Below are 57,671 nucleotides of genomic sequence, written 5' to 3' on the forward strand. Positions count from 1 at the left end.
CATACAGCAGGACCTGAAGACGATGGAATCGGTAGGGGTTTACTGCGCCACGGTGATAACGGCGATAACGAGCCAGAACACGATGGGTATCACTGGTGTGATGCCGGTCGGCGGCAGCGTGGTGGAGAGCCAGTTGAAGGCGGTGCTCTCGGATCTGAACGTTAAGGCGGTGAAGATAGGCATGGTGCCCGATGCCGGGGTGGCGCATGTCATAGCCGCGGCGTTGCGGGAATATAAGGCTTCTCACGACTGCCACGTCGTTTACGACCCCGTGATGATATCAACCAGCGGCAGGAGACTGATGGCTGCCGACTGTCTCGATGTGGTGGTGGAGGAGCTGATGCCGCTCTGTACGCTCGTCACCCCGAATATCCCCGAAGCGGAGTTCCTGGCAGCAAAGACAGGCATAGTCTGTGAGGGCGGCGCTCTGGCTGACGCCCTGCATGCCTCGATATTGATAAAAGGCGGACACTCCTACGGAGAGGTGCTCGCCGACAGCCTGTTCAATCCCGACGGCAGCAGCCAGAGCTTCAAGTCGGAAAGGATTGACACACGCAATCTGCACGGCACGGGATGCACCCTGTCGTCGGCAATAGCGGCATTCCTGCTGAAAGGACTCGACATCCCGTCGGCAATCCCTCAGGCGAAGGCTCTTCTTGCCCACGCCATCATGCGAGGCAAGGATGCCGGAATAGGCAAAGGAAACGGTCCGATATTGCCCGGAAAGCAATAGAAGGGCATCCAATCCGCTTATATTGATGTCATGGCAAACATAAACACAAATGTAGCTATTTTTGGATTAAATGGAGTCTGGGTGTGATTAAGCGGTCGTTATTGTGGAATATTGTGTTGACTGTAGGTTGGATGGCCGATATTGGTAATACTTTTTTCCGGCAAATCCTTAAAGATTGTAAAATTAATTTGTTATATTTGCACAATGGAAAAGTAGGGACCATACTACAAGTCAATATCCCCATCACACCGACTCGCCATGACGAATCACAGAAAAACCTACACCGCATTTTTTATGGCGCTGCTACTGATGTTTACAGTAGTGGCGGCAATCACTACCTCATGCTCACAAGGGAGAAAAGACAGGCAGACAACCGACACATTGTCGCTGAAGCGTCTGCGGGCACTTGACGACTCCGTTTCCTTCCGTTCGCCGATGGCAAGGACGATGGCGGAGCAGGGGATGAAAGAGGCGAAAGACAGTGCCGAATACTATGAATACTACATCCGTCTGGGAAAGATATACCTTACGGAATCGGAACCGGATTCCGCCACTGCCGTGACCGACAGGACTCTGCACTTTCTCGAAAAACAGGAGAAAGATGCCCATACGGAAGGAATAATAGGATTTGCCAGAAACTGCAAAGGTGTGGCACTGCATAGTTTCAGACGCCAGCCCAAGGAGGCTATACGCCAGTACCGGCTCTCATACGAGGCTCTGATGAGGAGCGACAGGATGGAGACCGCACCCGACGTGTGTGCCAATCTCGCCGATGCCTATTCCTTCGATTCCGACCTGCCGAATGCGGCGGTGTGGTATCGCAGGGCGCTTTTCCTCGTTGACTCCCTCCAGCTGGAACCCACAAGAAACATAACTCTGTATATGGGATTGGGCAGAGTATACATGATGCTCGAAGACTATAAGTCGGCAAAGAAATATCTGGATGCCACAGAGAAGATGTATAATCTCATGAGCCCCGACATGCAGATATATCTCATAACCAGCATAGGAAACTACCATTATTATAAAAAGGAATACAAAGAAGCGCTGAAGCAGTTTGTGAGACTGGAGAAACTGCACGAACGGCTCGATATGGGAAAATCTTACTCGATGTTCATCTGCAAGGTGAACATGGCGGACGTATTGCTCAATCTCAACAGACTGGATGAGGCTGAGAAGTATGTTACAGAGGCAGACACCTTCTTCACAGCATGCGACGATGCCGTGGCACTGTACTATACACACTCCGTGGAACTGGGACTCGCCATGAAACGGGGTAATATGGCAGAGGCACACCGCCTCGCCTCGCTCGATGATACGCCGGAGAGCGTGGAGCCAGGACTGAAGGCGATACGCAACAAATACAAGCGTGAATACTATGAAGCGACGGGAAACTACCGTATGGCTTTCAAGAACCTCTCAAGAGAGATGCATGAAACAGATTCGCTTGTGAACAACAGACAGCACATGATAGCGGCGGAACTGATGAACAGATTCACGCAAGACACGCTGCAGCTGCACCACCAGATACAGATGCAAAGCAAGGAGAACGACGTGAGGGAGGCGCATTACGTGATAGCCGGTGCCATAGGATCCGTCGCTGTGCTTATGCTCGTAATAGCCTACGGCATCACATATATCCGTAAGAAAAGACTTTCAGAACAGATGAAGGTGTTCACGCTAAGACTGCAGAACGCCAGAAACAGGATATCGCCGCATTTTGTGTTCAACGTGCTGAACAACAGGATAACCACCGCCGACGGAACGAAGGAGGCGGACGAACTGCTGCTGCTCTCGAAACTGATACGGCAGAACCTCGACCTGACGGGAAAGCAGATGGCTACACTCGAAGAGGAACTGGACTTCGTGGAGAACTACGTGAACGTGGAGCGCAAGACCATCGGCGACGACTTTGAATATTCACTCACGCTGGGCGACGGAATAGACAGGAAGGTGCTGGGAGAGTTCATGATACCGTCGATGACGGTGCAGATACTCGTGGAGAACTCCATCAAGCATGCCCTCAGAGGCAAGGCAGGCAAGAAGCTGCTGCATATCACCGTCAGGAGAGACGGGCGCGGAGGAATGACGGTGACGGTGGGCGACAACGGCAACGGATTCGATATCCGTCGCACTGCCTCTACAGGACAGGGACTCGACATCCTGCGCACCACGATAAGCGTGCTGAACCAGAGAAACAAGAGAAAGACCAGCCTTACGGTAAGGAACGTACATGACACAAACGGAAACACATGTGGATGCGAGGCAAGCATAAGCTTTCCGCAGGGACTGAGAGAAATATAACGAACAGATAGAAAGACGAACACTTATGGATATAATAATAGTAGACGACACACAGACGGCAATCGACGCATTGGCAAAGAAACTTAAAAACTATCCCAACGTCACCGTGGCAGGATTTGCCAACAACGGAAAGGACGGACTGGAACTGCTCAAGACGACACACGCCGAGGTGGTATTCCTGGATGTGGAGATGCCCGACATGACAGGCATCGACTTCCTCGGCAGGATGAAAGACGAGGGATGCAAAGACACGCTCGCCGTGGTATACACCGCTTATGGCACCTACACGCTGCCGGCTCTGAGAAACAAGGCTTTCGATTTCCTCATGAAACCAATAGACGGTAACGAACTGGAGACCGTGATGGCACGCTTGGAAGAAGAACTTGAAGACATCAGAGTGGAGCGTGAGCAGCTGAAAGGAAAGGACGACAAAAACATCGACATCGACGATGAGGAAACTGACGACGACTGCTGCAGGGAGAGGGCGGTCACCAGTGCGCTGAAGAAGAAAGACAACAAATTGCTGCTATATACCAACGCCGTGGACTTCAGACTCGTCGAGATACAGGATATCTGTGTGTTCCAATACAACCACGACCTGAGAGTATGGGAAGTGGTGGCAACGCGATGCGACACACCGATACGCCTCAAGAGATGTGCCAACAAAGACATACTGATGGCGCTCGACGAGAATTTCGTGCAGGTGAACCAGAAATACATAATCAACATAAAATATCTGATGGAGGTGAGAGACAACCAGTGTTATTTCTTCCCGCCATTCGACGGCATACAATATATAAAGATAGGTAGGATGTACCGACGCAAACTCATCAAGCGCTTCAGCACCATCTGATAGCATTATTGCCAATATGACACGCATTCTGCAATCTCCGTCTTGAAAAATGCCATTTTAGTGCTCCGAGGATTTAATTTATATCAAATTCATAAAAAAGGAACATTAAAAAGCACTACTTCGCTTTGTTTACCCAAAATAAAGTGCTAACTTTGCCGATGTAACAGATTTTATGAGGATAACAGCCCCATATCCAAAAACTTAAGACAATAACTAATTTATAATTAACGTATTATACTATGGTAAGTTACAAAGAATTAGGCCTGGTAAACACCAGAGACATGTTTAGCAGAGCTATTAATGGCGGATATGCCATTCCAGCATTCAACTTCAACAACATGGAGCAGTTGCAGGCAATCATCAAGGCTTCTTCAGATCTGAAGTCTCCAGTTATCCTGCAGGTTTCTAAAGGTGCCCGCAACTACGCTAACCCAACGCTGTTGCGCTATATGGCACAGGGTGCTGTTGCATACGCCAAGGAATTGGGCTGCAAGCATCCTGAAATCGTATTGCACCTTGACCACGGTGACAGCTTCGAGCTTTGCAAGAACTGCGTAGACCTCGGTTTCTCTTCAGTGATGATCGACGGTTCTTCTCTTCCATACGACGAGAACGTGGCTCTGACAAAGAAGGTTGTAGAGTATGCTCATCAGTTCGACGTAACTGTAGAGGGTGAGCTCGGTGTATTGGCAGGTGTTGAGGATGAGGTAGCTTCTGAGGTATCTCACTACACAAAGCCTGAGGAGGTTATCGACTTCACTACAAAGACTGGCGTTGACTCACTTGCCATCTCTATCGGTACAAGCCACGGAGCTTACAAGTTCAAGCCAGAGCAGTGCACACGCGACCCGAAGACAGGCCGTCTCGTTCCTCCTCCATTGGCATTCGACGTGCTCGACGAGATTATGAAGAAACTTCCTGGTTTCCCAATCGTTCTCCACGGTTCTTCTTCAGTTCCACAGGAGTATGTTGACATCATCAACGCCAACGGCGGCAAGTTGCCAGATGCAGTAGGTATTCCAGAGGAGCAGCTCCGCAAGGCTTCAAAGAGCGCTGTCTGCAAGATCAACATCGACTCAGACTCTCGTCTCGCATTCACAGCTGCTGTGCGCAAGACATTGGCTGAAAAGCCAGCTGAGTTCGACCCACGTAAGTACTGCGGTCCTGCTCGCGACTTGATGGAGGTTATGTACAAGCACAAGATTATTGACGTGCTCGGCAGCGACAACAAGCTCGCTCAGCTCGACTAATCATAGCACGACTCATCTCTCTCCTGCTGACAACGGAGATTGCAGCGGAAGGGATTGAAAGAATAAGAGGATATGCCGAAGACTTAAAGTCTGAGGCATATCCTCTGTTTTTTGTTTATCCCAAATCGGTCATTAGGGCTTGCCTGGATTTTGTTCTTTTAGAAGAGTGGATTTTGTTTGGCTTTTAATGAGTAATAGCGAGCTATTACGAATTAAAAACAAGCAAAAGACGCCTTATAAAAAACAAAAGACTGCAAGCAGTAAATATAAAATACAATAAACGGCCTAATGACCGTTTTGGGTTTATCTTCATTTGCCGGATAAGTCCAGTATTAAGCCCCTCTCCCTCAACTGGTCATTAGGGCAAGCTTGGCTTTTGGCATAGACCTTAACCCTCAACTGGTCATTAGGGCGAGCTCTGATTTTGGAATAGTTATGAAAACCAGCACCTTGTTGCCTGATGACTGTTTGGGGATAATCAGAACCGTTTTATTATCCACTCTCTGAAAAATCTGTCGCTCACTTGATACGAATCATTGTCGTATGAGATGAAATCGCGTTCTGTCAGAACTTTTATGGCTCCCTGTACCGTGCTTGATCCAAGCTTGTATTTCTGTAGGAAAGCTTGTGAAGTGACTCCGGTGGCATTTCTTTCGTTAGCGATGGCAAGCAAGACCTGCTTCTGTTTAGGCGAAAGTTGGAACAGCAGCGATTCATACACGAACCGATGGTGTGACAAGATGGCTGTCATAACGCTTTTCGCATCCTCTGTGGTGATGGTGGATTCTGATATGGCATACGTGTAAAGCATATTCAGAATATACTGTATATACCACGTTACTCCATCAAACGACTGGTAAATCCACTCAAAAGCTTTGCGGGATATGGATCTGTTGATTTTTGACAGATGATGGTTGGCGAAATCAAAATACGCTTCTTTATTTATAGGTTCCAGTCCCATAATGCTGGAACTGTTGTAGAATGGTCGTGATTCGGATGCGAACATCAATGCCATCATGTGTCGTTTAGATCCTGAAAATACGAATTTTGCGTTGTGGCAATTCTGTATGCGTTTGCGCAATGCTGCTTCAACGGTTTTTTCCGGATAGCTCGCAATGGTTTGAAACTCGTCGATTGCCACAATACATGGCTTGTCGGCATGGTTCAGATATTCGAATATCTCGTCGAGTGTTATATCGGGGCTGGCGATGTCGCCAAGTCCGACGTTCCATTCCGGGTTGCCGTTGATGTCAAAAGTGATGGTTGATTTCAGAGATTGCATTATGTTTAGAAATGATTCCCACACTTTGCGTCCTTGTGACTTCAGTTCGCGCAATATACCTTTGCCCATGACATATACGAATTCGTTCAGGTTCTTTGTCTCATATATGTCTATGTAGATACAATGGTAGTTGTTTCTGATTTCTTCTTCGTTGAAGCAGTTGTAGATTAGTCCGGACTTTCCCATGCGTCGTGGAGCGATGAGTGCCACGTTGCATCCGTTTGTAAGATGTCGTGTCAGTAGGGCTGTTTCTTCTACTCTGTCGCAAAAGTATTCTGGCGACAAATAGCCTTCTGTCAGGAATGGATTGTTCTGTAACATAGTGCTTTGCGAAATTATGGATTTTACGTAACGAAGAATCAATAATGCTCGGGATTCTATAGAAGAGCCGGCAGCTGGAAGAGTTTTATTCCGTTGCTTCCCTTTATGAGGATGTAGAACCCTTCTGGCTTGTTGGCGGCAATCTCAGCCTTCACCTCCTCCACATCGTGAAACTTGCGGAAGTTGCAGTCCGTCTTTCCGAACTCCTCACCCACCAGCCATACGTTGTCGATGCCGTTCTCCTTCAGGAAGTCCACCACCTTCTGATGCTCCTCGTGGCTCACCTCTCCCAGTTCTCTCATGTCGCCGAGGATAGCCATCTTGTGGTCCACCTGCATGAGTCTGAAATTCTCCAATGCCGCCTTCATGCTCGTAGGGTTGGCATTGTAGGTGTCAACTATCAGTCTGTTTGAATCCGTCACTTCCAGCTGCGATCTGTTGTTCGTCGGCACATAGTCGCGCAGCGCCGTGCTGATATCCTCTTCGTCCACTCCGAAGAAGTCAGCTATACATGCCGCGGCAAGCATGTTCAACACGTTGTATGCGCCAATGAGATGCGTCTGCACCTCATGCCACTCTCCGTCAGCCTTTTTCCAGCGGAATTTGAGCAGCGGTGCACAGCTCACCACCTCTCCGCATACCGCCAGCGACGGGGCGTCGGCAGTGGTGCCATATCTCACGAGCTGCAGTCCGTCGGCGATACCCCTGAGATGTTCGTTCTCGTTGTGTATGAACACCTGTCCGCCGTGCTCCCTCAAGAAGTCGTATAGCTCCCCCTTGGTCTTTATCACACCCTCAAACGATCCGAAGCCCTGCAGGTGGGCCTTTCCCACGTTGGTTATTATTCCGCAGTCAGGTTCCACGATGTCCACCAGCTCCTTTATGTCGCCGGGATGACTCGCTCCCATCTCCACTACGGCGATTTCGTGTTCCGGTTTCAGTCTCAGCAGCGTCTTCGGCACACCGATGTCGTTGTTGAAGTTTCCCTGGGTATACAATACATTGTATTTCTTCTGCAACACCGTCGCCACGAGTTCCTTTGTCGTCGTCTTTCCATTGGTTCCGGTGATGCCGATAATCTTTGTTCCGAGTTTCCTGCGGTGGTAGTTGGCGAGTTGCTGCAATGCCTTCAGACAGTTGTCCACGAGTATGAATCTCTTGTCGTCCTCCTTGGCGAATTTCTTTTCGTCTACCACGGCGAAGGCGCATCCTTCGTCAATAGCCTTCTGTGCGAAGGCGTTTCCGTTGAACGACGCTCCTTTGAGCGCGAAGAAGATGGAGTCTTTCGGGCAGTCGCGGCTGTCGGTAGTCACCACGGGGTGTTGCTCGAAGATTCTGTACAGTTCAGATATTTCCATGACTTTATATCGTTTGTTTAGACATCTGCAAAGGTAATTATTTAAATCGAGAGGAGAGAATCGCAAGGATAAGAATTGCAATTTCAACCTTATTTGTTTTTCTTCCGTGATGCAGTTTGCTTTGTATGCAGCAAGCAGTTGTAAGATATTACATTCAGTCATAGAATAATTACACAGGACGGTCTGATGACCGATTTGGGTTAAATAAACTCGTCAGCAGACAACAATTGCATGCTTTTGCAGAAGAAAACCATAAAAAACATGTCGGTTTTATGTGTACTAATTTTAATACCTTTTAAGACTTTCTCATGCATTAAAAATAGAAAATGGCCGTTATATCAATGAAATACAAGCAAGGGCTGTGAAGTTTTGGGTATCTTTACAGCGATAAAGTTTTTATCATGTTCTGTAGTGGACAAGTAGGCGAGCGGATAGATACATGGTTTTTCACGTTTCTACAAACGTCGACAACGCTTTCTGACATATTCAATCAGCCTGTCCCCTCGTCAACTTGTCACATCTACAGTAATGACAATGCGGACTTTATCTTGCTTACATGAATTTAGATAACGTTCCTTTTTATAAATATGTCTATTAATTAGTTGCTTGGCTGGCGCTGTGAAGCGTTGGCTAAGTTTTTTTATACATACCCGTCTAAGAATTTGTATGTAAAGGGAACAACCTGTCTTGATTTTTATTAACTTTGCATAAGTTAAGCTTCGGCTCGGGATAAGAAATGAATGATGGATTCATTTCGTTCTCCTCTCGCCTTGCATTAACTTTGCATAAGTTAAGCTTCGGCTCGGGATAAGAAATGAATGATGGATTCATTTCGTTCTCCTCTCGCCTTGCATTAACTTTGCCAAAGCTAAGCTTCGGCTTTACGATAAAACTGATCTCTTTAAAATTTAATTCAAACACTTAATTCTATGAACAAAAAACTTTTACTAATCTGGACGTTCCTGTTATGCTTCGTGATGGGAATGTCGGCAGACAAGGTGATTGTCTTCAATGAAGGCACTGGAACCAGTGATTCGTCGACGAAGATTACAACGATGGAAGAAATCGTGAAATCTGGTTCCGAAAATCTTAAAAGCATTACCGATGCTAATAATGTCTACCTCGCCCGCAAGGGCAGAGGACTCAAGCTCGGAGCAAGTTCCAAGCCGGGATCCATGACCCTCAACCTCGCTGCTCCAGCAAAGCCTACAGCAATCAAGTTCAAGGCAATGTGGTATAAGAATACCGAGAAGACACTGGAAGTGGCTGGTACTGAATTTGCGGAATTGACCGACGAGGTGAGTGAATACTCAGTGACGATGGATGGCAACACCACGGTGAATTCCATCACCATCGCTACTGCCGGAAAGCGCGCCTACATCACTGAGTTGACAATCGTTGAGGGAACAGCCGCTTCGGTAGCCACTCCTACCATCGAGGGAACGACACCGTTCATCGGCACTACCACAGTGACCCTGGCATGCTCTACAGCAGATGCCAAGATATACTACACCCTCGACGGAACCGATCCTACGGATGCAAGCACGGAGTATACCGCTCCGTTCTCTCTCGATGCCACAGCAACCGTCAAGGCTATAGCATATAAGGGAAAGGATGCAAGCGCAGTGGCAACAATGCAGTTCGTTGCCATCCCGACGGTGGCAAACATCGCCGAACTGACACAGCTTGCCGATGGCACCGAATTCGTGTTTGGCGGTGAGGCTGTCGTTACAGCCGCTCCTACAGCCAAGCATCTCTATCTGAAAGACGCTACCGGCGTTACCTTCGCATACGACGTTGCCGGAGGCTTCACCTTCGAGCCGGGACAGCATATCACTGCCGGATGGCAGGGCAAGGTCTCCTTCTACAAGGGTCTCTTCGAGGTGGTTCCTACTACTGCGCTCACTGCCGTTGAGGGAGTGAAAGACGAACTGACATACGATGAGGTGACACCAGCCGACGTTACACTGGAGAACGCTAACAAGGTGGCTGTGCTCAAGGGCGTTACCTATACCGCACCGGCTGCCGACAGCAGGAATTTTGAAATCAAGAAGGATGAGGCTGCCGTTGCCGGCTACAACCAGTTCGGTCTGACCATCGACGAACCTGTTGCCGATGCCACATACGACATCCTCGGCGTTATCAGCCGCTACAACGACAATGCCCAGTTCCAGCCTGTATCCATCACCCGCAATGCCAGATGGATTCAGATTAACAAGGATGTGGAAACAGGAAAAGACCTCGCCGCAGTGGTGGCAGAGGAGACAGAGGCTGTGACGGCTACCGGCGACAAGGTGGGCAGCGTGACTCTTAACCTCGCTGCCAACGGTGCATATACCGTGAGCAAGGCTATCTCTTCACCGGCTTCTGTCCAGATTCTCGGCGATGCCACGGCTCCTGCCACAATCGACGCCAGCGCTCTCACAGAACCTCTCGTGAAGATAGAAGGCGGCATCCAGCCGGCTTTCAATCAGGACGGAACGGTGAACGCCGGCTACAAGGGCGTTGACATCGTGGCTGTAAAGAACGTAAAGATCAGTTCGCTCTCTACATCTCTGCTCAACGACGCACAGAAGTCTTACGTCGGTGAGGTAGTGGTAGAGAATGCCAATGTGGAACTCGTGGGCTCTGCCAACGTGTTCGACTTTAAGGGCTATCCTGCTTCTCTCAGCATCAGCAACTCCACTCTCTGGTCTAAAGCGGGACACACAGGACAGCTTATCAAGACCGCCGGCCGAGTGAGAGACCTCGACGGTGACCAGGTGGAATACAAGCAGGCTACTTCTATCACAAACTCCACTCTCTATCAGGTGGCTGTAGGCAAGCAGTTCAACAACTTCCAGGGCAAGGGACAGAAGTCTCTCGTTCTGACTCTCAAGAACTCCATCATTGCCAACTGCACACAGGACGGCAATGAGGTGCGCGGATGGCTCGGAGGACAGAACTCCAACAATCCTACCGTGGTTTATGAGAACAACACATATATCAATGCCGGCGCTGAGCAGGTCGGCTGGACCGACGAGACAAAGCAGGGTTCTGACCAGACCGCCACATCACACAACACAGACCCTGGTTTCGCTGATGCGGCAAACGGTGACTTCACCGTGGCTGCCTCTTCGCAGCAGGCTAAATTCCAGATCGGCGACTCTCGCTGGCTAGTGGAATACGTGCCGGAGGACATCACTGCCGAGAAGGCTCTCCTGGCTGAGGAAATAGCTAAGGCTACCGCTCTGCTCGGTGATGCCGATGTGGAGAACAACGAGGATGCAAAGGCTCTCAAGGCTGCCATCGACGAGGCTCAGGGCGTTTACGATTCTGCCGAGACAAAGGCTGAGGTTAACGCTGCCATCGAGAAGCTGAAGGCTGCCGAGGAGGCATACGCCATGAGTGTGGCAAGAGCGGAACTGGCTGCCGAGATTCAGAAAGCCAATGCTCTGATAGAGGGCAAGGACACTGAGGCCGACGCTGATGCCAATGCTCTCAAGACTGCCATCGACAAGGCGCAGGGCGTTTGCGACAACGCTGACGCTACTCTCGAAGATGTGGAGAAGGCTCTCGAAGACCTTAAGGCTGCCGAGGAGACCTACAAGCTGACTCTCTCTATCAGTGGCGTTGATGCTGCCGCTGCCGACGATGCCGCATGGTATACTCTGCAGGGCGTTCGTGTGGTTGCTCCTCAGAAGGGCATCTTCATCCACAACGGCAAGAAGGTGGTTTTGAAATAAAGTGACTGATCGGCGTAGCCACGCCGACATGACGAAATAAGTGAAAGGCGGTTGCTCTGTGAATGATATTCATGGGGCAACCGCCTGTTTTCTTTGGCAACTAAGAAAAGAAGCAGAATCGTTGGGTTAAAAGCCAAACAAAATCCACTCTTCTAAAATACCAAAATCCAAGCAAGCCCTAACGGCCGATTTGGGTTAAAATTGGGCACGCTGCTTGCCCAAGTGGGGCAACGTGCTTGCCCATCATGGGTAACGTGCTTGCCCCTGTTGGGCAGAATTGCAGTCAGACGTGTGCCCAATAAGTTAATATTGTAACACCCATATTCCTGTTTTCAGGATTCTGCCAACGCATCCAATTCCCGTCGTCTGAATTCCTCACATCTGACAATTCCTTTCGTCAGCAAAACCATCCAGACAATTGGCTGACAATCGCCAGACAGTCAACTCTCTGTTTGCCAGAACATTACAGCGAAAAACCAGATGGTCTGACAGTTTTTTCGCAATTCTTGATTTTACTAAGAATCAGCGATATTGACGACTTTTACTCATATTACTTTCGAAAAATCATGGCTTAAGCCCTAATGACCTCTAAGTTTGCAGAAGATTGCGACGAAGTCGCATAAACTCCAAAATAATCAAGGTAAAACTATGATTGCTAAAGACAGTTTCGTACCTTTGTTGTAAAAAGGTAGAATCGGTCTGTCGAAGAGGTAAACCAGCTAATGACCCAGCCGTAAAGCTATAAATCGTTTAGGTCCTCATCGACATAGTTGCAAAGACCAGATAGAAAGTTATCGGCTCTGAGCCTTGTTAGAGTGTTAGTCCATACAACTATTGACCAATTCTACACAATATAACTCGTACAAAGTTATGAAGAATTTATTTATCGGAGTTGATTTTTCGAAAGAAAAAGTTGATGTGGCTATCCTTTTTGCAGACGGACTGGCAGAAACCGCTGCTAGAGTGTTCAACGAGTTCAAGACAACCGTGTCTGGCTATAGGCAGTTGGTCAAGTGGGTTGAGCAGAATTCCTGCGGTATCGACTCGTCCTTGTGGCTCTTCTGTGGCGAGAACACGGGCGACTACAGCAAGGGACTGTGCAACTTCCTCTACGGTAAAGGCTACGACATGTGGCTTGAGAACGCAAAGAGCATCAAAGACGCATCTGGTCTTAGACGATTGAAGTCTGACCGTGCTGACGCCTCGATGATTGCAGAATACGCCATGAGGAATTACGATAAAGCCGTTATGTACGAGCCTCTTAGCGAGTCGCTTACACAACTGCGTGAGCTGTTCCTATACCGTCAGATGATCGTAAGACACAGATGCAGTTTCCAGGTGCGTAGAGGCGAAAAGCGACTCACTATGGAGAAGTCGCCAGTCAAGACAATGATTTCGCAGAGCGGACGGCACATCGTCTCTGAACTCAATAAGGAGATAGAGAAGATAGATAAGCGCATTGCCGATCTCATCAAGTCGGACGAGGAACTCACCGAGGTGTTCACCATCGTGACCTCGGTGCCTGGCATAGGAACGCAGAACGCTGTGTGCCTGATGGTGTACACCGACAACTTCCGGCGTTTCAACTACGACTCACGCAAGATTGCCTGCTATTACGGCCTAGCTCCATTTGGCAAAGATTCGGGAACCAGTGTGCATTCCGATCCGCATGTACATTATATGGCTAACCGCCAGATAAAGGCCATGCTGACGCAAGCGGCACTAGCTGCCGTCAACTTCAATCCCATTATGGCGAGGTACTACATGCGCCTCGTAGAACGAGGAAAGAAGAAGCAGGTTGCACTGAACAATGTCAAGAACAAACTTGTACATTTGGTCACAGCCATGGTCAGAAATCGCCAAACATTCACCCCTGAATATAAAATCTCAGCATAAATTGAAAATAATGGTCAAAACATTTGGATATTAACATAGAAAGCGATTTGGGATAAAAAATAAAAGATTTTATTTTGGTATTGTCTTCGTTTTCACTATCTTTGCCAATATAAAGGTAAAAACAAGACAGATAATTATTAAATGACGGCAAACGAATTCTTCAGAAAGTTGATGAGCGGCAAGTTCTGGGCTAACATCGGAGCTATGCTTATCGTTGTGGTGCTGCTTTGCCTCGGCGTTAAGTTCGGACTCGACCTATACACTCATCACGGTGAGGAGATAGTGGTGCCGGATGTGAAACACAAGGTGTTCAGCGATGCCGAACAGCTGCTCTCCAACAGGGGCCTCGACATACAGGTGGTGGACACGGGATATGTGAAGACGCTGCCGCCCGACTGCGTGCTCGACCAGATGCTCGCACCCGGGTCGAAGGTGAAGAGAGGCAGAGTGGTGTATGTGGTGATAAACTCCACACACTCGCCGATGCTCACGCTCCCAGACATCATCGACAACAACTCCTACCGGGAGGCAAGGGCAAACCTGATAGCCATGGGATTCAAGGTGGGACCGCCACAGTATGTGTCGGGAGAGAAAGACTGGGTGTATGGAGTGGTGTGTCACGGACAGAACCTGAGAAACGGACAGAAAGTGTCTATCGAAGACGTGCTGACGATACAGGTGGGCGACGGAGTGATGAACATGGACGACGACATAATATACACCGATCCTGAATATATGCCTAACGACGGCGACTCTACGGCAACCCATACCGACGGCGGTGTGATAGAAGGAGAGGGAGGCCACGACGACTTCGAGGTGGTGAATGGTCCGGAATAAAAACCGGCAGACCGTAATCCCTACAGCGAGAAGACAAGCCGGGCGCCGACAGCGGCACTGGCACAATGACAACAAAACGACGGAATACAGACAATGATAGAAGACTCCATGATACCGGCAACCGAGGAAGAACTGACCGACGACGAGAACGGACAGCTCTACGAACACCAGCGGTTGGTAGTGGACAAAGGACAGGTGCCGCTGCGCATCGACAAGTTCATGTGCGAACACCTGCAGCATACAAGCCGCAACAGGATACAGAAGGCGGCAGACGCCGGTTTCGTGCATGTGAACGAAAAGCCGGTGAAGAGCAACTACAAGGTGCGCCCGGGTGATGTCATCACACTGATGCTCGACCGTCCGCAATACGACAGCAGCATAGAGCCGGAGGAGATACCGCTCAACGTGGTGTATGAAGACTCCGAGCTGATGGTTATAAACAAACCCGCCGGAATGGTGGTGCATCCCGGATGCGGCAACTATCACGGCACACTCGTCAACGCCGTGGCGTGGCACCTCAGGGATGTGCCCGGCTACGACCCCAACGACCCCGAAGTGGGACTCGTGCACAGGATAGACAAAGACACCAGCGGACTGCTCGTGGTGGCAAAGACGCCACTCGCCAAGACAAAGCTCGGAGTGCAGTTCTTCAACAAGACCACCCACCGCAGCTACAACGCCCTGGTGTGGGGCAACTTCGTGGAGGACGACGGACGCATAGAAGGAAACATCGGCCGCGACCCCAAAGACCGTCTGCGCATGACAGTGTTCCCTCCCGGCTCCGAAATCGGCAAACCGGCGGTGACCCACTACAGGGTGTTGCAGCGCTTCGGCTACGTCACCCTCGTGGAGTGTATCCTCGAAACGGGGCGCACGCATCAGATCAGGGCACACATGAAGCATATCGGCCATCCGCTCTTCAGCGACGAGAGATACGGCGGCAACGAGATATTGAGAGGCGAGCGCTGCGGCACATACCAGCAGTTCGTGCGCAACTGCTTCAAGATATGTCCACGCCAGGCCCTGCATGCCAAGACACTCGGCTTCGTGCATCCCAAGACGGGACAGCAGATGGACTTCACGTCAGAACTGCCCGACGACATGCAGATGCTGATAGAGAAATGGCAGAAGAGGGTGCCGGTGAGAGAATGAAAACAATAAAACGGAAAATAACAACATTAAAATATTCATCATTATGAAAAATCTTAAACGTACGATAGCCATCGTCTGTGGTGGCGACTCATCAGAGCATGACGTGTCAATGCGCTCGGCACAGGGACTCTATTCTTTCTTCGACAAGGAGCGCTACGATGTATATATCGTTGAGATGAAAGGCTACAACTGGCGCGTGGAACTCGCCGACGGCACATGGGCACCCATCGACCGCAACGACTTCTCGTTTATGGACAACGGAAAGTTCGTGCAGTTCGACTATGCCTACATCACCATCCACGGCACACCGGGCGAGAACGGTATCCTGCAAGGATATTTCGAACTCATCCATCTGCCTTATTCCACAAGCGGAGTGCTCGTAGAGGCAATGACCTTCGACAAGTTCGTGCTCAACCAGTATCTGCGCGGCTATGGAGTGAGCGTTGCCGACAGCCTGCTCATCCGCAAAGGCTACGAGACTCTCGTTTCCGACGATGAGATAGAGGAGAAGATCGGTATGCCATGCTTCGTGAAGCCGGCAGCCGACGGCAGCAGCTTCGGTGTGTCGAAGGTGAAGAACAAAGACCAGCTCGCCCCAGCCATCCGCAAGGCAATAATGGAGAGCGACGACGTGATGGTGGAGAAATTCATCGAAGGAACGGAAATCTCCATCGGCTGCTACAAGACACGCGAGAAGAGCGTGGTGTTCCCGGCTACCGAGGTGGTGACACAGAACGAGTTCTTCGACTACGACGCCAAATACAACGGCAAGGTGACGGAGATAACACCGGCACGCCTCAGTGAGGAGACCACGGCACGCGTGAAGGAGATAACGAGCCGGATCTACGATATCCTGCACTGCAACGGTATTATCCGCATCGACTATATCATCAGCCGTGGAGTGGGAAGCAACGGCGAAGAGGTGGACAAGGTGAACATGATAGAGATAAACACCACACCGGGAATGACCGCCACCAGCTTCATACCACAGCAGGTGAAGGCAGCCGGACTGAACATGACGGATGTGCTGACGGACATCGTGGAGAACCAGTTCAGATAACGATAATACATAATACTATTCATTATGAAGACTCCATCCATTTACGACGATATACGTCCTTTCGACCCCGAAGAGCTGCCTGCAGCCTTTGAACGCCTGCTCTCGGACGCACAGTTTCAACAGGTGCTCGGATATCTTTATCCGGGAGTGCCACTGGAGGCGGTAAAGACAAAGATGATGGCATGCAAGACGAACCTGGAGTTCCAGCTCGCTTTCTGCTATGGTTTTCTGAAAGACCTTATGGCAAAGGCAAGCAAGGGGTTCGACATGAATGTGGAGGCGGTGGACGTGACGAAGCGTTACACCTTTGTGAGCAACCATCGCGACATCGTGCTCGATTCGGCGCTCCTCGACGTGCTGCTCTATGACGCTGGCTTCAACACCACATGCGAGATTGCCATCGGCGACAATCTGCTGTCGCTGCCATGGGTGAAAGACCTCGTAAGACTCAACAAGTCGTTCATCGTGCAGCGCTCGCTCTCGCCGAGGGAGTTCCTCATGGCGAGCAAGAAGATGGCGGAGTATATGCACTACGTGGTGGGCGAGAAGAACGACAACATCTGGATTGCGCAGCGCGAAGGCAGAGCCAAAGACTCCAACGACCGCACACAGCCGTCCATCCTCAAGATGATGGCGATGGGAGGGGAGGGAAGCCCCGTTGACCGTCTGCGCCAGCTGCATATCGTGCCGCTCGCCATATCCTACGAATACGACCCGTGCGACTTCCTGAAGGCTGCCGAGTTCCAGCTCAGGCGCGACGTGCCGGGATGGAAGAAGACGGCGCTCGACGATGTGAACAGCATGCGCACCGGCATCATGGGATACAAGGGAGGTGTGCATTACCACTGCGCGCCGTGTATCGACGGGTTCCTCGACAACCTGTCGCCGGATATTCCGAAGACGAAGGTGTTTGACGTCATTGCCGAACATATCGACAAGGAGATATTCAGGAACTACCGCCTGTATCCTTCAAACTACATCGCCCTCGACATGCTCGAAGGCAATGAGGCGCATGCCGGCAGATATACGGCTGATGACAAGGCGGCGTTTGAGAAATATCTGCAGGGACAGATTGCCAGGATTGACATCCCGAACAAGGATGAGGCGTTCCTGAGAGAACGGATGCTCACCATGTATGCTAACCCGGCAAGAAACAGCCTTGCCGTAACCGATTGATGATGACGATTCTACGACACATAACGACTGCCGCCGCCGGTATGGTGATGCTCGCTCTCGCCGTTTCGGCTTGCAGCAGCGATGCTTACGACACCGGCGACGGCAGTCTGTCGTATATGCGTGCCGACTTCGTGAAGGCGTTCGCCGACCACGACGGCAAGTTCACGGCGGCAATCACCGACGACGACCTCTCGCTGACACTCCAGCCGGTGATAGCGGCAGGATGGTCAGCGCCAGACACCGTGTGCCGTGCGCTGCTCTATTATGATGCCGCCCGGCTGCCTGAATCTGCCGTTGAGGCTACTGTGCGCCCCGTGGCGATTGGCAGGGTGCTGATGCCTAAGGTGGTGAACCGCATGGCATTGGCAACCGATTTGCCCACCGACCCCGTGGTGATGGAAACGGCATGGAGAAGCAACAACCACAAGTATATAAACCTGGGACTGCAACTGAAAACCGGTACAACAGACGGTAATGTGGCAGCGCAGGCGATAGGTTGGGTCTATACCGGCAGCACTACGCTCGACGGCGGAGCGCAGCGCCATTCCTTCATGCTGGCACACTCGCAGAACGGAGTGCCGCAATACTATTCCACACCATTGTATGTCAGTCTGTCGCTCGACGAACTGCCGGTGAAGCTTGGCGACGGCGACGAGATAGAGGTGAGCGTGAACACATACAAGGGAGTGGTCAGCCGCACATTCCAGCCATAGGCGGTGCCAACCAGCCATGACAAGACAAATGAAAAGAAAGAAATGAAAGGATTACCAAATTATACAATCAATGCCAACGGCAGACTCATCGACCTCTCAAATCCGCAGGTGATGGGAATTCTGAACGCCACTCCAGACTCCTTCTATGAGGGAAGCCGCAAGCAGACGGAACGCGACATCGCCGACCGCGCCAACCAGATTGTGACGGAGGGCGGCAGCATGATAGACATCGGAGCCTTCTCCACAAGGCCCGGAGCGGCACAGGTGACGGCAGAAGAAGAGATGCAGAGAATGAGGCGTGCCCTGACGATAGTGAGAGGACAGCAGCCTGATGCAGTGCTCAGCATCGACACCTTCCGTCCGGAGATAGCCCGGATGGCAGTGGAGGAGTTCGGGGCGGCTATAATCAACGACGTTTCCGAGGGAAACATCAACGGAGCCTTCGGAGGCGCCGATGCCACGAATCCTAACGGAGAGACGGAGAGCGACGACAGCAGGTATCCCGCCATCTTCCGCATGGTGGCAAAGCTCGGTGTGCCATATATCCTCATGTCTACCCATGGAGAGATGGGCGACATAATGATAAACCTGGCGAGAGAGGTGCAGATGCTCCGCGACCTGGGAGTCAAGGATATCATCCTCGACCCGGGCTTCGGATTCGGAAAGACGCTCGACCAGAACTATATACTGCTGCAGCGGATGGACGAACTGAAGGCTTTCGGACTGCCCGTCCTCGTGGGGGCATCGAGAAAGTCGATGATATGCAGACTCCTGGATTCCACTCCTGCCGAAGCGCTGAACGGCACTACCGTCGTCAACACGCTGTCGCTGCTCAAGGGAGCCTCGATATTGAGGGTACACGACGTGAAGCCATGCGTGGAGACGGTGAAGATTGTGGAGAAGATGCTCGGATGCGGAGAATGAGCCTATATATATAATAAGGAGAAAAACGGATGTTTGAATTTGGAATAAAAGACATAATAGACATAGTATGCGTCGCCATGATGCTATACTATCTGTATCGGTTGATGAAGGAGTCGCGTTCGCTCAACGTGTTCATCGGCATCATCGTGTTTGTGGTGATCTGGCTCTTCGTGAGCCAGGTGCTCGAGATGCGACTGCTGGGCAGCATCATGGACAAGCTGGTGAGCGTGGGAGTGATAGCCCTCATCATCATCTTCCAGGAGGAGATACGAAAGTTTCTGTATTCGCTCGGAGCGCATCAGCGGATGAGACGCTTCGCCAGCCTCTTCTCGTCGGGCAGCAAGAACAAGAAGGATATGGACAAGACAGCCATCATGCCAATCGTGATGGCGTGTATCAACATGAGCCGCGGCAAGGTGGGAGCGCTCATCGTGATAGAGCGTATGGTGTCGCTCGACGATATCATAGAGACCGGCGACATCATAGACGCCAATATCAACCAGCGGCTTATAGAGAACATCTTCTTCAAGAACTCACCGCTCCACGACGGTGCGATGGTGGTGTCGAAACGCCGTATCCGTGCTGCCGGCTGCATCCTGCCGGTGAGCCACAGCGTGGACATACCCAAGGAGCTCGGACTGCGCCATCGTGCAGCCCTCGGCATATCGCAGGATAGCGATGCCATCGCCGTGGTGGTGTCTGAAGAAACGGGAGGCATCTCCGTGGCTATCAAGGGCGAGTTCCGCCTGCGTTTGTCAGGCGAGCTGCTTGAGAGCATACTGACCAAGGAACTGTTGGGCTGATGCACAGACACCATGGGCTGACGGGACCGTATCGCGTCCTGTCTGATAAGTGGGTCCGATATGCTTGTCCGTCAATAGGGTATGATATGCTTGTCTGATAATTCAGTCCGGTTGGATGATCCGATAATATAGTCCGGTTGGATGGATAATAAGTCCGATTTGATGATACAATAAAAAAGCAGAGGAGAACATTCAGCGTGATGCCGATGTTCTCCTCTGCTGTTTTCCTTTCTTTGGATAAAGGCGCGCAAATTACTTGCCGTGGTTCTCGTCAGAAACAGTAAGCTTCTTGCGACCCTTTGCGCGACGTGCAGCGAGCACGCGGCGACCGTTCTTTGTTGCCATTCTCTCACGGAAACCGTGCTTGTTCACACGTCTTCTGTTGTGTGGCTGAAATGTTCTTTTCATCGTTTTTTATTTTATTTATTGTTATTGTTTATACACTTTGGGCTGCAAAAGTACTCATTTCTTTTGATTTAACCAAAGGTAAACGGATTTTTGCGCACTTCTTTTATGGTTTTTTCTGAATTTGTTGTAACTTTGCAGTCGGAAACAGGCAAAATCGCTATCTCTGACGGTGTTATGACTGTTGAGGAGGAGAGGTCAGCCTCAGAAATGAGATTATAAATTATAAGCAATAAAACAAAATGATTAATTCACAGGACATTAAGAAAGGCGTTGCTGTTCGTATGGACGGCGGCATTTGGGTTTGCATCGACTTCCAGCACCGCAAGCCAGGTAAGGGAAACACCATCATGAACATCAAGTTGAAGAACGTTACAGACGGTCGTGTGCTTGAGCGTCGTTACAATATCGGCGAGAAACTTGAGGATGTTTCTATCACACGTCGCCCATACCAGTATCTCTACAAAGAGGGAGAGGACTATATCTTCATGAATCAGGAGACATACGACCAGGCTCCTATCCCTGCAGAGCTCGTGTCAGGAGTTGAGTTCATGAAGGAGTCAGACATCGTGGAAGTTGTTTCTGATGCTGACACAGACACAGTGCTCTATGCCGAGATGCCTGTAAAGACAAACCTCCGCGTGGTTCACAGCGAGCCGGGAATCAAGGGCGATACAGCTACCAACGCTACAAAGCCTGCTACAGTAGAGAGCGGTGCAGAGATCCGCGTGCCTCTCTTCATCAACGAGGGCGACCTTATCCAGGTTGACACTCGCGACGGTAGCTATCTGAGCCGCGTGAAGGAATAATGACCGTTGACAAGAGTCTTATTGACGGATGACATACAAGTGGTGAAGAATCCAATGGTGTCCTGCTACGAGTGGGCTGGCTGCTGGAGCTTCACCATTTTTTGTTTCCATGCCCATACGGGCAAACACTAAGAATGTCGCCATGATACCCGAAGGGGAAATTATGGTGGCAGCAACAAAACAGAAGCCCTTGACACAACAGATATGAAATACTCCATTATTGTTCCAGTATATAACCGTCCCGACGAGGTAGACGAACTGCTCGCAAGTCTCGTCGAGCAGACAGAGAAAGACTTTGAGGTGGTCATCGTTGAAGATGGCAGCAGCAAGCCGTGCAAGGAAGTGTGCGACAGATACGCCGATGCCCTCGACCTGCATTATTATATGAAGCCGAACGGCGGACCCGGACAGAGCCGCAATTATGGAGTGGAGCGTGCCAAAGGCGACTACGTGTTGATTCTCGACTCCGACGTGGTGTTGCCGCCGGGATACATCAGCAGCGTGAGCGAGGAACTGCAGCGTGAGCCTGCCGACGCTTTCGGCGGACCGGATTGCGCCCATCCGTCGTTCACCGACACGCAGAAGGCGATAAGCTATTCAATGACCAGCTTCTTCACCACCGGCGGAATACGCGGCAGCAAGAAGAAAAAGCTCGACAAGTTCTATCCGCGCTCCTTCAACATGGGAGTGAGGAGAGACGTATACAACAAGTTGGGAGGATTCTCCAAGATGCGCTTCGGCGAAGACATAGACTTCAGCATCCGGATCTTCAAGGCAGGATGCAGATGCCGCCTCTTTCCCGAATCATGGGTGTGGCACAAGCGCCGTACCGACTTCCGCAAGTTCTTCCGCCAGGTATACAACAGCGGCATAGCGCGCATCAACCTATACAAGAAATACCCGGAGTCGCTGAAGCTCGTGCATCTGCTCCCGATGGTATTCACCGTGGGCGTTATCCTTCTCGTGCTCACGTCAGCCGTCGGCAGACTGCTGATGCACTACGACGACATCGACCGCTGGTATTGGCTGTGTGCCGCTCCGTGGCTGCCAATCCTGGCATATTGCGTGTTGATATTCATCGATGCCACAAAGCAATACCGCAGCGCCAAAATCGGTGGGATGAGCATCGCCGCCGCCTTCGTGCAGCTGATGGGATATGGATGCGGATTCCTTTCGGCATGGTGGAAACGCTGCGTGTTGGGCAAAGACGAGTTCCAGGCTTTTGAGAAGACATTCTATAAATGATTCCACCCCGTCTGACTATGGAAAAACTCAACATCACACAATGGGCAGAAGAAGACAGACCGAGGGAGAAACTCATGAGACTCGGCGCGGAGGCGCTCACCAATGCTGAGCTCCTCGCCATCCTCATAGGGTCTGGTTCGCCGGAGGAGACAGCCGTGGAACTGATGAAGCGCGTGCTCGGCGACTGCAACAACAATCTCAACACCCTCGGCAAGAAGAGCATCAGTGAGCTTACCGAAGCGAGATACAAGGGACTCGGACCAGCCAAGGCCATCACCATCCTTGCTGCCTGCGAACTGGGCAAGCGCCGCCAGAGCGAGAAGGCGGAAGAGCGCCAGCGTATGGATTCGGCAGAGGCGATATATGAGTATATGCGTCCCAAGATGCAGGACCTCGCAACGGAGCAGGCGTGGGTGCTCCTGCTCAACCAGAACTTCAAACTCATAAAGACCGTCAGGATTTCGAGCGGCGGGATAAGCGAGACCTCTGTCGATGTGCGGATAGTGCTGAGGGAGGCACTGCTCTGCAATGCCACCGTAGTGGCTCTATGCCACAACCACCCGAGCAACAATCCGCGGCCCAGCGGCGACGACGACCGCATAACGCAGCGTCTGCAGAAGGCTTGTGAGACCATGAGGATATACATGCTCGACCACCTCGTGATTACAGACAGCGACTACTACAGCTATATGGAGAACGGAAAACTCGACAGATAGCTTGTGCGCTGCCTCATAAGCCCATGATTTCCCGCTGTCGGGAAATATTCTTCAAGCTTAATTCTTCATTTTTGATTTATTTCGCTATCTTTGTATTTAATTTAATTATCTAAGTATGACACAAGAAGAAAAGACAAGGATAGAGGGAAGAATCGTTGACGTGTTGAAGACCGTCTACGACCCGGAAATACCAGTGAATATCTATGACCTCGGACTCATATACAGGATTGAGGTGGGAGATGACGGCAATGTGGACATCGACATGACGTTCACCGCTCCGTCATGCCCTGCGGCAGACTTCATCCTGGAGGACGTGCGCCAGAAGGTGGACTCGCTTGAGGGAGTGAAGTCGGCTAACGTCAACCTCGTGTTTGAGCCTGCCTGGGACCAGAGCATGCTCAGCGAAGAGGCACGTCTCGAACTGGGAATCGACTGACGCAGACCTCCCGAATCGCCATGCGCACGGCACGCGCACGGCGGAAACGCTGCACCCTATGTCAATAACACTCAAAACACAAGTTATGAAGAACGTATACATCCTATCTGACGCACACCTCGGCTCTCTGGCGATAGACCACAGCAGAATGCACGAGCGCCGTCTGGTGCGCTTTCTCGACGACATAAAGTATAAGGCGTCGGCGATATATCTGCTCGGCGACATGTTCGACTTCTGGTATGAATACAAATATGTGGTGCCGAAGGGCTACACACGGTTCCTCGGCAAACTCTCGGAGCTTACCGACATGGGAGTGGAGGTGCATTACTTCACCGGCAACCACGACATCTGGATGTATGGATATCTGGAGGAGGAGTGTGGCGTCATCCTGCACAAGAAGCCGGAAACGGTGGACATCTACGGCAAGGTGTTCTATCTGGCTCATGGCGACGGACTGGGCGACCCTGACTCGCGCTTCAAATTCATACGCAAGGTGTTCCACAACCGCTTCTGCCAGCACCTCTTCAGTTCGCTGCATCCGCGTTGGGGAATGTGGTTCGGACTTGAGTGGGCGAGGAGAAGCCGCATGAAGCGTGCCGACGGCAAGGAGCCGCCATATATGGGCGAGGACAAGGAATATCTCGTAAGATACACCAAGGAGTATATGAAGACCCATCCCAACATCGACTATTTCGTGTATGGTCATCGCCATATCGAACTCGATCTCATGCTCTCGCGCAAGGTGCGTATGATGATTTTGGGCGACTGGATATGGCAGTTCTCCTATGTGGTATACGACGGGGAACATATCTTCCTTGAGGAGTATGTAGAGGGAGAAAGCAAGATGTGATATACAGTATCAATATCAATCAATATCAATAATAGCAATAAAAGCTGCGATGAGATTCGCAGCCTTTATTGCTATTATTGATGTCTTTGCAGTGGGGTGTCTCGTTAGAGCAGCGCCATTGTGTCTGAAGCGATCATCAGCTCCTCGTCGGTTGGGATGACGCATACTGCCACCTTAGACTCTGGAGTAGAGATGAGGGCCTCTTTGCCGCGGAGGTTCTTGTTCTTCTCCACGTCGATTTCCACTCCGAGGTAAGTCAGCTTCTTGCATACTTCCTCACGCAGACTTGGCTGGTTCTCGCCAACGCCGGCTGTGAACACGATGATGTCGCAACCGTCCATAGCTGCTGCGTATGCACCGATATACTTGCGGATGCGGTAGAAATACATGTCGAAAGCGAGTTTCGCACGCTCGTTGCCTTCCTCGAAAGCCTTCTCGATCTCACGCATGTCAGAAGAGACGCCTGTGATGCCGAGCATACCGCTCTTCTTGTTCAGCAGGTCTGACAGGCCGTCGGCATCAAGTCCGAGCTTCTTCTCGATGAATGTCAGCGCACCGCCGTCAACGTCGCCGCTTCGTGTACCCATGATAAGTCCCTCCAGAGGAGTGAGACCCATTGAGGTGTCAACACACTTGCCGTCCTTTACGGCAGCGATGCTCGCACCGTTTCCGATATGGCATGTGATAATCTTTTTGCCTTCAGCCTTTACGCCGAGGAACTCGCATACGCGCTGTGACACGTAGCGGTGGCTTGTTCCGTGGAAGCCGTAGCGACGCACGCCATACTTCTCATACAGTTCGTAAGGAAGGGCATACATGAAAGCCTCCTTAGGCATTGTCTGATGGAATGCTGTGTCGAACACACCTACCTGTGGCATTTCCGGCATCAGTTCCTGAACGGCGCGGATACCCTTCAGGTTGGCTGGGTTGTGCAGAGGAGCCAGGTCGTTGCACTCCTCGTATACCTTCAGCACCTCTTCGGTGAGACGAACGCTCTTGTTGAACTTCTCGCCGCCGTGAACGGTGCGATGGCCTACAGCGTCGATTTCCTTCAAATCCTTGATAACGCCGATTTCAGGGTCAACGAGCAGGCTGAAGATGAACTTCACACCCTCTGTGTGCTCAGGAATGTCGTGCATCACCGTCTTCTTCTCGCCGTTTGCGAGCTTCACTTTCACGAAAGCTCCGTCGAGTCCCACGCGCTCCGCACCACCAGATGTCATTACAGTCTTGGTGTCCATGTCGTAGAGAGCATATTTGATAGAAGAGCTACCACAGTTTAAAACCAGAATCTTCATTTTGATATATTCGTTTTTTAGTGAGACTTTTGATTAATTCTTAGCGTCCATAGCCTGACAAGCGGTGATAGCCACCAGCTTGTAGATGTCGTCTACCGAGCAGCCGCGGCTCAGGTCGTTCACTGGGCGTGCGATACCCTGGAGCACTGGGCCGATAGCCTCGGCGCCACCAAGACGCTGCACCATCTTGTAAGAGATGTTGCCCACCTCGAGGCATGGATATACAAGCACGTTTGCCTTACCAGCGATTTCGCTGCCTGGAGCCTTCTTCTCGCCTACTGATGGAACGAGAGCGGCGTCAGCCTGGAGCTCACCATCGATCTTCAGTTCCGGATCCATCTCCTTGGCAAGCTTGGTAGCCTCTACCACCTTGTCTACAACCTCATGCTTCGCGCTGCCCTTTGTAGAGAAGCTCAGCATTGCCACGCGTGGCTCAGCGAAACCAGCAACAGACTTTGCTGTCTGGGCTGTGCACACTGCGATCTGTGCCAACTGTTGTGCGTCTGGCATTGGGGTAACGGCAACGTCGCCTACAACGAGCACACCGTTCTCGCCATACTGTGGCTCCTTGGTGATGAGAAGCATCGCACCGCTCACGCATGTGATGCCAGGAGCACACTTGATGATCTGCAATGCTGGGCGCAGTGTCTCGCCGGTAGTACTCAGTGCACCGGAGATCTGTCCGTCAGCATCACCGGTCTTGATGATCATGCAGCCCAGATAGAGTGGGTCTTTCACGAGCTCACGGGCCTGCTCGATTGTCATGCCCTTCTTCTTGCGGAGCTCAGCCAGCAGAGTGGCATACTCCTCGCTCTTTGGGTTGTTCTCCGGGTCGATGATGGTAGCCTTGTCGATGTTCTTCAAGCCCCATTTCTCAGCCAGAGAGTTGATCTCGGCAGGGTTGCCGATGAGGATGATGTTTGCCACGCCCTCTGCCAACACTTTGTCGGCTGCTCTAAGTGTACGCTCCTCTGTTGCTTCAGGGAGCACGATGCGCTGCTTGTTGCTTTTAGCGCGCTCGATGATTGATTGTACTAAATCCATGATTATAGTGTGTTTAAATAAGTTTGTCTTGTCAGGCAGGTACGGTGTTCAATGTATGTTCATCGTAGATGTTATGCAAAAGTAGTCATTTTATTTCTAATGTGGTGCCGTTTTGTTGAGTTTTTTATAAATATCGCCGTTCTTCCAATTTTGTAAGCCCTGTTTTGCAAAAAAAACAGTTTCTTGATATATATCACCTATATATATTATCCAAAATCTGTAATCAGGGCTTGCTTGGATTCTGATTTTCAGAAGAGTGGATTTCGTCTGGCTTTTAACCCAACGATTCTGCTTCTTTTCTTAGTTGCCAAAGGAAACAGGCGGTTGCCCCATGAACATCATTCACAGAGCAACCGCCTTTCACTTATTTCGTCATGTCGGCGTGGCTACGCCGATCAGTCACTTTATTTCGCCACCTTCTTGCCGTCCATGATATACATACCGTGGCCGAGGGCGTTGATGTCAGTGCCGGCATATCTGCCGTCGATGGTGTATATCCTGCCGTCGGCAGCGCCGAGACCTGACTCCAATCTGCCGATGCCGTTCACGTCGTCGTATTCAACGATAGCCCCGAAGCGATTCCACGCCTCATGCTGGGCGAACGCCTCCTTGGCTCCCTTGGGAACGTAAAGGGTGGTGTTTTCCAATTTGCAGTTGAATGAATAAAGCTTCGCGATGTCTGGATTAGAGGTGTGCACAACGAACTTCTTGATGTTGTCGCAGCTGATGAAAGCATATTCCTCTATTTCCTCTACGCCAGCCGGGATTTCAATAGCTGCCAGCTGGGGGCAGTAGTTGAAGGCCTGCCTTCCTATCTTCTTGAGGCTTTCGGGGAAGGTGACATATTCAAGCACCACGATGCCTCTGCCCGGCACGTAACCCTCGCCATCGTGGAATTTGGTCCTCTGGGGAGCTGCTGAGTTCACGCCGTTTGAACTGAACAGTCCCGTCGGAATGGTATTGTCTTCTATCGTACATCCCGACAGGTCAACGCCCGTCAGTTTTCCGTTGTTGGTCATGAGCATCACCTCATACATGATGTCCCGCGACATGAAGCCCTTTACCACCACCGAGTCGAAGGCCATCGCCTCCTCGCTGGTGAACGTCTTCTCCCAAGTCTCTCCTTCATTGTGGGTAATCGTGCAGATGCTCTTCTGAGCGAAGCATCCCAAAGCCGAAAACATAACCAATGCTGATAATAAAAATCTTTTCATAGTAAAATCTCCTTCCTCAAATCCGCAACTACGCGCCTAATATGATACAGAAGCGAAAATAATCTGCATCGTTAGTAAAAAGGGGGCACAGTGCATCGAATGTCACCATAAAGACATATAAATGCCCCTTACCCCACCATACGACTTGAGGCAATACGCAAAATCACGACCATAAGTTGCCGGTGTTATCCAAAGTCATTCTGGAACACATCAGCATAAGCGTTGTTGCATGAATAGATATTCAGCACATACTGCCTTGATGTCCTGACCCATTTTGCTGGCACAGAGATGAACTTGAAGACAAACGCCTTGATGCGGCTTGTTGCTTTGAGTCCGAACCTCTTCACGTCAAGCCTCGCCATGATGAATTTATAGAAGTTGCGTATGAGTGCCGTAAGCAGAAGAAACACCGTGTTTTCTCCCATGAAGGATTTTGGAAGCCTGTTCCAGCCGAATCCGTTATTCATGTCATCGAAGATGCGTTCCTTCCCTCCACGGAGGTTATAGAATTCGACAATCTCTTTCTCGGAAGACTCGTAGTCATTTGTAAGGATGCAGCGGTAGGTGTATTCTCCTTCCCACAGGTCGAGTTCGCCGTCTATCCGCTTCTGTCTTTGAATCACAAGACGGTATGCCTTCCCTTTCCATTTCTCGATGAGAATGGAGGCCAGCTCAAACTCAATACCGCCCAATTTCACTTTCTTCCAACCTCTGAGGGCAAAGATGTCATTGTAGAGCGAACTGCATCGGTTGGCACGGATATAGAAGGTCTTGCAGTGTTTAGCAATCTCTTCCACTATCTCTTCAGAACACGAGCCGCAATCAGCTCTGAAACGGTTGATAATAAGCTTGTTCTGTTCAAACCTTTCAAAGAACCTCTTCAGCGTGTCCTTCTGGTGGAAACGGACATTTGTGTTGCCGTCGCTGTTCTCAATGCCGACAATCAAGTCGCCAATAACTGCCACGCCAGGGCGATAACCAAGGAACTTCTTGTATGTAGGCTTCGCATCATACTTCTCAGCCTCTATGAACTGGTGGTCGAAGTCAACGTCATACCCCTCGCCCTCTTTCAGCTGCCCTGTGGACAATAGGCAATTGAGGAGCAGTGTATTCAGCTTGTCTGCCGTGTTGAAGTCGTAGGTCTTGCCAGTGTCGGATGTGTAGGAAATGTTATCCTGGGTCAGTTCCTTTATGGCTCTGAGAATCGTGTCGGCACTGCATGTGCGAAGTGTCGGATGAAGCGAGAGGTGATACATCAGATGAGTGGTGACATCCTCGATGCATGAGCCGCCACAGAAATAAACGCTCATAAGCGAACGGATGATTTCGCTGTATTGATAACCATACAGCCTGCATCTCATACCGAGGGTTGAGTCGATTACAGATGAGAGCTTGGAATCAAATTGCTCCATTATTGGAAAAATACCTCCAAAAGGAGAGAGTTTCTCAGATTTTATTGCTACCTTTGCCATGTCTGTCGGGTTTGATACATATTTTGATTTGCAACACTAAGATAGGTGAAAAATCTGACATGGCAAAATCCTGAGCAACTTTTTGTTGCTCAGGTACTTATAAATAAAGTTAAATCAAAGTGTTGCGGAATTAAGGTCCTTTTAAAATTTACATATAAAGTGAGTAAATATAATCCTTTTACAAAGATACTATATTTTTTACCCCCCCCACCAAGAAAATAAACTTTAATTTTATATTAATTACATTTCATTAACGTACGCGCCTTACCAAATATCCGATAAGATGTTTTCTGTCGTAATAAAGGTCTATCGTTGTCTTCTCGCTGTCGCCGCCTGTATCGGGTACATATATTACAGTACCTTCCGAACCGACCGTCTGGGTGGACTGGTGCATCACATTCCCGTACTGATCTTTTATAACCACACCAACATCATTGATCGTGGAGTCACATCTAATTTCCACTTCGTTCTCGTCGAATTCAACATATGGTACGCAAGAAGAATGTGCTTTGCCAACAGAACCTATGTTGGTGAGTTTTACAACATCTTTTGAAAAAACTCCAACACTCATTAATATGGCATAGATAACAATTTGTGTTCTTTTCATAATTTATGTCTAATAATTGTTTATGCCACAAATGTAAGAACATATTGTGTTATATCACGCATAAAAAAACGTTCAAAAAACGTTCATTTTATATATGTCTGTAATTCAGTGGGTTACATTCGTAAAAACGCTTTTTTCTCAAATGGTCATTAGGTCGTTTTATGTATAATTTTAGATTTACTTGCTGTCTTTTGCTCGTTTTTGATTTGCAATAGCTCGCTATTACTCATTAAAAGCCAAACAAAATCAATCCTTCTAAAAAGCAAAATCCAAGCAAGCCCTAATGACCGATCTTTGTTAAAAGTGAACTGCATCCCAAAAGTTTTGTGTCTAACTTTTGGGATGCAGTTCACCTTTTGTGGAAGGCTAAGAGAGGCTTTTGAGTATCGTCTGGCTAAGACGTTTGGATAAGAAGAATGGCGTGTATTGACGAACTACAGTCCTCTGATGATTTCGTCCCATTCGCTCGGTTTTCCAGATGATCCGAAATTTGTCATATAGAGTCTTCTTCTCGTAGAGTTGATCGCTTCAACGGATTTGATTGTGAGGTAGGCTATCTGCTGCACGCTGCAACCTGCCTTTATCAAGAGGCACACATGATAGGGCTGGTCTTTCATTTTCTTGAATTGCATCAATCCTGTCCTGAAAGTAGGGAATATGTCAAAGAGCAGGTTTCCCAGTTCCTCCCAATTGATTGTGTCCTGCGTGATCGGCTCCCGATTGTCGTAGAGTTTGTTCAGGAAAGCATACATCTCCGTTTCCTTCCATAGGCTGTCACTTGTGGTGGAGATTTTGTTGAGCAGGGCGTTCTTCTGAAGGAGACTTTCCAGTTGTCGCACCTTCAGTTCGTAGCGCATCCTCAGGTCACTGTTTTCAATGTCTGCACCGTTAAGTTTCTCTTTCACCTCCTGAAGTTCACGATTGTACCTCTCTGCCGCTTTGTCGCTTCTGTTCTGAATCACCTCACACAATGCCTGCAATTTCTTGTATTTCCTCTTCAGTCTGTATCTGAAAACGAAATAATATCCAACGACCACGACCATGACGAGCACAGAGAGCGTGATGACCATATTCCTGCGTCCCTCGTTGGCCCGAAGCCTGTTGTTTTCGTCTTCCACCTCTTTGTTGTCAAATTCCGCATTCGCCCTTGCTGAATATTCAGAAGCATTGATCTGCACGATGGTGTCGGTGACGTTTGCATACAACACTCCGTATTGGAATGCCTTCTCTATATTGTTCTTGCCCTTGTAATATTTAGCGAAGAATTTGTATGCACACTGCCTGCCGTATATCGTGCCATTGGCGATATTCAGGGAATAGTAATGGCGAGCCTTTTCCTGGTCGCCGGAGGCTTCGTATATCGTCGCCGCGATGTTGTGTATAGAGCTCTCGCTGAAATTGTCGGTGTGGTCCAGTGCTTTGTTGATGTATAGCTTTGCTTCGGCCAGTCTGCCCATATTGAAATACACATCAGCTATCTGGGAGTCAATCTCCGCCTTTGCCCCTTTGTCGCCGGTCAGGTTTCTTGCCGATTTCAGACATTCCAGTGCTTTGTCGTATTTCTCCATCGCCTTGTATGTCCACGACAGTGCTATATAGTCATACTGCATACGCTGCGGATTGTTGAGCCTCTTGTGTATTGCCAGTGACTTGAGTTTCATTTCGAGAGCCTCGTCGTCGAGATACTGGTAGGTGTATACGAATCCAAGCATATAGTAATACAAGGCTCTGAGCTGGTCGTCCGTTTCATCGCCGGAGAGCAGGTCCAGTCCGTCGTGGAAGCAACTGATGGCAGGTTGTACGCGACCGACGAGATTGTAGGCACATCCCACATAATAATATACGAATTTCATCATCCTCTTGTCGCCGGTATCCATGAAATGGTGTAATATCGCCGTTGGCTCCTTGTCGTCAGACTCCGGCTTGTTTTGCTTGACATCCGCCTTCAGAGCGAGGAACCGGCAATACCATCTGGCATCATCGTTCATGTTGGCATGCAACTTTTTGTATCGGGCAAGCATCTGCTCAGCCTTCAGTGGATTGTCGTTGCATATAGAGTCTATTTCCACCAGACCTTGGGGGTAGGATGGAGTCTTGCTATTCTCGTAGATGACGAGAGAACATGCCAAGACGATCACTGCACATAGAGTAGTGAGAAGCGTGTTTCTGTTGTTCTCTACAAATTCGGATATGGTCATGTTGATGTTTCTATTGCGTTTATATTAAGGTGGAAGGGGACTATTCCTTTTCCATCACTTCGTCGAGCGTGGTGTAGAAGGCTGGGTCTTCGCCGATGACGAATGTTATCAGTTTTCCGTCTTTGCCTACGATGAATTTCGTGGGGAATCCCTGTATTCCGTATTCCTGTGTGATGTCTCCGGCACCTTTGGGGTTATATACGTGAATCCAGGGCAGTGAGAGATTGTCGACGGCGGCTTTCCACTGTTCCTTGGTGTCGCCGCAGTCAACGCCGACGATTTCCATCTTGCCCTTGTATTTCTCGTAGTATTTCTTCATCTCCGGCATGCCCTTCACACACCATCCGCACCAGCTGCCCCAGAAGTCGATCACCACGATCTTGCCTCTAAGGCTCGACAGACGGAACTGTTTGCCGTTGATGTCGGTCAGTTCGAAGTCGGGAGCCATCGGCTGGTCTTCCAGTGTGTCGTTCGCCTCCTGCTGTATGGCATCGGTAGTGGCGGCTTGGTTGTTCTGTACTTTCTGGTTTCCGCAGTTTGCCATTGCCACGGCGGTAGTCAGCATGAGAGCCGTGGTCAGCGATAGTTGTAGTTTCATAATATCCGTTTTTTTATTTGGGTTAATGACTTAGTTATATCTTTCCAGCTTTGAGTCCTCTTATCACGGCGCTTGAGAATCCGGCGTGCTCCATCTCGTTGAGTCCGCGGATGGTCAGTCCGCCGGGAGTCGTCACCTTGTCGATGGCGGCTTCGGGGTGTTCTCCGGATGCCTGCAGCAGTTCCACGGCTCCCTTTATCGTCTGCAGCACTATCTTCTGTGCGTCTTTCGCCTTGAAGCCGATTTCTACGGCACCCTCCACGTTAGCCCTAACATACCGCATGGCGTATCCAATGGAGCACGACATTGCCGTTGCCGCCGGGAACAGTCTCTCTTCCAGCACTATCGTCTCTCCCAGTTTGTCGAAGAGTTCCGTCACGGTCTGTTTCTCCTTTGCCGATGCTCCGCAGGCAGAGATGTATGTCATGGAAGCCTTTTCGGCGATGGCGATGTTTGGCATCACGAGGAAGAGCGACGGTTTCTCCCCGTCCTTCTCCATCCATTCGTTTATCTTTTCAGACGGTATTCCTGCCGCCACCACCACGAGCAGCTGGCTCTTGTAGTCGATAACGGGCTTGATGCCTTTCAGTGTCTGTTCCACGCACCATGGCTTCACCACCACCATCACGATGTCGCTGCCTTCTGCCGCCAGCTGGTTGTCGGATGTCACGCTCGTTCCCTTTTGCGCGAAGTGGTCCATCACAGACTGGTTGTGGTCACACACGGTGATGTCGTCGGCTCTCAGGTCGTCGCATCTGAGCAGTCCTTCGGCGATGGCTCCTCCCATCGCTCCTGCTCCTATTATTGATATTTTCATGATTCCTCCTGTTGTATGATTTTAATTTAGTGACTAATATTCAATATTCGGCAATACGTGGCGCAGTCCCTCTATCACTTCGTCGTTTGACACTCCCACGCCCTTCACGATGAATATCGTGTCGTCGCCGGCTATCGTGCCCAGGATGTGGGGTATGTTGCTGTTGTCGATGTTGTATGCTATGCTGCTCGCATATCCGGGACGGGTCTTTATCACAGCCATGTTGCCCGAGAAGTTTATCGACCTGAATCCCGACGACTGCATCATCTCTCTTGCCGTCTGCTGGCTTGGCACTCTCTTATACATCGTTTCGTTGGGCAGGACATACACGTATTTGCCGTTCATGCTTGCTGCCTTTGCCACCTTCAGCTGTTTGAGGTCGCGGCTCAGAGTGGCCTGCGTGATGGTGTAGCCCTCGCTTTTGAGAGCCTTGAGCACTTCCTCCTGACTGCCCAGGTCTTTGCTTGAGATTAGCATCTTCAAGACTTCCATTCTGCTGTTCTTTACTCTCATAATCGTATAGTTTGGTGATACGTTGCAAATTTATGTATATTTACTTAAAAATGCAAGTATTTATACGTGAATTATTGATTGTTGTGTATATAGTCTAAATATTTGAGTGTTTTTCTTGTATAAATATCATTATGACACTTGTTCTGAAAAGCCGTGTTGCTTCTGATGGCGCTTTTTGCATCTCCTTTACGAACGTTTACTTTCATGGAAACTTTGGGCATTGTCTGGGGTGCGAAAGTTGCCCATATCGCTGATTCTTAGCAAAAACGAGAATTTCTGAAAAACTGTCAGATTGTCTGGTTTTTTGTCGTAATATACTGGCAATCAGACCGTTGGCTGTCAGGCAATTGTCAGCCAATTGTCTGGATGGTTTGCTGATGAAAAGAGAATTGTCAGATGAAAAGAATTATCAGGTGAAAGGAATTCAGACGACAGGAATTGTATGCGTTGGCAGAATCCTGAAAACAGGAATATGGGTGTTGCAACATTAACTTATTGGGCAGACGTCTGACAGCAAATCTGCCCATCCGGGGCAAGCACCGTGCCCATGATGGGCAAGCACGTTGCCCCAGTTGGGCAAGCATCGTGCCCAATTTAATACAAACTGACATTAGGATTAAGTGTGCACTAATCTAATTCCGCCAACGGGTGGAGAATATGAATATCCAAGAAATAAAGAAGGTAATGCCAACCCTTGTGCTGGCATTACCTCCCGAGTTTGTTGTTCTCTATATAATAATGTGAACTTCCCTATATCTTTAGTCCTTGTTTCCTCCGAATATCCTCAGCAACATGAGGAAGAGGTTGATGAAGTCGAGATAGAGAGTCAGCGAACCGAGCAATGCCAGTTTCTGTGCACCCTCGTCCATGGAGTCGGCCTCATAGAGCATGTGTTTGATTTTCTGGGAGTCGTATGCCGTGAGGCCCACGAATATCACTACACCCACGTAGCTCACTATCATGTTGAGCATCGAACTGCCCAAGAACAGGTTTACTATCGTGGCGATGATGATGCCGATGAGTCCGATGAACATCATCCTGCCCAGCGACGTCAGGTCTTTCTTAGTGGTGTAGCCCAGGAACGCCATCACACCGAAGGTGCCGGCGGTGATGAAAAACACGTTGGCTATCGATGTCAGCGTGTATGCCAGGAATATCACCGACAGAGTGGCGCCGTTTATCACCGAATACAGGATGAACAGCAGCGTGGCGGTGGTTATCGACAGGCGGTTTATGGCTCCGCTGATGGCGACCACCAGACCGAACTCGGCGATGACGAGTCCCCAGAACAGCAGGCGGTTGGTCACTATCGTGTATGCCAGGCCGGGATTGTTGGCGATGCCGAATGCCGTGATGCCCGTTATCACGAGGGCAAGAGCCATCCATACGTACACTTTTCTCATAAGAGCAGGGAAAGCCAATGCTACCATGCCTTCCTTCTCCTCTATCATTCTGTAAAGTTTGTCTTCGTTCATAATCGTTATTTTAAAATATTCGAGGTGCAAACATACGCATTATTATCCGTTATACGGCAACAATGGGTGAAAAAACATTGATTATTAACATCTCTTTCCTTATTTCCACATTTGGAAAACGGTGTCGCTTTTTACAACCAGTTTGCTATTTTACAAATTATCGTTCGTTTTTTATAAATCGAACCTGCCGAAAAGGACGTACCTTTGCAGCGGAAATGAAAACACAATGATATTCCAACCTTGAAAAACCGAATTTAAACTATTAATGATATAATATTATGACAGACAAGACAAAATTCAGAGTAGAGTCTGACCTCCTTGGTGAACTGAACGTTCCAGCTGATGCCCTCTATGGCGTACAGACACAGCGTGGTATCAACAACTATCATATCTCACGCAAGACAATGCGTGACTATCCTGATTTCATTATCGCTACAGCATACGTGAAACTCGCTGCCGCACAGACAAACCACTCTCTCGGAGTTATCAACGACGAGATTTCCGGAGCTATGGCACAGGCTTGCCGCGAGATTATCGACGGACAGTGGCATGAGAACTTCCCTATCGACATGGTGCAGGGAGGTGCAGGAACATCTGTAAACATGAACGCCAACGAGGTGATCGCTAACCGCGCGCTCGAAATCCTCGGACACAACAAGGGCGAATACCAGTATTGCTCTCCTAACGACCACGTGAACTGTGGACAGAGCACAAACGACGCTTACCCTACATCTATCCGCCTGGCGCTCATCCGCATGAACATCCATCTGGTACGCGCTCTGACCGGTCTTATCAGTGCTTTCCGCTACAAGGGAGAGGAGTATAACGACGCAATCAAGATGGGACGTACACAGTTGCAGGACGCCGTGCCTATGACTATCGGACAGGAGTTCAAGGCATACGCCAACAACCTCGAAGAGGAAATCCTCAACCTCGAGCGCAACGTGAAGTTGCTCCACGAAATCAACATGGGTGGTACTGCAATCGGTACTGGCTTGAATGCCGTTCCGGGATTCGCAAAGCTCTGCGCTGCTAACCTGAGCAAGCTCACCGGCGAGAACTTCGTTTCTGCCACCGACCTCGTTGAGGCTACACCAGATACAGGTGCTTACGTAAGCTACTCTTCAGCTCTGAAGCGTCTGGCTGTCAAGCTCTCTAAGATATGCAACGACCTGAGACTCATGGCTTCTGGTCCTCGTTGCGGACTCAATGAAATCAACCTGCCTCCTAAGGCTCCTGGATCATCAATCATGCCAGGTAAGGTGAACCCTGTTATTCCAGAGGTGACAAACCAGGTATGCTTCAAGGTTATCGGTAACGACGCTACTGTATGCTTCGCTGCAGAAGCTGGCCAGCTCGAGCTCAACGTTATGGAGCCAATCATCACTGAAAGCCTCTTCGAGAGCCTCACATGGTTGAAGAACGTTATCGAGACTCTCACAGAGGAGTGCGTGCTCGGCATCACAGTAAACAAGGAGCGCTGCCAGGAGATGGTGAAGAACAGTATAGGTATCGTTACTGCCCTCAACCCAATCATCGGCTACAAGAAGAGCTCAAAGGTTGCCAAAGAGGCATTCGAGACAGGTCGCTCAGTATACGACATCGTTATCGAGCAGGGACTCATGAGCAAGGAAGAGCTCGACAAAGCACTCGATCCAAAGGAGATGCTCCAGTCTCACAACTTCACATTGAAATAATATCCCATAACATCAATACGGAAATATCTAATTGACAAACGCCTGACGGTTTCAATATGCCGTCAGGCGTTTTTCTGAAATTGCCCCTCATACGTGCGCATTAATTATATAAGGTGAATAACCACGTTTTTCTTTGATTTCTGTCAAATAAAAGGAAAACCCTCACTTTTTTCTCATTTTCTTTTGAAAACATTTGGATGGTATGAGAAAAACCCATACCTTTGCATCCGCTTTTGAGAACGAACGCTGTTACAAAACAGTTACTAAGTGAGAAAGAGCGACAAAAGAAAGAGTTCTTTGAAAAGATTACAATAAACAGAGAAGTAGTAGTACAAGAAGCAGGCTTCTTTTCCACCTTATATTATATAGGGGTTATGGATAAAGGAGTTCTGGGTAGAACGAAACCTATCAATTTCTGAAGGTGATACCGAATGATTTTCGGAGGCATTCTGAACAGAGACAAAACGAACTTTCCTTCGGGAAAGGTCATTAAAAGATATTATACAATGGAGAGTTTGATCCTGGCTCAGGATGAACGCTAGCTACAGGCTTAACACATGCAAGTCGCGGGGTAACATCTGGTAGAGCTTGCTCTTCCAGGATGACGACCGGCGCACGGGTGAGTAACGCGTATCCAACCTGGCCCATACCACGGGATAGCCCGTCGAAAGGCGGATTAATACCGTATGCTGTCATTAAGATGCATATATTGATGACGAAAGGACTGGCGGTATGGGATGGGGATGCGTCTGATTAGCTTGTTGGCGGGGTAACGGCCCACCAAGGCGACGATCAGTAGGGGTTCTGAGAGGAAGGTCCCCCACATTGGAACTGAGACACGGTCCAAACTCCTACGGGAGGCAGCAGTGAGGAATATTGGTCAATGGGCGCAAGCCTGAACCAGCCAAGTAGCGTGAGGGAAGACTGCCCTACGGGTTGTAAACCTCTTTTGTTTGGGAATAAAGTGCGGGACGCGTCCCGCATTGCATGTACCATTTGAATAAGGACCGGCTAATTCCGTGCCAGCAGCCGCGGTAATACGGAAGGTCCGGGCGTTATCCGGATTTATTGGGTTTAAAGGGAGCGCAGGCCGTGGGTTAAGCGTGTCGTGAAATTCCGTCGCTCAACGGCGGACGTGCGGCGCGAACTGGTCCACTTGAGTACGCGGGACGTTGGCGGAATTCGTGGTGTAGCGGTGAAATGCTTAGATATCACGAAGAACTCCGATTGCGAAGGCAGCTGACGGTAGCGCAACTGACGCTGAGGCTCGAAAGTGCGGGTATCGAACAGGATTAGATACCCTGGTAGTCCGCACGGTAAACGATGGATGCCCGCTATTCGCCCACCTGGGCGAGTGGCCAAGCGAAAGCGTTAAGCATCCCACCTGGGGAGTACGCCGGCAACGGTGAAACTCAAAGGAATTGACGGGGGCCCGCACAAGCGGAGGAACATGTGGTTTAATTCGATGATACGCGAGGAACCTTACCCGGGCTTGAATTGCAGAGGAAGGATTTAGAGATAATGACGCCCTTCGGGGCCTCTGTGAAGGTGCTGCATGGTTGTCGTCAGCTCGTGCCGTGAGGTGTCGGCTTAAGTGCCATAACGAGCGCAACCCCTCTCCGTAGTTGCCATCGGGTGATGCCGGGCACTCTGCGGACACTGCCACCGTAAGGTGTGAGGAAGGTGGGGATGACGTCAAATCAGCACGGCCCTTACGTCCGGGGCTACACACGTGTTACAATGGGGCATACAGAGCGCCGGCGGCCGGCAACGTCCGTCCAATCGCGAAAGTGTCCCCCAGTTCGGACTGGGGTCTGCAACCCGACCCCACGAAGCTGGATTCGCTAGTAATCGCGCATCAGCCATGGCGCGGTGAATACGTTCCCGGGCCTTGTACACACCGCCCGTCAAGCCATGAAAGCCGGGGGCGCCTGAAGTCCGTGACCGCAAGGGTCGGCCTAGGGCGAAACCGGTGATTGGGGCTAAGTCGTAACAAGGTAGCCGTACCGGAAGGTGCGGCTGGAACACCTCCTTTCTGGAGATGCCTTCTGAAAAGGTGCACCTGTGATTAGAGGATACGGAAGTAAGTCTTTCCAAAAATCTTCTTGTACTCACGAACTCCTGTTTTTAAAATAGAGAAAAATGAAACCGGGCAAAACCCTTGAAAGAGTTTGAGCCGCAGGTTTGACTTGACGGTAGCGTCCGACACAGTCCTATAGCTCAGTTGGTTAGAGCGCCACACTGATAATGTGGAGGTCGGCAGTTCAAGTCTGCCTGGGACTACAAGGAAAACAATTTCTTAAGCATGGGGGATTAGCTCAGTTGGCTAGAGCGCTTGCATGGCATGCAAGAGGTCAACGGTTCGACCCCGTTATTCTCCACGCAGTCGACAACCGTATTCGTATGGTTATGAATCGACAGACGATCTTTGACATGTTGTTACAGACAAAACTGTAGAAAAGAAAATTTCAATACAGCTGAAAGTATGGGCTAGGTCCCTTGTGAATTACGGTTCACATGTGGACATAGGCGAAAGTAAGAAAGGGCGTATGGCGGATGCCTAGGCTCACGGAGGCGATGAAGGACGTGATAAGCTGCGACAAGCCCTGGGTAGGTGCAAATGACCGTTGATCCAGGGATTTCCGAATGGGACAACCCGGCAGTCTGAAGGACTGTCATCCGGATGAATTTCCGGAGGCGAACGGAGGGAACTGAAACATCTTAGTACCTCCAGGAAGAGAAAATAAACAATGATTCCCCCAGTAGTGGCGAGCGACCGGGGAAGAGCCCAAACCGGTGTTGTCAAGGCAACGCCGGGGTTGTAGGACCGCGCTGTGGTACTTTTATCGTGAACAGAATGGACTGGAAAGTCCAGCCGTAGAGGGTGAAAGCCCCGTACGTGAAGCGAGCGAAGGCCTAGCGGTATCCTGAGTAAGGCGGGACACGAGGAATCCTGCCCGAATCCGCCGGGACCATCCGGCAAGGCTAAATACTCCCGTGAGACCGATAGTGGACCAGTACCGTGAGGGAAAGGTGAAAAGCACTTCGACGAGAAGAGTGAAAGAGATCCTGAAACCATGCGCCTACAAGCGGTCGGAGCATCCATGAGATGTGACGGCGTGCCTTTTGCATAATGAACCTACGAGTTGCCGTCGCCAGCGAGGTTAAGTCCCATGAGGGACGAAGCCGTAGTGGAAGCGAGCCTGAAGAGGGCGTCAAGTTGGCGGAGGCAGACGCGAAACCAAGTGATCTACACTTGTCCAGGTTGAAGTCCCGGTAACACGGGATGGAGGACCGCACCAATAAGCGTTGAAAAGCTTCTGGATGAGGTGAGTGTAGGAGTGAAAGGCCAATCAAACTTGGAGATAGCTCGTACTCCCCGAAAGGCATTTAGGTGCCGCGTGGGAAGGTCAGCGTGAGAGGTAGAGCGACCGATAGGTCAAGAGGGCTTCACCGCCTATCGAGACCTGACGAACTCCGAATGCTCACGCTTAGTATTCCTGCAGTAAGGGGGCGGGTGCTAAGGTCCGTCCCCGAGAGGAGAAGAATCCGGACCGCCGTCTAAGGTCCCGAAGTTCTGTCTGAGTTAGTCTAACGAAGTGTGGTCCCTGAGACAGCCAGGATGTTGGCTTGGAAGCAGCCATTCATTCAAAGAGTGCGTAACAGCTCACTGGTCGAGGGTCCGTGCATGGATAATAATCGGGTATAAGACAGGCACCGAAGGCGCGGGATAGCAAATAATAAAAGTATCGGTAGGGGAGCATTCCATCGGCGTAGAATGCAGTAGGTGACTACTGCTGGAGCCTATGGAAAAGCAAATGTAGGTATAAGTAACGATTAGGAGGGCGAGAACCCCTCCCGCCGAACGACTAAGGTTTCCCAGGCAATGCCATTCATCCTGGGGTCAGTCGGGTCCTAAGGCTAAGCCGAGCGGCGAGGCCGATGGCAGACACGGTCAACATTCCGTGACTACCGCCATCAGTGATGTCCAGACGGAGCAGTGACACCTCCGCGCCCTGACGGAATAGGGCGTTGAAGGGCGTAGGCTATGAGAATGCCAGGCAAATCCGGCGTTTGAGCTGAAACCCGAAAGTACGGGGTCCCCTTCGGGGGAACCTGAGAGCGAGGGTAATCATACTCCCGAGAAAATGGGCTAAACTCATGTTGGCGGTACCCGTACCGCAAACCGACACAGGTAGTTGGGTAGAACATACTAAGGCGTTGAGAGATTCATGGCTAAGGAACTAGGCAAACTGACCCCGTAACTTCGGGATAAGGGGTCCTCACCTCCGGGTGAGGCGCAGAGAATAGGTCCAGGCAACTGTTTAACAAAAACACAGGGCTGTGCGAACTCGAAAGATGAAGTATACAGCCTGACACCTGCCCGGTGCCGGAAGGTTAAGAGGAGATGTCACCGCAAGGGAAGCATTGAATTGAAGCCCCGGTAAACGGCGGCCGTAACTATAACGGTCCTAAGGTAGCGAAATTCCTTGTCGGGTAAGTTCCGACCTGCACGAATGGTGTAATGATCCGGACGCTGTCTCGGCCATGAGCTCAGTGAAATTGTAGTATCGGTGAAGATGCCGATTACCCGCGATGGGACGAAAAGACCCCGTGAACCTTTACTACAGCTTAGCATTGACCTTGGTCATCCGATGTGTAGGATAGGCCGGAGGCTTCGAAGCGGCGTCGCCAGGCGTTGTGGAGCCATCCTTGAAATACGGCCCTTTGGCTGTCTGAGGTCTAACGCGGATAGTCGCGGACACTGCTTGGTGGGTAGTTTGACTGGGGTGGTCGCCTCCAAAAGCGTAACGGAGGCTTCCAAAGGTGCCCTCGGGCCGTTTGGTAAGCGGCCTTCAAGAGTGCAATGGCAAAAGGGCGCTTGACTGGGAGGGAGACATCCCGAGCAGGCAGGAAACTGGGGCATAGTGATCCGGCGGATGTGTATGGAAACTCCGTCGCTCAAAGGATAAAAGGTACTCCGGGGATAACAGGCTGATCCCCCCCAAGAGCTCATATCGACGGGGTGGTTTGGCACCTCGATGTCGGCTCGTCACATCCTGGGGCTGGAGAAGGTCCCAAGGGTTGGGCTGTTCGCCCATTAAAGTGGCACGCGAGCTGGGTTCAGAACGTCGTGAGACAGTTCGGTCTCTATCTATCGTGGGCGCAGGAGTTTTGAGTGGTGCTGTCACTAGTACGAGAGGACCGTGACGGACAGACCTCCGGTGTACCGGTTGTGCCGCCAGGCGCACCGCCGGGTATCCGCGTCTGGATCGGATAAGCGCTGAAAGCATCTAAGTGCGAAGCTTTCCACGAGATTAGAACTCCATTGAGGGTCGTCGCAGACGACGACGTTGATAGGGCGCAGGTGTAAAGACGGCGACGTCAAAGCCGAGCGCTACTAATTGCCCGAGAGCTTTCGCTTTCCGGCACACACTTTCAGTTGTATTGCAACTGTCAATTCTACAGGACAAGATGTCTGTAACATTACGCATGTCCCCCATATCAGGTGGCGACAGCGGCGGGGTTCCACCTCTTCCCATTCCGAACAGAGAAGTTAAGCCCGCTTGCGCCGATGGTACTGCAATGCAATGTGGGAGAGTAGGTAACCGCCTTTTTTCACTTTAAGACTTGAATCCTCCGGAAGAGCAATCCTCCGGAGGATTTTTTTGCGTCTGTACGCATCGGGGATTTCCTTGGTCCTCATGCAGCTTTATGTCTGTTTTCATCAGGCGATAATTGAATTGTCCGGACAATTACCAGATGGTTTTTGCATGCAGAAACAGACGGAAGTGACTGAATTATAGACACTTCCGAATATGGGACCAGATGGTTGACGGTTTTTAGAAAAAAAGAGGATGTTGAGGAGTTTTTCATATTCTTGATTTGGGCGAGTATTTTGTTTGTTGGTTTGGCATCCATGTCACATACTTATCTCATTATATTGTTTTTGATACTTCAGTATGTCTACTTTTCTTTAGAATTTATCCAGAATGAATAAATCTCTAAGACTATAATCTATTTTCTTTCTTCATTATTTTCCTTTTTTCATATAATTATTTACCTTTGTGGAAAATATTAAAAACACATGGATATCTTAAAGGAAAGGATTATGCAGGATGGCAAATGCTATCCTGGAGGAATTTTGAAAGTTGACAGTTTTATCAACCATCAGATGGACCCTAATCTCATGATGGATGTGGCTAAGGAGTTTGTTCGCCTATTTGATGGATTGAATATCAACAAGATCGTTACCATTGAGGCAAGTGGTATCGCTCCGGCCATCCTTGTCGGATATTTGAAGCAGTTGCCTGTGGTTTTCATCAAAAAGAAACAGCCTAAGACTATGGATAATATGCTTTCAACTGTAGTCCATTCATTCACCAAAGATAGAGATTATACTGTCTGCATCAGCAATTCCTTTTTGACCCCTGATGACCATGTGCTCTTCATCGACGACTTCCTTGCCAATGGCAATGCTGCAAATGGTGTGATAGACCTATGCAAGATGTCAGGAGCAACAATCGAGGCGATGGGATTCATAATCGAGAAGGCTTTCCAGCATGGCGGAGATTTCCTTCGCGAACACAATATCCGATATGAGGCTTTGGCTACTGTGGAGAGTCTTGATGACTGTAAGATATTGCTGAAATAAATTTTTTCTGCACTTGTCTTCAGCGACTGTTTAAGATGTTCTTCTAAGTTCAATATTTCTCTGGACAGGTAATTCTGACAATTATTACTTCTAATATTTCAAAATCCGCATATGGCACAGCATAATGATTTCGGTAAATGGGGAGAAGATCTCGCTATACATTATCTTTCTGAGAAGGGATATGCCATATTGGAGAGAGATTGGAGATATGGGCATAAGGATATTGATATCATTGCAATTTCTGATGACACGCTTGTATTTGTGGAAGTGAAGACAAGGAGAAACGACACCTTCATGCGGCCGGAGAAGTCTGTTGACTGGAAGAAGATAAAGAACATCACTCTTGCAGCCAATCATTACGTAAAGATGAATGGTATTGACCTGCAGATCAGATTTGATATCATCTCAATTGTGGCAAAGGGAACAGATGGCAAATGCAGTATAGATCATATTGAAAGTGCTTTCTTGCCTTATTATTTCAGATAATGCGGTATTACAGCTCTTTCAAGAACTATATTGAACGATTCTGTAACAGCGTGTGGAATGCTATTTCAAGAACAACATAGAACTAATAATATTTGAGGATTAATATTGGAAAGAATAAAGGTTATAGAACTTGATTCCGTAGACTCTACAAACCGTTATCTTCATGACTATGACGGTGAGGAGGGTGAGCTGATGACAGTAGTCGTTAGCAGGAACCAGACAGCCGGTCGTGGACACGGTGATAATAAATGGGAGAGCGAGGATGGCAAGAACCTTACGTTCAGCGTGAAGGTACATCCTGAGAATCTGCCAGCCAACAGTCAGTATGTCATGCTCGAAGCAATGGCTCTCGCCATCCGTTCCGCTTTGGATGCGGAAGTGAAGAGCGTGAGGAGCTGGTCGATGTTGGAAGACTACGACTTTATGTTCGGCAGGTCGGTGGCAAGCGGAACTGACTGTCGCGGTTTCACCATCAAATGGCCCAATGACATATATTGGGACGATCTTAAGATCAGCGGCACGCTTTCAGAATGTGAGATAAACAGTAGTGGAGTGAAGAGCTGTATCATCGGCAGCGGCATCAATGTGAATCAGCGAGAATTCGTCAGCAATGCTCCAAATCCCGTTTCTCTGTCACAGATAATGCGCCGCACGGTGCCGTTGAAGAAAGTCTTCGAGGCAGTGCTCGCCAAGTTTGAGCATTATCTCGCCATTGTCAATGCGGGCGAGTATGCAAAATTGAAGGAAGAGTATATGGGTGTTCTCTACCGTCGTTACGGTTCCTATGGATATATAGATGGCGACGGCGAGTTTTATGCTCGTATTGAGGATGTTGGTCAGAACGGGCATATCATGTTGCGCAGAGATGACGGGATGCTTTCTGAATACGAGTTCAAGGAAGTGAAATTCAAATTGAAACAAAGATAGAATATAAAAATCAAACATAACATGGCAAAGTATAATAGAATCCTTTTGAAGCTCAGCGGCGAGAGTCTTATGGGCAAGCAGAATTATGGTATCGACGTGGAACGTCTCAACGACTATGCGCGCCAGATCAAGGAAGTGCATGAGATGGGAGTGCAGATAGGAATCGTCATCGGCGGCGGAAACATCTTCCGTGGACTCAGCGGTGCCGGGAAGGGCTTCGACCGTGTGAAAGGCGACCAGATGGGAATGTGTGCCACTGTCATCAATTCCCTCGCCCTCAGTTCCGCCCTCGGAGCTGTAGGTGTGAAGACCAAGGTGCTCACAGCTATCCGCATGGAGCCTATCGGCGAGTTCTACAACAAGTGGAAGGCAATCGAGGCAATTGAGGCAGGATACGTATGTATTTTCTCAGCAGGAACGGGAAGTCCGTATTTCACCACCGATACCGGTTCTTCACTCCGTGGAATAGAAATTGAGGCCGACGTGATGCTCAAGGGGACAAGAGTAGACGGTATCTATACCGCTGATCCGGAGAAAGATCCTACAGCTACCAAGTTCAGCGAGATTACCTACGACGAGATCTACACTCGCGGTCTGAAGGTCATGGACCTTACTGCTACAACAATGTGCAAGGAGAACAACCTGCCGATATATGTGTTCAACATGGACATCGTGGGCAACCTGAAGAAGGTGATGGACGGAGAGCAGATCGGTACACTCGTGCACAACTGATACAGAATGTCATAAGATCAAACTGTGATAGTAGCTGTGTCTTGCCATTTGTCCATGATGATGGCATGACACAGCTGCTTTGGCTTTAGTCAGAAATCCCGGAGATTCTAATTGTCAATCGGGCTTAATCCCTAAAACGGTCATTCGACCGTCTTATATAATATTGTATAAAACAATCTAACGGGCATTTGGGATAAACGGCAATCCCCCATCTGACAGCCGAATTAGATTCATATTCATGTAAACGACAAATAATGATGGAGACATATTTGATAATAGCAATAGTGGCGTCTGTAGCCGTGCTTTTCATCGGCTACTATTTGGGAAGTAAAGGCAAGAACGCCAATTCGCCAGACAATTCCCAGCTTCTTGACAATATGCGTGAACAGATTGCATCCCTTGAAGCCAGGCTGAAAGAGAAAGACAGTACCGTAGCCCGTATGACCGATGAGATTCGCGGACTCACCTCTCAAAGGGATGTGCAAAAAACCAAGGCCGACAACGCCGTGCAGACCATCGCCATACAGAAAGAAGATTTCGAGAACCGGCTCCGTAGGCAGAAAGAGCAGCATGATGTGCTCCTTGCCGACCATAAGACTTCGTATGAAAAGCAGATTGCAGAACTGAGAATTTCATACGACCGGCAGGTTGCCGAGCTTAGGGATAACTTCAACACCCAGCTCGCCCAGACCAAGGAGAGCGCCGAGAAACAGATTGAAGCCTTGAAGACAATGAACCGTGAGCAGGTGGACAGTCAGCTGAAGCTGATAAAGGAACAGATGCAGACCACCTCTGAAGAGGTGCTGAAGCGTAGACAAGACGAACTCGGCGAGAGGAACAAAGAGCAGGTGTCGAAAATCATCGACCCTCTGCAGCAGAGTCTGAAAGACATGCAGGAAGCCTTCAACAAGTCTAAGCTCCAGCAGAACGAAGCCCTCACGCGTCTTGACGAAACGATAAAGATAAACATGCAGAAGAGTGCCGCCCTGGGCGAGACCGCCGACAGGCTGACCCGTGCGCTCACCGGTGAGGTGAAGGTGCAGGGAAATTTCGGCGAGCTGAAACTCAAGCAGCTTCTCGAAGACCTGGAACTCAAGGAAGGCGAGCAGTTTGATACCCAGGAAACGCTCCGCGACAAGGCTGGACGATCAGCCAGAGGCGACGACGGAAAGGGACTGGTGCCCGACTTCATCCTGCATTTCCCAAACAACCGTCACGTCGTGGTAGACTCAAAGATGTCGCTCACCGACTACGAGCGCTATATGAATGCCGCCGACGGCACACCGGAAAAGTCGGAATATCTCAAGGCACATATTGCGAGTGTTAGGGCTCAGGTGCGCCGACTTGCCCGTAAGGAATACACCAAATTCCTGCCCGACGGATACAACAAGCTCAATTTCGCCATCATGTACGTGCCGATAGAAGGTGCTCTCAACCTTGCTCTGCTCAATGATGACACCCTATGGCGCGAGGCATACGACGAGGGCGTGATGATTCTCGGTCCGCAGACCATGTATATGAACCTACGTGTGCTGGAGATGATGTGGACACAGGTGAGACAGCTCAAGAACCAGCAGGTGATGATCGACGCCGCTAATCAGGTGATAGACCGTGTGCAGGATTTCGGAGTGCGCTTCATGGATGTGGAGACGAGCATGAACGACACTATAAAGAAGATGACCAAACTGAAGATCACCACCGCCGACAGCGGTCCGAGCATCATAACGGCAGCGCGGAAGCTGCTCAAGGCAGGAGCTAAGGAAAACCAGCGCAAGAAGACACTCGCCGAAATGGACGAGTCTATATACATAGAGTCTGACGACGCTCCATTGCTCGCCCATCATCAGACTGGTGATGCCGATGTGGCAGCGGCAGACAATGAAACAGACAATAACCCACATACACCGACTGGCAACGAGGAGGCGGACTCATGAAATATATTCTTGCCATAGACTCATTCAAGGGATGCCTGTCGTCGGTCGAAGTGGAGACGGCATTGGCAGAAGCCCTCTGTCGTGAGGGAATAGAGACAGTCTGTCTGCCGATGTCAGACGGAGGCGACGGGATGCTCCATGCCTTTACCGCAGCCCTCGGCGGAACATTGGAGCCGGTGTATATCCACGACCAGATGATGCGTCGGGTGGATGCCCAATATGGCATTGCGCCAGACGGCACGGCGATAATAGAGGTGGCACAGGCATGTGGACTGAATCTCGTAAAGGAGGATGAGCGCAATCCGATGCGTGCCACCACGTATGGAGTGGGGGAGTTGCTGTCGAGAGCCATAAAGCGGGGCTGCCGCAATTTCATTATCGGACTGGGCGGCACGGGGACGAGCGATGCAGGAATAGGAATGATTCGTGCGCTCGTGGATATCTTTGCCCGTGGCAAGAATTTCGATGAGGCGATGAAGACGGAACTTGGCGAATGCAGGTTCACTCTCGCTTCCGATGTAACCAATCATCTTTGCGGTGAGAACGGTGCAGCCTATGTTTATGCTCCGCAGAAGGGAGCAACACCAGAGATGGTGGAACAGCTCGACCGCCGTGCCCGTCTCTTTGCCGAGAAATCTGCCATGCATTTCGGTTTCGACAAGTCAAACGAACCGGGAGCCGGAGCTGCCGGAGGTTTGGGCTATGCCTTCATGCAATATCTCGGAGCAGAGATGAAGTCGGGTGCCGACCTGCTCTTGGACCTCACGGACTTCAATGAAAAGATAAAAGATGCTGATTTGATAATAACAGGTGAAGGAAGTGCCGACCGCCAGACCCTGATGGGCAAGCTGCCTGAGCGGGTGCTGAAGTGTGGAAAAGAGTCGGGTGTACCCGTCGGACTCGTTGCCGGCGTGGTGGAAGACAAGGAAGTTCTTCTTTCCGCAGGTTTCTCCTTTGTAGAAAGCATAACACCGGAAGGCATGCCGTTGGAAGAGGCAATAAAAAAAGAAGTGGCATTCAGCAACCTCCGTCGCTTTGCCGCTTCTCTTATTTAAAACTTAATTTCCGTTGCCGTCTTTCTCGCCAAGTGTGAACTCATCTGTATAGTATCTGAAGCGTAGGCCTATGCTTTACAAGTCAAAAGTATATGTTTTTTGCCTCGTGAAGTATAGGCTGGATAATCTTCTGGATATACCCTGTCAGGCAATGCCCAACAGCTCGATCTCGAAGATGAGCGTGGAGCCGCCAGGTATTCCCGGTTGCGAGAACTTGCCGTAGCCTTTCTCCGCCGGTATGTACACCTCCCATTTGTCGCCCACACACATCTGCTGCATGGCGATAATCCATCCATCGATGAGGTCGCAGAGGCGCACGGCGAGCGGTGCACCGCCGAGCGAGGAATCGAATTTCTTGCCGTTTATCGTGCGTCCCGTATAGTGGGCGGTCACGATGCTGCGCCTCGACGGGTGTCGCCCGTCGCCGAGTCCCTCCTTCAATACCTTATAATATATGCCTCCGGGAATCTCCCTGACCCCCTCTTCCTTTGCTTTCTCCAATAGCCATTCTTTGTTGACTTTGGCATATTCCTGTTTCTTCATGTTTTATTATTTCCTATTTCAGAAGTTTCACTACGTTTTCAAGACTAATGCCAGTCATTGTCGAAATCTGCTCCTCTGTCATTCCTTTGGCAAACAACGCTTTAGCCATATTGCGTAGCTGTTCATCCTTCAAAGTCAACTGTTCGCTCTGCTGCGACAACTGCTCGCTCTGCTGTGACAACTGTTCGCTCTGCTGTGACAACTGTTCGCTCTGCTGCGACAACTGTTCGCTCTGCTGCGACAACTGTTCGCTTTGCTGTGACAACTGCTGCTCTTGCTCCTTGAGCATTTTGTCGCGCTGCATTATAGCTGTATCACGGTCTTCAATGGCTTTGTAGTATTCATCCTCTACATTCATGTCCTGACGCATTTCTGAATTTGCGGCAGCAGCTGTGAGCTTATGCAGCACGTACAGCATGTCGCTGTCATCAGCATACTTGTCTTCGTCTATTTTAAGTACCTGTTGCGTGTCGCCCTCAACTTGGGTCTGGTCGAACACGCTGAGCACCTTCTCAAGTCTGTTGTTCACATTGCCATGCAGAAGAGGAATTTGCACAATAATGCTATTGTGGGTCAGACTTTCCACAAAAGGCTCTTCATTGACGTCGGCCACGACGTTTCCGTTATAGTCAAACACGTCATGATTGACATATACTATCGGTTCCTTGATGTTTCCCACCTTGTGCCCGAGGAGATATACAGCCACCATCGGGTAGGCAAAGCCTTTCTCGTCGGCTTCGCGCATGTTGTTCTTGTTGCTGTATTGGGCTCCGAGATATTGGCGGAAACGCAGGGTCTCGGTGTTGAGCCATGTCTTCTGCAGCTCTATCAGAACAATGCGGTCCTTTATCGCACCGCCTTCGCGCTCACGCACTGTCGCCGCAAAATCTATGCGGAACATAGACAGGGTGTCGCGTGTGGTGTTGCTGTATTCATGTGGACGCACCGTCACGTGGATCACTTCTTTCTTCAGCAAAGCCGACAGTATGGTCTTGGCTATGCGCTCGTCTTCCATGAGATATTTGAACACGGAGTCGTAAATCGGATTGGCTACATGTATAATCATAACGTTCTGTTTTGTTTCATTTACAAAAGTAGATAAAAAATCCGAATAATGAGTCTCTGTTGCTTAAAAAACGCCCCTAATTCGTCAAAAGGTATTCTGCTTATTCCACTTCCTCGAAGTCCACATATTCTCCTTCGTCTTGGGTGAATATGCGGCGGTTTATCTCGTCTTCGGTGCGGCGGTCTTCTATCACGTCGCCAGTCGTAGTGGTGTAGCGGCGTGAGGAACTGGCATTGCCGGAGGTTTGGCTGTTGCTGTTGCCTGTGTTAGGGCTGCTCCCGAATCCGTTACGAGAAGTGCCGTTTCCGAATCCGCCTTGGGCATTGTCGCCGAATGGGTTGTTGCCGTTCCACTGTTTGTTGAGATCGTCGAATTGCTTTTTCACTTTGTGTATCTGTCTGAATATCACAAAGAGTTTTATTGCACCCCTTATTCCCCAGTAGATTAAGAAGAAGAGTATGATGTATAATAGCAGTTCCATGTTGAGATGTTTTGGTGAGTACTGTCGTTATGCCGCTCTCTCCCTTACCTTGAATAATGACGATATTCGCATAGGGGTGAGCAGTCGCTTCTGTCTTTGGACCGGCAAATATGATGCCATTTGTCCGGCAGAGGGTGTTCCTATGCCTTCGGGTCGTTGGCAGGGGCGGTTTTCTTTGCTGTCTTGTTCACGCAAACCGACAGAATGACATACCATGCTATTATTATGGCGAATGCCGAGAGTTGGAAAAAGGCTATCAGCGGGATGCAGGTTATGATGAATATGTATTTCACTTCGTTTCCTTTCCATCCCCAGTTTTTGAATTTCAATGCGAACATCGGTATTTCGGCAATCAGTATGTAGCTGGTCAGCAGTACCATTGCCATTACGATGAACACGTTGTATGGCGAAGCCTCCAGCAGGTCTCTTGCTCCCACGATGAGCGATCCCCAGAACAGGGCATTGGCAGGTGTCGGCAGTCCGATGAACGATGTGGCCTGTCGGGTGTCGAGGTTGAACTTCGCGAGTCTGAGCGCTGAGAATGCCGCCATTATGTATGCGAAGTATGGCAGGTATTGCCGCAGCGGTTCGAGAGTGGCGGGATAGTCCATCACGGCAAGTTCGGCGAACACCATAGTTGCCGGTGCTACTCCGAACGTGATGTCGTCGGCGAGCGAGTCCAGTTCTTTTCCTATCGGCGACGACACTCCGAGCAGTCTTGCGCTCATGCCGTCGAAGAAGTCGAACACGGCACCTATGATTATCCACAACAGAGCCAGTTCAGGGCGGTTGACGAATGCGAAAGATGTGGCTATGCAGCCTGATATGAGGTTGCAGCAGGTTATGGTGTTTGGTATGTTTTTGGTGATGAAGTTTGCCATTTCTTTTTCTCCTTCCTTTTGTTTCGTTGTTTTGTTTGTTGTTTTTCTCTCTGATGGGTTCTTGTCTGCAGGTCTGGCGGATGAGGCTTGGTGATTGCTCTTTTCGTGTTCCGCGTATTTGCCGTTGCCTTCTATATGGCGTTGTTGTCCGCCATTCTTTATAAAAACAAACCATAGACTCTTGCAGCCCGGCCTTTGGCGTAGGGTCATGAGTCTATGGCTTTATGGTTTCCTCATCATGTGTGTGCTCTTATTTGAGCTTTGCGATGACGGTCTTGTCTCCGGTGGTGCTTTGTCCCATCTTCACGCACACCTCCGTGCCGAGTGGCAGATATACATCCACTCTTGAACCGAATTTGATGAATCCAAGATGCTCGTCGATGTAGCAGTCTTCTTCCGGCTTCGCGTATGTCACGATTCTTCGTGCCACGGCTCCCGCAATCTGTCTGCACAGGATTTCCGTGCCGTCTTCGGTCTCAAGCATTATGTCAGCGTGCTCATTCTCCTCGCTTGCTTTCGGTAGCCATGCCTTGTGGAAGTTTCCGTTCTGATGGTTAACGAATTTCACTTTGCCGTCAACGGGAAACCAGTTGGCATGCACGTTGAAAAGGCTCATGAATATGCTTATCATTAGTCGCTTGTCGTGGAAATAAGTGTTTTCCTCAACCTCTTCGATAACCACAATCTTTCCGTCGGCAGGTGCTACTACCACCTTGTCGGTGTCGCCCTCGAAATATCTTTTTGGGCAGCGGAAAAAGTTCAGCACTATGGCATAGACGATTCCGAAGACGCCGACAAAGCTCCAGAATGCCGCTTTGCAGTCTACATAGAACCAGAGTATTGCAGCGACGGCGACGACGAAAATCGCCCCGTAGAGCAGTGTGTCTGTTCCTTCTCTATGTATTCTTACGTACTTCAGTTTTTTTATTTTCTTACCCATAGTATTTCGTCGTAAAATAGAAGCTTGTTTTTAAAGCATCTGCAAAGATACCGCTTTTTTGCGTATTTCGCAAATTTTGTTCTTATTCTTTTGCCATTTCATGGATAAAGCGTAACTTTGAGCCACTTTTATAGCAAAAAGTAAAACAGAAAACTTAACCACCTTATACTCAGCGATGCAGGATTTCATACATTTACACGTACATACATATTACAGTATCCTTGACGGACAGTCGAGCGTATCGAAGCTCGTGGACAAGGCCATTGCCAACGGCATGAAGGGAATGGCGATAACCGACCACGGCGACATGTTCGGAATCAAGGAGCTGTTCAACTATTGCAACAAGGTGAACGGCAAGCTCCGCGACGAGGGCAAGCCTGAATTCAAACCCATCTTCGGTTGCGAGATGTATGTGGCGCGTCGCAAGAAGTCAGACCGCAGCGACCCAAAGGTGGACAAGAGCGGATACCACCTGATAGTGCTCGCCAAGAACTACAACGGATACAAGAACCTGATAAAGCTAGTTTCCCGTGCATGGGTAGACGGGTTCTACATGCGCCCCAGAACCGACCGCGAGGACCTGGAGAGATATCATGAAGACCTCATCGTGTGTTCGGCATGTATCGCCGGCGAGGTGCCGGCAAAAATCCTGCGCGACGACATCGAGGGAGCACGTGAGGCGATAGAGTGGTATAAGCGGGTGTTTGGCGACGACTACTATCTGGAGCTGCAGCGGCACGAAGTGAAAGATCCCAACCAGAGGGCAAACCGAGAGACATTCCCGCTGCAGCAGAAGGCGAACAGGGTGATACTGCAGCTTGCCAAAGAATACGGCATAAAGGTGGTATGTACCAACGACGCCCATTTCGTGGACAAAGACAATGCCGAGGCACATGACCATCTGCTGTGTCTATCCACCGGCCGCGACCTCGATGACCCCAACCGTATGCTCTACTCCAAGCAGGAGTGGTTCAAGACCCGTGAGGAGATGAACGAGGTGTTTGCCGATGTGCCGGAGGCGCTGTCTAACACAATTGAGATTCTCGACAAGGTGGAGACATACTCCATCGACCATGCCCCCATCATGCCATTCTTCCCCATCCCCAAAGAGTTCGGAACAGAGGAAGACACACGCCGCAACATCACGCCTGAACAACTATACCATGAGTTCACCTCAGACGAGAACGGCGAGAATCCGCTGCCGAAGGATGAGGCAGACAAGAAGATAAAAAAGCTGGGAGGCATCGACAAGCTGTATAGGATAAAGTTTGAGGCAGACTATCTTGCCAAGCTCGCCTACGACGGAGCAAAGGAACGCTACGGCGATCCGTTGTCGAAGGAAGTGCACGAACGAGTGAAGTTCGAGCTGCATATCATGAAGACGATGGGATTTCCGGGATACTTCCTCATCGTGCAGGATTTCATCAACTCGGCACGCGACGAGCTGGGAGTGATGGTGGGACCGGGACGTGGATCGGCAGCAGGATCCGTCGTGGCATACTGTCTGGGCATTACCAAGATAGACCCGATGAAATACGACCTGCTGTTTGAGCGTTTCCTCAACCCCGACCGTATATCGCTCCCCGATATCGATACCGACTTCGACGATGACGGACGAGGCAAGGTGTTGGAATGGGTGGAAGACAAATATGGCCACGACAAGGTGGCGCATATCATCACATACGGAACGATGGCGACGAAGAACGCCATCAAAGACGTGGCGCGAGTGGAGAAAGTGCCGCTTGCCGAGGTGAACGCCCTCTGCAAGCAGATACCTGACAAACTGTCGGATTCAGAGGGAAACTCGCTGAAGATGAACCTTCCGAACGCCATCAAATGCGTGCCGGCGCTGAGAGAGGCAGAGGCTTCTCCAGACCCGCGGATGCGCAACACCATAACTTATGCCAAGATGCTTGAGGGCACTGTGCGTGGCACAGGTATCCATGCCTGTGGCACCATCATCTGCCGCGACGCCATCAGCGACTGGGTGCCGGTGTCAACGGCAGAAGACAAGTCGGACCCCGGCCACAAACTGCTCTGTACGCAATACGACGGACACGTGATTGAGGAGACCGGACTCATCAAGATGGACTTCCTCGGACTGAAGACCCTATCCATCCTGAAAGAGGCAGTGGAGAACGTGAAGCTTCACCGGGGCATAGACATAGACCTCGATACTATCCCAATCGACGACCCGCAGACATATCAGCTATACAGCGAAGGACGCACCATCGGAACTTTCCAGTTTGAGTCTGCCGGAATGCAGAAATACCTGCGCGAGCTGCATCCCACGACATTCGAGGACATCATCGCCATGAACGCCCTCTACCGTCCGGGACCAATGGACTATATCCCATCCTTCATCGCCCGTAAGAACGGCAAGGAAGAGATAAAATACGACATCCCTTGCATGGAGAAATACCTGAAAGACACCTACGGCATCACGGTGTATCAGGAGCAGGTGATGCTTCTCTCCCGTCAGCTCGCCGACTTCACCCGAGGCCAGAGCGACGCCCTGCGTAAGGCGATGGGAAAGAAGAAGAAAGCCATCGTAGACCAGATGAAGCCGATGTTCATCGAGGGCGGAAAGAAAAACGGCCACGACCCGAAGGTGCTCGAGAAAATATGGGCAGACTGGGAGAAGTTCGCCAGCTACGCCTTCAACAAGTCGCATGCCACCTGCTACTCATGGGTGGCATATCAGACGGCATATCTCAAGGCACACTATCCTGCCGAATACATGGCTGCCAACATGAGCCGGAACCTTGCCAACATCACCGAAATCACGAAACTCATGGATGAGTGTAAGGCGATGGGAATAGAGACCCTCGGACCCGACGTGAACGAGAGCCGCAACAAGTTCAGCGTGAACAAAGGCGGAGCCATCCGTTTCGGACTCGCCGCCATCAAGGGAATGGGAGCGGCAGCTGCCGAATCGCTGATTGCCGAGAGAGAGAAAAACGGACCTTACAAGGATATCTTCGACTTTGTGCAGCGAGTGAACCTCAGCGCCTGCAACCGCAAATGCTTCGAGAGCTTGGCGCTCAGCGGAGGCTTCGACAGCTTCGGTATAGACCGTGAACGATATTTCGCACAAAACGAGAAGGGAGAAAACTTCTTCGATACGCTGCTGCGTTTCGGACAGGCATACCAGGTGTCAAAGCAGCAGGCAAGCAACAACCTCTTCAGTATGTTTGCTGATGAAGAAGTGGAAATCGCAACGCCCAAGATTCCTGAGTGTGAACGGTGGAGCGACATAGAGAGACTCAACCGCGAGCGCGACCTCGTGGGCATCTATCTCTCGGCGCATCCTCTCGACAGCTATGCCGTGGTGCTCGAAAACCTTTGCAACACGAAATGTCCGGAGGTGGCAGACAAAAAGGAACTGATGGACCGTGGCGACATCACCGTAGGAGGTATCGTGACCAACGTCCGCGAGTCGATGACAAAGAAAGGTAAACCATGTGGCTTTGTCATGCTCGAAGATTTTGAAGGCTCTGGTGAGATTGCTCTTTACGGAGAGGCGTGGGGACGCTGGAGGGGAATGTTCTCCATCGGGGCATCGGTGTATATCAAGGCACAGATAACCCAGATGTATGCCGGCAGCAATTTCTATGATTTCAATATCTCCGATATTCAGTATCTGCAGACCGTGAAGGACAAACGTATCGAGAAGCTCACCATAGTCATCGATTCGCATAAAATATCCACTACGCTCGTCACAGACCTGTGTCAGAAACTCTCAGCTGATCCAGGCCCGACGCATGTCTATGTGCAGCTCGACAGCATTGAAGACCGTCGCAGCATCACCATGCGCTCGAAGGGCATGAGTGTGAACGTGACCAAAGATCTGTTGTCTTTCATAAAGGAGAACGAAGCGTTGGAATATCATATAAATTGAAAAATATTGATAAAAAGCTTCGCATCTCATAAAAAAGAGCTAAATTTGTGGCGCAATTTGAATGCAGGTCATACGCGGAGGCTGTGGCAACCCATGGAAAGCACCTTGGATAAACAGGGAAATGCCGGTTGTGGCAGCCAGGGGTGATGACATGCGGAGTATGAAAGACATCCTTAGAATTTAATAACAAGAACAATAAAACAAAAATAAAATGGAAGTAACAATCACCTCAGAGAACTTTGAGAGTTTGAAGAATGGCGAGCAGCCATTAGTAGTGGATTTCTGGGCA

General features: G+C 50.0%; 45 protein-coding genes, 2 tRNA genes and 3 rRNA genes (2 of these 50 running past the window's edge). 32 read left to right on the top strand and 18 right to left on the bottom strand.

Annotated elements, in window-relative coordinates; genetic code table 11:
- The 4 genes from thiD to ACDC99_RS12045 all read left to right on the top strand — a co-directional run.
- Positions 1–733: the 3' portion of a bifunctional hydroxymethylpyrimidine kinase/phosphomethylpyrimidine kinase gene (gene thiD, locus ACDC99_RS12030; RefSeq protein ID WP_370756828.1), read on the top strand. Its footprint begins 599 nt before the window's first position; 733 of the gene's 1,332 nt are visible here — the last part of the coding sequence; the start codon falls outside the window, past its left edge; the stop codon is at positions 731–733.
- A 258-nt stretch (positions 734–991) separates the two neighbouring features.
- A complete protein-coding gene (locus ACDC99_RS12035; RefSeq protein WP_370756830.1) occupies positions 992–3,037 on the top strand; it encodes a tetratricopeptide repeat-containing sensor histidine kinase in 2,046 nt (681 codons plus the stop codon).
- A 25-nt stretch (positions 3,038–3,062) separates the two neighbouring features.
- Positions 3,063–3,890: a LytR/AlgR family response regulator transcription factor gene (locus ACDC99_RS12040; RefSeq protein ID WP_022315772.1), complete on the top strand. Its 828-nt coding sequence runs from the start codon at positions 3,063–3,065 to the stop codon at positions 3,888–3,890.
- Between the two features lie 239 nt (positions 3,891–4,129).
- Entirely contained in the window at positions 4,130–5,140 is a 1,011-nt protein-coding gene (locus ACDC99_RS12045; RefSeq protein ID WP_022315773.1) for a class II fructose-bisphosphate aldolase, read from the top strand.
- Positions 5,141–5,618: 478 nt separating this feature from the next.
- On the opposite strand, the gene ACDC99_RS12050 is transcribed toward ACDC99_RS12045, so the two are convergent.
- Together ACDC99_RS12050 and ACDC99_RS12055 are read right to left on the bottom strand one after the other, a co-directional pair.
- Positions 5,619–6,743, bottom strand: coding sequence for an AAA family ATPase (locus ACDC99_RS12050; protein ID WP_370756832.1), 1,125 nt, complete (start codon positions 6,741–6,743; stop codon positions 5,619–5,621).
- A 56-nt stretch (positions 6,744–6,799) separates the two neighbouring features.
- Positions 6,800–8,101 carry a UDP-N-acetylmuramoyl-tripeptide--D-alanyl-D-alanine ligase gene (locus ACDC99_RS12055; protein ID WP_044071963.1) on the bottom strand — a complete coding sequence of 434 codons (1,302 nt, stop codon included), beginning with the start codon at positions 8,099–8,101 and terminating at the stop codon, positions 6,800–6,802.
- Between the two features lie 929 nt (positions 8,102–9,030).
- Between ACDC99_RS12055 and ACDC99_RS12060 the strand changes: the two genes are divergently transcribed.
- The 9 genes from ACDC99_RS12060 to cdaA all read left to right on the top strand — a co-directional run bounded on the left by ACDC99_RS12060 (position 9,031) and on the right by cdaA (position 20,387).
- The gene (locus ACDC99_RS12060) at positions 9,031–11,826 is read left to right on the top strand and encodes a DUF5123 domain-containing protein (protein WP_370756834.1); all 2,796 of its coding nucleotides are present in this window, start codon (positions 9,031–9,033) and stop codon (positions 11,824–11,826) included.
- 870 nt (positions 11,827–12,696) lie between these two features.
- A complete protein-coding gene (locus tag ACDC99_RS12065; RefSeq protein WP_042517114.1) occupies positions 12,697–13,722 on the top strand; it encodes an IS110 family RNA-guided transposase in 1,026 nt (341 codons plus the stop codon).
- A gap of 141 nt (positions 13,723–13,863) precedes the next feature.
- Positions 13,864–14,559, top strand: coding sequence for a PASTA domain-containing protein (locus ACDC99_RS12070; RefSeq protein WP_288772715.1), 696 nt, complete (start codon positions 13,864–13,866; stop codon positions 14,557–14,559).
- Positions 14,560–14,652: 93 nt separating this feature from the next.
- Complete coding sequence (locus tag ACDC99_RS12075; protein ID WP_370756836.1) at positions 14,653–15,711, top strand: RluA family pseudouridine synthase; 1,059 nt, start codon at positions 14,653–14,655, stop codon at positions 15,709–15,711.
- Positions 15,712–15,754: 43 nt separating this feature from the next.
- Positions 15,755–16,771 (top strand): D-alanine--D-alanine ligase, encoded by a 1,017-nt coding sequence (locus ACDC99_RS12080; protein ID WP_022315792.1) that lies wholly within the window; start codon positions 15,755–15,757, stop codon positions 16,769–16,771.
- A gap of 24 nt (positions 16,772–16,795) precedes the next feature.
- The gene (locus ACDC99_RS12085; RefSeq protein ID WP_287071626.1) at positions 16,796–17,947 is read left to right on the top strand and encodes a 1-acyl-sn-glycerol-3-phosphate acyltransferase; all 1,152 of its coding nucleotides are present in this window, start codon (positions 16,796–16,798) and stop codon (positions 17,945–17,947) included.
- On the top strand, positions 17,947–18,660 hold the full coding sequence (locus ACDC99_RS12090) for a NigD1/NigD2 family lipoprotein (RefSeq protein WP_370756838.1): 714 nt from the start codon (positions 17,947–17,949) through the stop codon (positions 18,658–18,660). The genes ACDC99_RS12085 and ACDC99_RS12090 overlap by 1 nt, the downstream gene beginning before the upstream one ends.
- Positions 18,661–18,702: 42 nt before the next feature.
- Positions 18,703–19,584, top strand: a complete 882-nt coding sequence (locus tag ACDC99_RS12095; RefSeq protein WP_370756840.1) for a dihydropteroate synthase — start codon at positions 18,703–18,705, stop codon at positions 19,582–19,584.
- A gap of 29 nt (positions 19,585–19,613) precedes the next feature.
- Complete coding sequence (cdaA, locus tag ACDC99_RS12100; protein ID WP_022315788.1) at positions 19,614–20,387, top strand: diadenylate cyclase CdaA; 774 nt, start codon at positions 19,614–19,616, stop codon at positions 20,385–20,387.
- A 252-nt stretch (positions 20,388–20,639) separates the two neighbouring features.
- Here the strand turns inward: cdaA and rpmH are convergent, their stop codons facing one another.
- Positions 20,640–20,795 (bottom strand): 50S ribosomal protein L34, encoded by a 156-nt coding sequence (gene rpmH / locus ACDC99_RS12105; protein WP_013063965.1) that lies wholly within the window; start codon positions 20,793–20,795, stop codon positions 20,640–20,642.
- Positions 20,796–21,034: 239 nt separating this feature from the next.
- Between rpmH and efp the strand changes: the two genes are divergently transcribed.
- From efp to ACDC99_RS12130, 5 genes are all read left to right on the top strand, one after another.
- On the top strand, positions 21,035–21,601 hold the full coding sequence (gene efp / locus ACDC99_RS12110; protein WP_370756843.1) for an elongation factor P: 567 nt from the start codon (positions 21,035–21,037) through the stop codon (positions 21,599–21,601).
- A 204-nt stretch (positions 21,602–21,805) separates the two neighbouring features.
- On the top strand, positions 21,806–22,846 hold the full coding sequence (locus tag ACDC99_RS12115) for a glycosyltransferase family 2 protein (RefSeq protein WP_370756845.1): 1,041 nt from the start codon (positions 21,806–21,808) through the stop codon (positions 22,844–22,846).
- A gap of 17 nt (positions 22,847–22,863) precedes the next feature.
- Positions 22,864–23,562, top strand: coding sequence for a RadC family protein (radC, locus tag ACDC99_RS12120; RefSeq protein ID WP_370756847.1), 699 nt, complete (start codon positions 22,864–22,866; stop codon positions 23,560–23,562).
- Between the two features lie 115 nt (positions 23,563–23,677).
- Positions 23,678–23,998: a DUF59 domain-containing protein gene (locus tag ACDC99_RS12125; protein ID WP_022315784.1), complete on the top strand. Its 321-nt coding sequence runs from the start codon at positions 23,678–23,680 to the stop codon at positions 23,996–23,998.
- An 85-nt stretch (positions 23,999–24,083) separates the two neighbouring features.
- Positions 24,084–24,848: a UDP-2,3-diacylglucosamine diphosphatase gene (locus tag ACDC99_RS12130; RefSeq protein WP_370756849.1), complete on the top strand. Its 765-nt coding sequence runs from the start codon at positions 24,084–24,086 to the stop codon at positions 24,846–24,848.
- 104 nt (positions 24,849–24,952) lie between these two features.
- Here the strand turns inward: ACDC99_RS12130 and ACDC99_RS12135 are convergent, their stop codons facing one another.
- The 10 genes from ACDC99_RS12135 to ACDC99_RS12180 form a co-directional block, all read right to left on the bottom strand.
- Entirely contained in the window at positions 24,953–26,146 is a 1,194-nt protein-coding gene (locus ACDC99_RS12135) for an acetate kinase (RefSeq protein ID WP_287071649.1), read from the bottom strand.
- A 33-nt stretch (positions 26,147–26,179) separates the two neighbouring features.
- Positions 26,180–27,190: a phosphate acetyltransferase gene (gene pta / locus ACDC99_RS12140; RefSeq protein ID WP_042518241.1), complete on the bottom strand. Its 1,011-nt coding sequence runs from the start codon at positions 27,188–27,190 to the stop codon at positions 26,180–26,182.
- 404 nt (positions 27,191–27,594) lie between these two features.
- Positions 27,595–28,404, bottom strand: coding sequence for a leucine-rich repeat protein (locus tag ACDC99_RS12145; RefSeq protein ID WP_370756850.1), 810 nt, complete (start codon positions 28,402–28,404; stop codon positions 27,595–27,597).
- 185 nt (positions 28,405–28,589) lie between these two features.
- Positions 28,590–29,876: an IS1380-like element ISBf11 family transposase gene (locus ACDC99_RS12150; protein ID WP_346712761.1), complete on the bottom strand. Its 1,287-nt coding sequence runs from the start codon at positions 29,874–29,876 to the stop codon at positions 28,590–28,592.
- Between the two features lie 250 nt (positions 29,877–30,126).
- Positions 30,127–30,483, bottom strand: coding sequence for a DUF3244 domain-containing protein (locus ACDC99_RS12155; RefSeq protein ID WP_370756852.1), 357 nt, complete (start codon positions 30,481–30,483; stop codon positions 30,127–30,129).
- 434 nt (positions 30,484–30,917) lie between these two features.
- Positions 30,918–32,681 (bottom strand): tetratricopeptide repeat protein, encoded by a 1,764-nt coding sequence (locus tag ACDC99_RS12160; protein ID WP_370756854.1) that lies wholly within the window; start codon positions 32,679–32,681, stop codon positions 30,918–30,920.
- Between the two features lie 40 nt (positions 32,682–32,721).
- Positions 32,722–33,279, bottom strand: a complete 558-nt coding sequence (locus ACDC99_RS12165; protein WP_370756856.1) for a peroxiredoxin family protein — start codon at positions 33,277–33,279, stop codon at positions 32,722–32,724.
- Positions 33,280–33,313: 34 nt separating this feature from the next.
- Positions 33,314–34,096: a pyrroline-5-carboxylate reductase family protein gene (locus ACDC99_RS12170; RefSeq protein WP_370756857.1), complete on the bottom strand. Its 783-nt coding sequence runs from the start codon at positions 34,094–34,096 to the stop codon at positions 33,314–33,316.
- Positions 34,097–34,129: 33 nt separating this feature from the next.
- A complete protein-coding gene (locus tag ACDC99_RS12175) occupies positions 34,130–34,609 on the bottom strand; it encodes an arginine repressor (RefSeq protein ID WP_022317032.1) in 480 nt (159 codons plus the stop codon).
- A gap of 758 nt (positions 34,610–35,367) precedes the next feature.
- Positions 35,368–36,084, bottom strand: a complete 717-nt coding sequence (locus tag ACDC99_RS12180) for a Bax inhibitor-1/YccA family protein (protein WP_022317031.1) — start codon at positions 36,082–36,084, stop codon at positions 35,368–35,370.
- A 278-nt stretch (positions 36,085–36,362) separates the two neighbouring features.
- Here ACDC99_RS12180 and ACDC99_RS12185 point away from each other — a divergent pair, with 278 nt between their 5' ends.
- From ACDC99_RS12185 to ACDC99_RS12240, 12 genes are all read left to right on the top strand, one after another.
- Positions 36,363–37,781: an aspartate ammonia-lyase gene (locus ACDC99_RS12185; RefSeq protein WP_022317030.1), complete on the top strand. Its 1,419-nt coding sequence runs from the start codon at positions 36,363–36,365 to the stop codon at positions 37,779–37,781.
- 503 nt (positions 37,782–38,284) lie between these two features.
- A 16S ribosomal RNA gene (locus tag ACDC99_RS12190) occupies positions 38,285–39,816 on the top strand.
- Between the two features lie 174 nt (positions 39,817–39,990).
- Positions 39,991–40,064, top strand: a tRNA-Ile gene (locus ACDC99_RS12195).
- Between the two features lie 24 nt (positions 40,065–40,088).
- Positions 40,089–40,162: transfer RNA gene (locus ACDC99_RS12200), tRNA-Ala, on the top strand.
- Between the two features lie 148 nt (positions 40,163–40,310).
- Positions 40,311–43,206 (top strand): 23S ribosomal RNA (locus tag ACDC99_RS12205).
- A gap of 80 nt (positions 43,207–43,286) precedes the next feature.
- Positions 43,287–43,399 (top strand): 5S ribosomal RNA (gene rrf / locus ACDC99_RS12210).
- The 16S, 23S and 5S rRNA genes sit together here with 2 tRNA genes alongside, the layout of an rRNA operon.
- 470 nt (positions 43,400–43,869) lie before the next feature.
- Entirely contained in the window at positions 43,870–44,436 is a 567-nt protein-coding gene (gene xpt, locus ACDC99_RS12215; protein ID WP_022317138.1) for a xanthine phosphoribosyltransferase, read from the top strand.
- Positions 44,437–44,547: 111 nt separating this feature from the next.
- Positions 44,548–44,922, top strand: coding sequence for a YraN family protein (locus ACDC99_RS12220; RefSeq protein ID WP_370756858.1), 375 nt, complete (start codon positions 44,548–44,550; stop codon positions 44,920–44,922).
- A gap of 105 nt (positions 44,923–45,027) precedes the next feature.
- On the top strand, positions 45,028–45,849 hold the full coding sequence (locus ACDC99_RS12225) for a biotin--[acetyl-CoA-carboxylase] ligase (protein ID WP_370756859.1): 822 nt from the start codon (positions 45,028–45,030) through the stop codon (positions 45,847–45,849).
- A 21-nt stretch (positions 45,850–45,870) separates the two neighbouring features.
- Positions 45,871–46,581 (top strand): UMP kinase, encoded by a 711-nt coding sequence (gene pyrH / locus ACDC99_RS12230; RefSeq protein WP_370756860.1) that lies wholly within the window; start codon positions 45,871–45,873, stop codon positions 46,579–46,581.
- A 254-nt stretch (positions 46,582–46,835) separates the two neighbouring features.
- Positions 46,836–48,515: a DNA recombination protein RmuC gene (locus ACDC99_RS12235; protein WP_370756861.1), complete on the top strand. Its 1,680-nt coding sequence runs from the start codon at positions 46,836–46,838 to the stop codon at positions 48,513–48,515.
- Positions 48,512–49,570: a glycerate kinase family protein gene (locus ACDC99_RS12240; RefSeq protein WP_370756862.1), complete on the top strand. Its 1,059-nt coding sequence runs from the start codon at positions 48,512–48,514 to the stop codon at positions 49,568–49,570. Before ACDC99_RS12235 ends, ACDC99_RS12240 begins: the two co-directional genes overlap by 4 nt.
- 144 nt (positions 49,571–49,714) lie before the next feature.
- On the opposite strand, the gene ACDC99_RS12245 is transcribed toward ACDC99_RS12240, so the two are convergent.
- The 5 genes from ACDC99_RS12245 to ACDC99_RS12265 all read right to left on the bottom strand — a co-directional run bounded on the left by ACDC99_RS12245 (position 49,715) and on the right by ACDC99_RS12265 (position 53,481).
- Positions 49,715–50,113 carry an FKBP-type peptidyl-prolyl cis-trans isomerase gene (locus tag ACDC99_RS12245; RefSeq protein ID WP_022317132.1) on the bottom strand — a complete coding sequence of 133 codons (399 nt, stop codon included), beginning with the start codon at positions 50,111–50,113 and terminating at the stop codon, positions 49,715–49,717.
- 13 nt (positions 50,114–50,126) lie between these two features.
- Positions 50,127–51,179: a hypothetical protein gene (locus ACDC99_RS13125; RefSeq protein WP_330070902.1), complete on the bottom strand. Its 1,053-nt coding sequence runs from the start codon at positions 51,177–51,179 to the stop codon at positions 50,127–50,129.
- A gap of 100 nt (positions 51,180–51,279) precedes the next feature.
- Positions 51,280–51,660, bottom strand: coding sequence for a DUF4834 family protein (locus ACDC99_RS12255; RefSeq protein WP_044065247.1), 381 nt, complete (start codon positions 51,658–51,660; stop codon positions 51,280–51,282).
- 140 nt (positions 51,661–51,800) lie between these two features.
- Entirely contained in the window at positions 51,801–52,541 is a 741-nt protein-coding gene (locus ACDC99_RS12260) for a CDP-alcohol phosphatidyltransferase family protein (protein WP_042517363.1), read from the bottom strand.
- A 250-nt stretch (positions 52,542–52,791) separates the two neighbouring features.
- Entirely contained in the window at positions 52,792–53,481 is a 690-nt protein-coding gene (locus tag ACDC99_RS12265) for a phosphatidylserine decarboxylase family protein (protein ID WP_287072946.1), read from the bottom strand.
- Positions 53,482–53,656: 175 nt separating this feature from the next.
- On the opposite strand from ACDC99_RS12265, the gene dnaE reads away from it, so the two are divergent.
- Positions 53,657–57,382: a DNA polymerase III subunit alpha gene (gene dnaE / locus ACDC99_RS12270; RefSeq protein ID WP_288763155.1), complete on the top strand. Its 3,726-nt coding sequence runs from the start codon at positions 53,657–53,659 to the stop codon at positions 57,380–57,382.
- 211 nt (positions 57,383–57,593) lie between these two features.
- Positions 57,594–57,671, top strand: partial view of a thioredoxin gene (trxA, locus tag ACDC99_RS12275; RefSeq protein WP_022317124.1) — the 5' end (the start) only. The gene runs 237 nt beyond the window's last position; 78 of the gene's 315 nt are visible here — the first part of the coding sequence; it begins with the start codon at positions 57,594–57,596; the stop codon falls past the right edge of the window.

The sequence above is a fragment of the Prevotella pectinovora genome (genome assembly GCF_041323955.1).
Lineage (GTDB): Bacteria > Bacteroidota > Bacteroidia > Bacteroidales > Bacteroidaceae > Prevotella > Prevotella pectinovora.

Bases quoted from the DNA above. Each gene is read 5' to 3' on its own strand.
- ACDC99_RS12035 (WP_370756830.1), top strand. From the start codon at position 992: ATGACGAATCACAGAAAAACCTACACCGCATTTTTTATGGCGCTGCTA.
- ACDC99_RS12040 (WP_022315772.1), top strand. From the start codon at position 3,063: ATGGATATAATAATAGTAGACGACACACAGACGGCAATCGACGCATTG.
- ACDC99_RS12045 (WP_022315773.1), top strand. From the start codon at position 4,130: ATGGTAAGTTACAAAGAATTAGGCCTGGTAAACACCAGAGACATGTTT.
- ACDC99_RS12050 (WP_370756832.1), bottom strand. From the start codon at position 6,743: ATGTTACAGAACAATCCATTCCTGACAGAAGGCTATTTGTCGCCAGAA.
- ACDC99_RS12055 (WP_044071963.1), bottom strand. From the start codon at position 8,101: ATGGAAATATCTGAACTGTACAGAATCTTCGAGCAACACCCCGTGGTG.
- ACDC99_RS12060 (WP_370756834.1), top strand. From the start codon at position 9,031: ATGAACAAAAAACTTTTACTAATCTGGACGTTCCTGTTATGCTTCGTG.
- ACDC99_RS12065 (WP_042517114.1), top strand. From the start codon at position 12,697: ATGAAGAATTTATTTATCGGAGTTGATTTTTCGAAAGAAAAAGTTGAT.
- ACDC99_RS12070 (WP_288772715.1), top strand. From the start codon at position 13,864: ATGACGGCAAACGAATTCTTCAGAAAGTTGATGAGCGGCAAGTTCTGG.
- ACDC99_RS12075 (WP_370756836.1), top strand. From the start codon at position 14,653: ATGATAGAAGACTCCATGATACCGGCAACCGAGGAAGAACTGACCGAC.
- ACDC99_RS12080 (WP_022315792.1), top strand. From the start codon at position 15,755: ATGAAAAATCTTAAACGTACGATAGCCATCGTCTGTGGTGGCGACTCA.
- ACDC99_RS12085 (WP_287071626.1), top strand. From the start codon at position 16,796: ATGAAGACTCCATCCATTTACGACGATATACGTCCTTTCGACCCCGAA.
- ACDC99_RS12090 (WP_370756838.1), top strand. From the start codon at position 17,947: ATGATGACGATTCTACGACACATAACGACTGCCGCCGCCGGTATGGTG.
- ACDC99_RS12095 (WP_370756840.1), top strand. From the start codon at position 18,703: ATGAAAGGATTACCAAATTATACAATCAATGCCAACGGCAGACTCATC.
- cdaA (WP_022315788.1), top strand. From the start codon at position 19,614: ATGTTTGAATTTGGAATAAAAGACATAATAGACATAGTATGCGTCGCC.
- rpmH (WP_013063965.1), bottom strand. From the start codon at position 20,795: ATGAAAAGAACATTTCAGCCACACAACAGAAGACGTGTGAACAAGCAC.
- efp (WP_370756843.1), top strand. From the start codon at position 21,035: ATGATTAATTCACAGGACATTAAGAAAGGCGTTGCTGTTCGTATGGAC.
- ACDC99_RS12115 (WP_370756845.1), top strand. From the start codon at position 21,806: ATGAAATACTCCATTATTGTTCCAGTATATAACCGTCCCGACGAGGTA.
- radC (WP_370756847.1), top strand. From the start codon at position 22,864: ATGGAAAAACTCAACATCACACAATGGGCAGAAGAAGACAGACCGAGG.
- ACDC99_RS12125 (WP_022315784.1), top strand. From the start codon at position 23,678: ATGACACAAGAAGAAAAGACAAGGATAGAGGGAAGAATCGTTGACGTG.
- ACDC99_RS12130 (WP_370756849.1), top strand. From the start codon at position 24,084: ATGAAGAACGTATACATCCTATCTGACGCACACCTCGGCTCTCTGGCG.
- ACDC99_RS12135 (WP_287071649.1), bottom strand. From the start codon at position 26,146: ATGAAGATTCTGGTTTTAAACTGTGGTAGCTCTTCTATCAAATATGCT.
- pta (WP_042518241.1), bottom strand. From the start codon at position 27,190: ATGGATTTAGTACAATCAATCATCGAGCGCGCTAAAAGCAACAAGCAG.
- ACDC99_RS12145 (WP_370756850.1), bottom strand. From the start codon at position 28,404: ATGAAAAGATTTTTATTATCAGCATTGGTTATGTTTTCGGCTTTGGGA.
- ACDC99_RS12150 (WP_346712761.1), bottom strand. From the start codon at position 29,876: ATGGCAAAGGTAGCAATAAAATCTGAGAAACTCTCTCCTTTTGGAGGT.
- ACDC99_RS12155 (WP_370756852.1), bottom strand. From the start codon at position 30,483: ATGAAAAGAACACAAATTGTTATCTATGCCATATTAATGAGTGTTGGA.
- ACDC99_RS12160 (WP_370756854.1), bottom strand. From the start codon at position 32,681: ATGACCATATCCGAATTTGTAGAGAACAACAGAAACACGCTTCTCACT.
- ACDC99_RS12165 (WP_370756856.1), bottom strand. From the start codon at position 33,279: ATGAAACTACAACTATCGCTGACCACGGCTCTCATGCTGACTACCGCC.
- ACDC99_RS12170 (WP_370756857.1), bottom strand. From the start codon at position 34,096: ATGAAAATATCAATAATAGGAGCAGGAGCGATGGGAGGAGCCATCGCC.
- ACDC99_RS12175 (WP_022317032.1), bottom strand. From the start codon at position 34,609: ATGAGAGTAAAGAACAGCAGAATGGAAGTCTTGAAGATGCTAATCTCA.
- ACDC99_RS12180 (WP_022317031.1), bottom strand. From the start codon at position 36,084: ATGAACGAAGACAAACTTTACAGAATGATAGAGGAGAAGGAAGGCATG.
- ACDC99_RS12185 (WP_022317030.1), top strand. From the start codon at position 36,363: ATGACAGACAAGACAAAATTCAGAGTAGAGTCTGACCTCCTTGGTGAA.
- xpt (WP_022317138.1), top strand. From the start codon at position 43,870: ATGGATATCTTAAAGGAAAGGATTATGCAGGATGGCAAATGCTATCCT.
- ACDC99_RS12220 (WP_370756858.1), top strand. From the start codon at position 44,548: ATGGCACAGCATAATGATTTCGGTAAATGGGGAGAAGATCTCGCTATA.
- pyrH (WP_370756860.1), top strand. From the start codon at position 45,871: ATGGCAAAGTATAATAGAATCCTTTTGAAGCTCAGCGGCGAGAGTCTT.
- ACDC99_RS12235 (WP_370756861.1), top strand. From the start codon at position 46,836: ATGATGGAGACATATTTGATAATAGCAATAGTGGCGTCTGTAGCCGTG.
- ACDC99_RS12240 (WP_370756862.1), top strand. From the start codon at position 48,512: ATGAAATATATTCTTGCCATAGACTCATTCAAGGGATGCCTGTCGTCG.
- ACDC99_RS12245 (WP_022317132.1), bottom strand. From the start codon at position 50,113: ATGAAGAAACAGGAATATGCCAAAGTCAACAAAGAATGGCTATTGGAG.
- ACDC99_RS13125 (WP_330070902.1), bottom strand. From the start codon at position 51,179: ATGATTATACATGTAGCCAATCCGATTTACGACTCCGTGTTCAAATAT.
- ACDC99_RS12255 (WP_044065247.1), bottom strand. From the start codon at position 51,660: ATGGAACTGCTATTATACATCATACTCTTCTTCTTAATCTACTGGGGA.
- ACDC99_RS12260 (WP_042517363.1), bottom strand. From the start codon at position 52,541: ATGGCAAACTTCATCACCAAAAACATACCAAACACCATAACCTGCTGC.
- ACDC99_RS12265 (WP_287072946.1), bottom strand. From the start codon at position 53,481: ATGGGTAAGAAAATAAAAAAACTGAAGTACGTAAGAATACATAGAGAA.
- dnaE (WP_288763155.1), top strand. From the start codon at position 53,657: ATGCAGGATTTCATACATTTACACGTACATACATATTACAGTATCCTT.